Here is a 55,781-nt window from a genome sequence, read left to right on the forward strand (position 1 = left end):
ATGGTGACCTTTCCCGGTTAAGGAGAGTGATCCGTAGACATCAACAGAAACGCGGGTCACGCGGGAAATCAGACCTTTTTCAACCAACTCATCAGCAAACTGCTTCCCGGCTTTCATCGGCCCTACGGTGTGGGAGCTGGAAGGACCAATCCCCACTTTAAACATGTCAAAAACGCTAATCACGTCAGACTCCTTAAAAAACAATGTAATAGTGATTTATCGTAAAGCGCGTTACTTTACTGTTATTTGCTCACACGGATAAAGTAGTTTATCGCATTTTTCACTGCGGAACAGCGCTTTCGGATAAAATTCGGGCATACCTGATGAAAAAAAGCAGGGGGAAATAGGGCAGAAGTGTGAATTCGGTTACAAATCAATCATTTTTCACTTGCGTTGCGAGGCGATATAAAATACCCGCTGTTAACCCCCAAATCATCCGTCCCTCATATAAGTAAAAATAGAGGCGGCGCTCCACAGTATTGCGGGTCATATCAATGTAGCGGTAGCGGCTCAGATCGAGGGCGGCATCCAGCGGCAGCTCAAAAATATCCGACACTTCCTGCGGGTTACCGGCCAGCGGCAGATATGGCGGAATAATCCCGACCACCGGGGTGACCCGGAAGCCGGTAACACTGTCCACCGGTGCCATTTGTCCCAGTACCTGCACGGCCTGTGGCGGAATGCCGACTTCCTCACGCGCTTCGCGCAGTGCGGTGGCGATGGGGGAAATCTCGCCCGGATCTGCCGCGCCGCCGGGCAGGGCAATCTGCCCCGGATGAGAGCGCAGCGATACCGCCCGTTGTGTCAGCAGGATCCCTGGCCGGGCTTTATTGGTGATAGGCAGCAAAACGGCGGCCCGGCGATCCCGCTCACCGGCAATTTCTGCTTCGGAAGGGCGGGTTAACTGAAACCGGGGAATAAAGCGCTCAAGCGGACTCATAATATTTTCTCCGGCAGTACCGTCAGTATGCGGCCCAGTTTATCGAACGTTTCCTGGTATTCATCTGCGGCACGGCTGTCTGCGACAATCCCGCCGCCTGCCCGGCAATAAAGGTGATTATTTTCCGCAATCAGGGTTCTGATCGCGATATTGGTATCCATGGTGCCACAGGCGCTGATATAACCGACGGAGCCGCAATAGGTGTGGCGGCGGACAGGTTCGAGCTCTTCAATAATTTCCATCGCGCGGATTTTCGGCGCACCGGTAATCGAACCGCCCGGGAAGCAGGCGCGCAGTAACTGTGCTGCCCGGCATGCCGCCGGTAACTGTGCGGTGATGGTGCTGACCAGATGCCAGACTGCCGGGAACGGCTCGACCGCAAACAGTGACGGCACACTGACCGAGCCGGGAAGTGCCACCCGGCCGATATCATTGCGCATCAGATCCACAATCATCAGGTTTTCCGAGCGATCTTTCTCTGACGCGGCCAGCGCCTGTTTTTCTGCTTCGTCGGCCTGCGGATCAGCGGGATGACGCGGACGGGTGCCTTTAATCGGGCGGGTTTCTGCGGTGCCGTCTTTCAGCCACAGAAAGCGCTCCGGTGAAACCGACAGAATGGCGGCTTCCGGCAGACGGAGAAACGCGGAAAACGGTGCCCGGTTTTCGTCATTCAGCCGCAGAAACGCCTGCCATTCATCCCCCTCATACGGGGCGGAAAAACCCTGTGACAGATTGACCTGATAACAATCACCGGCCTGCAGATAGTCATGAATACGGGCAATTTTTTCGTGATATTCCGCTTCGGTCATATCGGACTGCCAGTGGCCGGTCAGGGCGAAAGGCAGACTCTCCGGTGCCTTCTGATTCTCCAGCCAGTGCAGACGCGCGGCGGGATCGGTATAGGTAATTAATGTGGCGCAGCGGCGCTGGTGGTCAACAATCACCGCCCAGTCGTAAATGCCTATGGCCATATCCGGCACCGACAGCTCATTACGTGCCAGTGACGGCAGAGACTCGGTACGCCGCCCGAGATCATAGCCCCATAATCCCATCGCGCCGCCCGCAAACGGATAGTCATCGTGCGGTTGCGGATCCAGTCCGCACTGTGTCAGCGCCGCATCCAGTAACTGAAACGGGTCATCATTTTGACGGAGGCGCTGCCCCCGGCTATCTTCAGTTAAGGTCTCATCGCCTCTGGTGGTGAGTGTCATCAGGGGATCGGCGGTCAGAATATCAAAACGGTTATGCTGATGCTGAGCACTGCCGGAGTGCAGCAGCATGGCCCACGGCTGATGCGACAGCGGGGCAAACAGGGTCAGGGCGAGACCGGGATGGTAATCAAGTGGTGTCAGTACAGGTACGGAATGTGATGTCATAATTCAGTCTGTCAGTAATCTGTGTCCGGAAACTGCCGGTTATCTTATCGGAAAACAGGCGGATGCGTCCCGCCATCTTTATGAGTATAATGTGTTTTTTACTGAAATGTTATAGAAGGTGATTATGTTTACCGGAATGCCCGCGTTAAGTCATGAAGAACAGCAGGCCGCAGTTGAGCGGATCCACACCCTGATGCAGGAAGGTATGAGCAGTGGTGAGGCTATCGCACAGGTCGCGGCGGAGTTACGCGAACGGCATCACGGCGGTGAGCAGATCCGCGCGCTGTTTGATGAGGAAGATGACGACAGCGAAGAATAGAAACAAATATTTAACAAGTGTCACAATTTCCTGATAATAAATATGTTACTTTGCAGCAATAAGCATTAAGTGAAATTTAATTAAGCGCTATTGTATAAAAATGACATTTAGTCTCTTTCGGGATTAAAACAGGAGGTTTTATGAAGGCAATGAATCTGTTCACCCGTACCGGATTGGCAGGGGCAGGTATTCTGCTGGCATTCACCGTCAGCGCACAGGCTCCGGCCACGGCGGAAGTCAAAAATGAGCGTATGGTGACTTTCCCGGCGTGTGAATCGCTGAATAAAGATCAGATAGCGGCACAGGTAAAATATGACTTTGTGCAGAGCCGCTACCCGCGCTGGCAGGATGATAAAGCGCTGCTGGGCAGCAAGCCGGTTGCCTGGGTGAATGTGGCGGAAGTGACTGAGAAAGACGGTAATTACAGTGTGCCGCTGGTTGTGCGCGGCTCGAAAAAACAGGTCAGTTACACCGTTGATATCAATTGTGCGGCGAAGACCATGACATACAGTCTGCCGCAGTAATGATACTGGCTGTTAAACCGTAAAAAGGCGTGCTCAGGCACGCCTTTATTATATTCAGCGTTTGGCATTCGGCTCATACGGCAGGCGGGAAAGCCCGGCACTGCGCTGGCGGTAAAATACCAGACGTTCGGCAAAATAGGCGCGCAGGGATTCAGGCAGTGTCTGCTGCACCTGCTCGGCGATCACCGGCATGTTATAGCGCTCTTTAAAGGCGACACCGGATGCGGCTAAGTCCGCATTGATTTTATCCATCTCTTCCTGACTGAGTTCGGCAAGATTATAACTCACGATATGCTCCTGTAACGGCTGACGGCCTTAACTTAACTGAGCTGCCGCCTGACTGCAAGCCCGGATTGACGTGTATTCGGTATCCTCATAAAGAGAATGCGATTAATTCTGATTATCTTTACAAAATCATTTTGTTTTCAATATGTTGTGAATTTATTAAATAGCACTTTTCTTCCCGGCAGGAGTGTGCATAATGACCGCAGATGATGAAATAAACGACTGACAGGAGCCTGTATATGTTAAAGCCGGATATGGTCAATCAACTGAATGCCCAGCTGAATCTTGAATTTTATTCCTCAAATTTATATCTGCAGATGAGTGCATGGTGTGCAGATAAAGGCTACGAAGGTGCTGCCGCATTCCTGAAAGCGCACGCAGCGGAAGAAATGGAGCATATGCAGCGCCTGTTTAATTACCTCAGCGATACCGGCGCGATGCCGCTGCTCGGGGCCATAGATGCACCACCGTCAGAATTCAGTTCAGTGAGTGATATTTTCACCCTGACGCTGGAACATGAAAAATTAATTACTGATGAAATTAATAAGCTGGTTCATGCTGCGCTGACCTCACAGGATTACTCTACCTTTAACTTCCTGCAGTGGTATGTGGCTGAGCAGCACGAAGAAGAAAAACTGTTCAAATCTGTGCTGGATAAATTCGCAATGGTGGGTGATAGTGGTAAGTCGCTGTTCCTGCTGGATAAAGATCTGGGCCGTATGGCAAGCGAACCATCCGCAAGCTGATTATTTCTGACAGCATTATTATTTATAATATAGCCACACAATTATCATAATATACTGATATTTGTGTGGTTTTTATTTGTGTTACCGATCACAAAAAACACTCTCCGGCCTGTGAAGGTTTCCGCAATGCCCCCGGTTGCGCTAGTATGTCCCGCATAATTACATCACCTGCAAAAATGAGGCATACCATCATGTTAACCAACCTGACCGCGCACTGGCGCAAATTATCTGCTGTTGTTGTTTTATTTGTCGGTTTATCCGGCCAGCAGGCGTTTGCTCACGCTCATGTCAAAACCCTGGTTCCGGCGGCAGATGCGGCGGTGACCGGTTCACCGGAAAATATCTCTCTGGATTTTTCAGAAGGGATTGAACTGAAATTCAGTAAAATCAGTGTGAAAGATGCACAGAATAAACCTGTCGCTGCCGGAAAACCGGAGCTGGCGGAAGGGAATGATACCCGCCTGATCCTGCCGCTGACAGAAACGCTGCCGGCCGGTATCTATCACGTTGAATGGAAAGTAGTTTCTGTTGACGGGCACAAAACAAACGGTGACTATCAGTTTACGGTGAAATAAACCGGTTATGGAACTGACACCGGAAGCGCTGTTGATTATCTGCCGCTTCATTCATTTTACGGCCGTGATGCTCCTTGCGGGATGCGGCCTGTTCTCTGTTCTGCTGCCCGGTGACCGGGTGGCGCTGCTGCTGCGGGCCAGACTGCGTTATACCGCCCGCAGTGCAACTGTGTTCACGGTCCTGACAACGTTCCTCTGGCTGCTGTTACAGGCGGCACTGATGGGGGACGGCTGGGCGGATATGCAGGATCCGGATATTATCCTCGCGGTGCTTTCCACCTCTTTCGGGGAGATCTGGCGCTGGCAGCTGGTGCTTGCCGTTATTCTCTGCGGCGGACTGCTGCTGCCGTCCGGACGGGCGCAAAGCAGTCTGTTTCTGATCTGTGCTGCGGCGATGCTGGCGCTGCACGCCTTTACCGGCCACGGCATGCTGCACAGCGGCTGGACAGGGCGGCTCTATCAGTTTAATCAGGTTGTTCACCTGCTCAGTGCCGCTTACTGGTTCGGCGGGTTGTGGCCGTTTCTGGTCTGTCTGCTGATCCTGTTGCGGCGTGACACACTCGCGCAGGGACTGCCGAAAGAAGTGGTGGCAACCCTGATCCGTTTTTCAAACCTGGGGCATCTTGCTGTCTTTCTGGTACTGGCAACCGGTCTTATCAGCACCATGCTGCTGTTGCCGGACTGGCCGCAGTGGAGCGGCAGTGATTATCAGGCACTGTTATGGCTGAAAACCGGGCTGGTGCTGACGATGGTGCTGCTGGCGGTGATAAACCGTTATGCGGTGGTACCGAAAATCGCACAATCAGGCCGCTTCCGCCTGTTGATGATTAACAGCTGGGTTGAGATAATTCTCGGCACACTGGCCATTTTAATGGTGGCGATTTTTGCAACTTATCAGCCTGCATAACTCCGGACAGGCTGACAACCGGGACACACTATGAAGAAAGCTCTGGCATTTATTCCTCTTTTACTGGCAGGTGCGGCACAGGCTGCGCCGCTGAAAACCATCAGCAAGTTTGAGTTTGGTGAAAAGTGGCCGTTTACCCGTGAGGAAGTGATGATCAACTGCCGGGACGGAAATGCACTGTGGGTGATTAATCCGTCGACACTGATGTCGTATCCGCTGAATGATGTGGCGGCACAACAGGCAAAAGAGCAGAAAATAAAGGTGACTGATCTCTCAGTTATCACATTAAAACAAACCGGAGACACGGAAAAAGGCATGGATCTTACTCCGATCATTGAGGCTGCCGGTGCGCTGTGTGGTGATAAATAACACATATTAATTATGAAATTTAACGATTAATATTCGGTTATTAATTAACCATCTGAAATATAAGCCATTTAAATCAGATATATGTTAACGATTTGATAAATAAATATTTTGCATATGTAACCAAACCGACTAATCTTAATCATGTAGGTTGTACGATATTTTCAATGGCAATTTTAGCGCACGGCTCGCTATGAGCCTTTTTCCCTGGACCGGATAGAGGACTTTATCCGGTCTCTTTTTTATTCCCGCCGTTCTTCTCCCTCATTTTCACGAAAAATGCGAAAGGATTTGTAATAATCCTATAGGGCTGCCCCGTTATTTGATATAAATTAAACATTACTTTAACCGGATAATTAACCCGTAACTGTAGTGTGACACATGAATAAACTCGCGTTTTATCAGGATTTAACCCGCCGTTTAACATCGCTTATCAGTGATGAGAAAGATGTCATCGCGACACTGTCCAATGTCAGTGCCGTCCTTTTTGACGAGCTGGAACAGATAAACTGGGCCGGATTCTATCTCCTTCAGGGGGATACCCTCGTGCTGGGGCCGTTCCAGGGGAAAGTGGCCTGTGTCCGCATTCCGGTTGGTCGTGGTGTCTGCGGAACTGCGGTTGCTCAGGGGCAGGTTATCCGTGTGGATGATGTGCATGATTTCGCCGGACATATTGCCTGTGATTCGGCCAGTAACTCAGAAATAGTGTTGCCGCTCGTGGTAAATGGTCAGATTGTCGGCGTACTGGATATCGACAGCCCGGTTTTTAATCGTTTTGATAATAATGATGAAATTGGTCTCAAAGCCTTGAATGACGCGCTCTGCGCACATCTGGCAACGTGCTTTATGCCGAAATATCGTGAAATGATCGCAAGTTAGGCCTCCGGGAGCATAGCATTTGTCTGTAACACTATTATAATGACGCCTGTTCATGCCTGCTGGTTGGCAAAGCACCGTTGTAATCAGGAAAATTCATGGAAAATCAACCCAAGTTGAATAGCAGTAAAGAAATTATTTCATTTTTGGCTCAGCGCTTCCCGCAATGCTTTGTGGCAGAAGGCGAAGCCCGTCCGCTGAAAATCGGCATCTTCCGCGATATCGTCAGTCGTATCACTGAAGAAGATGGTATCAGTAAAACACAGTTACGTACCGCACTGCGGATGTACACCTCCAGCTGGCGCTATCTGTACGGCGTCAAAGAAGGGGCCAAACGTGTTGACCTGGATGGTAACGATTGCGGCGATCTGGAAGCGGAACATGTTGAACATGCCCGTACCCAGTTAGCGGAAGCGAAAGCCAGAGTCCAGGCGCAGCGCGCGCAGAAACGTGAGCAGGACGGTGAGAAAAAACCGCGTCCGGCAGATAAAGCCGCCGCTGACTCCTGCCGCAGCCGTACGGATAAGCCTAAAGCGCCGCGTACCGGTAAAGCTCCGTCGCCGAAATCCGCTGATGCACCACGTAAACCACGCGCACCACGTCCCGAATCTCAGTCTGAACTGACACCAATCACTGATATTCAGGCACTGAAGGTGGGGCAGCAACTGAAGGTGACAGTCGGTTCCGGCGTTATGGATGCGCAGGTTCTCGAGATCACCAAAGACGGTGTACGTGTTCAGCTGCCTTCAGGGTTGGCAATGATCGTGCGTGCGGAACACTTAAAATTCTGATACGGAGTCAACCGAGGCATGAACAAATTTTTACCCCTGGCGTTGCTCATCGGATTTAGTTTAACCGGCAATACGATGGCAAAAACCGGCACCTCTGTGCTGCCGGATGTCAAAATCAGCCAGCTGCCGGATACTCAGCAGGCACCGGAGCACTCTACGGTCAGTGAGCGTGTGACGTCCCGGTTTCTGCATTCCCATTACCGTCAGTTTCAGCTGGACGGCGAATTTTCAGCGAAAATTCTGGAGCGTTATCTGAATCTGCTGGATTACAGCCATAACGTCTTTTTGGCGTCTGATGTGGCGAAATTCAGTAAGAACAAAGCAGATGTCGGCAATTATCTCCGCAAAGGGGAATTACAGCCGTTATACGATCTGTTTAATCTGTCACAAAAACGCCGTTTTGAGCGCTTTCAGTACGCGCTGAACCGCCTGAAGCAGCCGATGAATTTTGACGGCGACGATGTCATTGATGTGGACCGGAGCAAAGCACCGTGGCCGCAGACAGAAGCCGAGCTGGATAAACTGTGGGATGCCAAAGTCAAGTATGACTGGCTGACCCTGAAACTGTCCGGCAAAGATGACAATGAAATCAAAGAAACCCTCACCAAGCGCTATACCTATGCTCTGAAGCGTCTGACACAGACGAAAAGTGAGGATGTTTTCCAGCTGATCATGACCGCGTTTGCCCGCGAGATCGATCCTCACACCAGTTATCTCTCCCCGCGCAATACCGAGCAGTTTAACTCAGAAATGAGCCTGTCTCTGGAAGGCATTGGTGCCGTGCTGCGGATGGATGATGATTACACTGTGATTAATTCACTGGTCGCCGGTGGTCCTGCGCTGAAGAGCAAGGAACTGGCGGTCGGGGATAAAATTCTGGCTGTTGGTCAGACCGGCAAGCCGATGGTGGATGTGGTCGGCTGGCGCCTGGATGATGTGGTATCACAAATCAAAGGTGCCAAAGGCAGTAAAGTCCGCCTGGAAGTGCTGGGTGATACCAAAGGGGCCAAACCACGTATTGTGACCCTGACCCGTGAGCAGATCCGTCTGGAAGACAGAGCGGTGAAAATGACCATCAAACAGGTCGGCGACCAGAAAGTCGCAGTGCTCAATATTCCGGGTTTCTATGTGGGTCTGACCAATGACACCAAAACCCAGCTGCAGAAACTGGCCAAAGAGAAAGTGGATGCGGTGATTATCGATCTGCGCGGTAACGGCGGCGGTGCACTGACAGAAGCGGTTGATCTGTCCGGCCTGTTTATCACCAGTGGTCCGGTGGTGCAGGTGCGGGATAACAACGGCCGTGTCCGTGAAGATGCGGACAGCGATGATGTTATCTACTACAAAGGTCCGCTGGTGGTGATGGTTGACCGCCTGAGCGCATCCGCGTCTGAGATTTTCGCAGCAGCCATGCAGGATTACGGCCGTGCACTGATTGTCGGTGAACCGACCTTCGGTAAAGGTACTGTGCAGCAGCATCGCCCTGTCAGCCGTATTTATGACCAGATGCTGCGCCCTGAATGGCCGGATCTGGGCTCTGTGCAATATACTATCCAGAAATTCTACCGTATTAACGGCGGCAGTACCCAGCGTAAAGGGGTAACGCCGGATATCATTATGCCGACCGGCTTTGATAACGACGATATCGGTGAAAGCTTTGAGGATAATGCATTACCGTGGGACAGCATTGCCCCGGCGCAGTATTCACAGACAGATATTATCCGCAAAGCGGTACCTGAACTGGCTCAGAAATATCAGGAACGTTCAAAAACCGATCCGGAATTCGCTTATATTTATGAAGACCTGGCACGGTTTAAAGCCAATAAGCCGACTCAGTATATTATTTCCCTGAATTACGCGAAGCGTGATAAAGAAGATAAAGAACTGGAAGGGATTAAGCTGAAACGAATTAATGAACGTTATGCCCGTGAAGGCAAGAAACCGCTGGCAAATCTTGAGGCACTGCCGAAAGATTATGAAGGGCCGGACGCGTATCTTGATGAAACCGTTAAGATTGCCGCTGATCTGGCAAAAGTGCCGGATATCAGTAAGAGTGCGCAATAACCTGTTATTTTACGGAATAACATCAATAAAAAAATCGACAGCATTCAGGCTGTCGATTTTTTTTGTGCCGCATAAACACAGTGGCACCGGCAATTCGTCGCGTATTAATTAAAAGAAGCGCGGTACAGAAATTGTCATAACTGCAGTGGTAATACGATCAAAAGTTGTTTTTGTGGATTTAATTAATTTAGCCATAACAATTCCTCCATTATTTCTGAAAATAATGTTCAATACTCAGGTGAACGTGTTTATCTGTTAATCTAAACTGGTACAGTTAATGTGCTGTATCGTTGGGATGTACTTTACTCATTAGTGTGAGTTCAATCAAGTTTTCACTCAAAAGAAGTTGAGCGCAATAAAATCAATTTTAACTCATAAAATATACGATCTTGTAAAGAAAACGGTACACCTGACAGTGATACACGAAAAATAAAGGAATTCTGATGATATTTCGTACACAATTCAGCACGGTACTGGGTGAAATGTCGGCAGCGGCAACAGAGCAGGGTGTTTGTTTTCTGGAATTTACGGAAGACAACCGCCGTGAAGATACCTTACAGCTGGTTTCTTCCCGGCTGAAAATGGCGGTAACAGACGGAAATCATCCTCACCTGGCGTTGCTGGAGTCACAACTGCAGGACTATTTTGCTGGTAAACGGATGATATTTACCGTTCCGCTGGTGCTGCCGGGAACGCCTTTTCAGCAAAAAGTCTGGGATGCATTATTGTCTGTGCCGTTTGGCAGCACCGTTACTTACAGTATGCTGGCGGTGTCATTATCCTCACCGCGCGCTGTCCGGGCTGTCGGGCGGGCCAACGGGATGAATCCGGTTTCCGTGCTGGTACCGTGTCACCGCGTTACCGGCAAAAACGGCGAACTGACCGGCTATGCAGGAGGAACGGACCGCAAAGCCTGGTTACTGGCTCATGAAAAACAGGTTAAAGGAGCATCAGCATGATTTTCTGTAAACGGGTTTATGATGAGGTCGCGGAAAGTGACGGTTACCGGGTACTGGTTGACCGGTTGTGGCCGCGCGGAATTAAAAAAACCGATCTGAATTACGATGAATGGAATAAGGATGTTGCGCCGGATACGGAATTACGCAAGTGGTTCCACGCTAACAGTGATCAGTTTCCGGAGTTTGAACGGCGTTACCGTGAAGAGCTGGAGAGCAGGCCGCAAAGCTGGCAACCGCTGGTGGCCAGAGCGGTGCAGGGCAATCTGACACTGTTGTTTGCGGCAAAAGATAAAGAACATAACCAGGCTAAAGTGCTGAAGGCATTTCTGGAAGAAAAATTATCCTGATGACATATCGGCGGCCTGACTGACGCGCAGGTACAGGCAGACAGGCGAACGGAAAACGTAAGCGCCACGGATGGCGCGATCCGAGCGTACAGGGATGTATTTACAGCGTTTTTTCGTTCTGTCTGCCTGTACCGGAAGCGTCACAGCACAAAAAATCCCGGCGAACCGGGATTTTTCAGCAAAGAAGATAATTCAGCGTATCAGCTCAGGATCTTATTCTCTGCCAGGCTCAGGGCGAAATAACTGAAAATTAAATCTGCCCCGGCACGTTTGATGGAGCCGAGAGTCTCCAGTGCAACGCGGGTTTCATCAATAGCACCGGCCTGTGCAGCCAGTTTGATCATCGCGTATTCACCGCTCACCTGATAGGCCGCCAGCGGCAGATTTGAACGCTCGCGCACATCGCGCAGAATATCCAGATAAGCTCCGGCCGGTTTCACCATCAGCATATCCGCACCTTCCTGCTCATCAATCAGGGATTCACGGATAGCCTCGCGGCGGTTCATCGGATCCATCTGATAGGTTTTGCGGTCGCCTTTCAGGCAGGAACCGGCTGCATCACGGAACGGGCCGTAAAGGGCAGAGGCGAATTTGGTGGAGTAGGACACAATCCCGGTCTGATGGAACCCGGCGGCATCCAGTGCCAGACGGATAGCCCGTACCTGGCCGTCCTGGGCAGCGGAAGGCGCGATGAAATCAGCACCCGCCTGTGCGGCAACCACCGCCTGTAACCCGAGGTTATGCAGGGTTTCGTCGTTATCGACCACGCCGTCATGCACCACACCGCAGTGTCCGTGGCTGGTGTATTCACAGAAACAGGTATCGGACATCACCACCATCTCAGGCACGGTCTCTTTGCAGATACGGGACATCCGCGCAACCAGACCATCTTCCGCCCAGGCATCACTGCCGGTTGCATCCAGATGATGTGAAACACCGAATGTCATGACGGATTTGATACCGGCTTTGGCAATCCGCTCGATTTCGTAGGCCAGACGCTTTTCCGGAATGCGCATAACGCCGGGCATGCTGTCGATGGCTTTATAGTCATCAGCGCCTTCTTCGACAAAAATCGGTAACGCGAGATCATTGAGGCTTAATGAGGTTTCCCGGAACAGATCACGCATCTGCGGGGTCTGACGAATTCTTCTGAGACGCTGGATGTCATGTTGCATAACGACAGTTGCTCCTTATTTCATAAAAAATAATGCGGTCAGTATAAACCTTTCAGAGGAGGATGGGGTACAGGCAGAAAAAAATAAGGCTCCGCAGAGGGAGCCTGAAAACGATGTGCGTTTATCTTCAGAATATAATACGGGCGATTTTATTGAGCTCTGAGATAAAACGTCTGATATTTTTTATTGCAGGTAACATAATTGCGTTCTTGTTTATTGCGTTCTCACAATTCGATGACATAACTTTAGCACTTTGTTGATGAGTGTCAATCTTTCTCACAAATTAAATTTAACATTTAAACTAAATTTGATTTGAACCGATACAGCTCAAAAATGCTCAGTCTGTCCGTCAGAGACGGTTACGGTAAAATGCGACCACACAGAAGGACGCGGTGACGTTGTCTAACTCTTTTAAGAAGCGGGCTAAAAATCGCATAATGAGTGTCCTTATATTGTTGTGATCTGTATCTCAAAATTGCCTCTTTTTGTGATGACAGTCAATATTTAAAAACCGGAAAAATGATTTTCAGTCAAAACAGGTGTGAAACCAGTGTATCCGCAGATGTTTCCGGTGTTTTAACAACGGATTAACGGGACAAAACAGCATTTTATGGTATTTGTTAAATACCCGGATTTATTCACCTGATTTTTAGCAGCATAACAGGCAGTATGTGAGATAACGGAAATTAAAAATTGTCTACACTCTAAGTTAAAGACTGAAAAACAGGATAAACATGGATTCATTACTCTTCTGGGGTTTTGTGTTAGTGGCGCTCATTGTTGTGACGCCGTTTATTGCTGTTGCGGCGCTGCGGCGCACAACGCTGCTGAAGTTGCAGGTCAGTGTTCTGACTGAGGAAACGGAGTCACTGCGCCGCGAGCTGAATGCCCTGACCGGCGGTCAGCCGGTGGCGGAGATCACCGTTCAGGCCGCTGCGCTGTCTGAAACGATCCCGGTACAGCCGGCACCGGAAATGCAGTATGAACCGGAATCTGATCCTGTTTCTGAACCGGAACCTGTTATCGCGGCGGCAATACCGTTCCCGGCGGATACGGCAGCAGCGGAGCGCAAAAGCCCGGCGGCCAATATTCTCGAATGGCTGCTTAACGGCAACCTCCCGGCCAAAATCGGTATTCTGCTGCTGTTTATCGGCCTCTCCTATCTGCTGAAATTCAGTATCGAAAATAATATCCTGACACCGGAAGTCCGTCTGATCGGCGCGGCAATCCTGTCAGTGACACTTTTTGTTGTCGGCTGGTGTGTCCGCCATAAAAACCGGCTGTACAGCCTGATTGTTCAGGGCGGCAGCCTCGGTGCGTTTTATATCACGATATTTGCTGCCTATAAGCTTTATGAGTTCCTGCCGCTGGCCTTTGCACTGCCGCTGATGGTGGTTATCTGCCTGGCATCTGTTTTCTTTGCGGTGATACAGAACGCGGTCAGCCTGGCGGTCCTGGCTGTGATCGGCGGCTATGCGGCACCGGTGCTGCTCTCCACCGGCAGCGGTAACTATATCGCGCTGTTCTCCTATTATCTGATGCTTTCCGTCTCCATTCTGATCATGAACTACTGGCAGGGCTGGCGGGTGCTGAATATCGCCGGTTTCGCCTTTACCTTTGTGGTCGGTGTGATCTGGGGCGTGGATAACTATCAGCCGGAGTATTACCTGAACTGTCAGATCTTCATTATTCTGAATCTGGTGGTCTACGGGCTGCTGACGCAGCAATATGCACGGCATCATGTCCGGACAGATGACGGGCGAAAACAGCTGATGGTGGACTCGGTGCTGCTGTTTGCGCCGCCGGTGCTGGCGTTTTCCCTGCAATATGCCATTACGGAGCCGTTCTATCTCGGTACCGCAATGTCATCGCTGGCCTTCGGGCTGATTTATCTGCTGCTGACGGTGGTCAGTCTGCGTCGCTTCCGTGCTGACGGGCAGCGCCTGTCGCTCGGTTTCCTGCTGCTCAGTATCGGCTTTATCTCGCTGGCGGTACCGCTGGCACTGTCGCCGCAGTGGACATCCGTGGCCTGGACGATTGAAGGGCTGGCGATACTCTGGTTCGCCTGTCTGCAAAAACAGCGGATTGTCGGCTGGAGTGCTACCGGGCTGGTGCTGCTCGGGTTTGCATCTCTGCTCTACAGCATGGACTTTATTTACTGGTCAGAACAAAGCATCTGGATGTATATCTTCCAGTGGGGCGGATTGCTGGTTGCCGGGGCACTTCATCACCATTTCCGCCTGATGAACCGCAGCAAACTGATTTCCGGACTGCTGATTATCCCGGCCATGATCACCTGGCTTTCCTGGCTGTGGATGCTGCCGTGGTTATCACCGGCCGGTGAATTACTGTCCGGTGAGGAGTATGTGCTGACCGGGCTTGTGATCTCGGTCTGGAGCTGGTTCTTCCTGGCGCGCAAAGTGCAGTGGACTCAGCTGTATTACTGCATCAGTGCGCTGTGGATAGTGAGCCTGCTGATACTGTGTGACTATATTCTTACCGGAACACATGCGGCCGGTTCGCTGTACGGCGGCTTTATCTGGCTGCTGGTTATCGGCAGTATGATCACCTTTATCCGGCTGCTGCCGGAACAGGCACCGCGTATTGTCAGCAATCTGATGCATGGCGCGTCACTCTGGACCGTCATCGGCCTGGTCGCCGCCGAAGTGATGTGGGCAGAAATGCAGCTGCCGTGGGGTATGGAAGAGTGGGGTTACTTTATTGCCATGCTGTCGGCGTGCGGCGTGATTTTCGTGCTTTACGCCATGCAGCGCCTGCACCGGCCGCCGATGGACAATCATGCCGCGCTGTACTGGCAGAGTGCCTATCCACTGGCTGTGTTACTGGGGCTGGCGCTGTTTACCGGAAATATGCAGGATGGTCAGCTGTCGCTCTGGCAGTATGTGCCGCTGCTGAACCCGCTGGATGAAGCCGGGCTGTTCGGGCTTGCTGCACTGTGGTGTCTGCGTGATGCGCTGATACGGACCACACCGGCAGTGCATTTCCGGGCAGATGTGGTGCGCGGCCTGGGTATTGCCATCGCTGTGCTTGGTATCTGGTGGGCGAACGGTATTCTGATCCGCGCCCTGGCCTTTGTGGACGTCACCACATGGACAACCACCGGGCTGCTGCAGTCCCGTCTTATTCAGACCACGCTGGCGATTGTCTGGGCACTGACTGCCGTGATCCTGATGACCTCCGCAACCCGCCGGCATAAACGCCATCTGTGGCTGGCCGGGGCGGCCGTCTTTGCCGTGGTGATTATTAAACTCTTTGTGGTTGATATGAACCAGAGCAGCGGGCTTGCCAGAGCCGGTGCATTTATCGGGGTGGCACTGCTGATACTGGTTGTGGGATATTTCTCGCCGTTACCGCCGAAAACAGGCACTGACATACAGAATAATAAGGAAGATAACTGATGATCACAGGTAAAAAGGCGGCACTGCGCCGCAAATGGCATACCGGGGCTGTGCTCCTGGCGGCGGTGCTGACATCGGTGACGACCCTTTCGCGGGCGGATACCCCGGCGAAGACACTGAATGATTTTAATCAGGGGGCGGAATTACAGCTCCGGGCGGAGAATGCCCCATTTTACCGGCTGACAGTCCCGGATAATGTCTGGCTCAACAGTGCCTGGCCGGATCTGCGGGATATCCGTATCTTTGACAGCTCCGGTACGCCGGTGCCGATGTCACTGACGGCGGCGAAGCAGGTACAAGATGAAAGCGCGCGTGTTCGCTTCGTTATCTATCCGCTGTCACAAAGCCGGACGGAAGAGCAGGATGGCAACCGCAAAATCCGCCTGAAAGCGGATAACGGTACAGAACTGACGATTTACAATGATAGTGCGGACAGCCTGGCGCGTCCGTCCACCGCGACTTACCTGCTGGTGCCGGATAACAAACAGCAGCTCCCGCTGCCGCTGCGGGAAGTCACTCTGAACTGGCCGCAGCAGACCGGTAATATGCAGGCCAAAGCCTCACTGTTCAGCAGTGATGACAAACAGAACTGGTCGCCGGTGATCCTTGATGTGCCGCTGATGGATCTGAAATCCGGTGAGGATACGCTGCTGGCACAGCAGATAAAAATTCCGGGCTATATCAGCGGTGATGAAAGCAGGGCGAAATACTGGCTGCTTTCCGTTACCGGAGATAACAATCAGGCACCACCGCAAATCACCACCGCAGAAGGGATGAGTTCCCGGACTGTGGAGCGCCGTGAGGTGAACCGTTTTGATTTTGTGCCTGCGGAGGACACTGACGGCAGTATGATTTACAGCCTGCCGAATACCCAGAGTCTCAGCCGTCTGGATTTTCATATTGACCGGGAAAATACGGTGCTGCCGGTACGGATAGAATACCGGAGTGGTACAGAAGGGAACTGGCTGCCGCTGGATAATAAAGTGCTTTATTCACTGGTGTCGGATGATGCGGAAAACCGCAACAGTAACATCCGGCTGAATGATCTGCCGGTCCGCCAGGTCAGACTGACGGCAATTAACAGCAGCTGGCGTGAGACACCACCGAAGGTTACCGGGGTTAAATATGCACAATATCTGACCTTCAACGCCCAGGGCTCTGCGCCGTATCTGCTGGTGTGGGGAGCGCATGATGCCAGTGCGGCATTTTTACCGCTGTCCCAGCTTCTGCCGGGCAATAATCTGAATAATCAGGATGCGATTCCGCGGGCGGATGTGTCAGAAAAAGTGGTCACACTGGGCGGGGAAGCGAAGTTACTGCCTGAACCGGAAGCCCCGCCGCCGTTTGCCTGGAAAACCTGGCTGTTATGGGGTGTGCTGGTGGCTGGTGTGGTAATACTCGGATTATTTGCTGTCCGCCTGCTGAAAGAAATGAAAACGGAACAGAAATAACCGTACAGCATAAAAAAAGTCCGCACGTTGTATAACAGCGTGCGGACAGAAACGAAAATAAAAAAGAAAGGGTATTTAGTACAGGAACATCATCCTGACACAAACAGCGGCCTCTCTCTTTAGCGATTCGTTGCATTATCCCCGGACAGCATTAATTGCCAGGCCGGAAATTATTTCCGGTACTCAGTTTTAATCTGGGCAATGGTATTTTTAAAGGTACCTGACAGATGCTCATCATCAATTTCGCTGATCTGGCGTTCCATATTGACGATAATACGGCCGGCATCCGCCTGACCCACCGCCTTCAGTAAATATGTCACCAGTGCTTTTAAGCAGGTCACTTCCGCAGCCAGTGTTTCAGTATCGTTTTCAGTTTTAAATGCGTTATTCATGGTTAACCTCAACCGTTATATTTATCAGTCCCGGATATATCAGCCGCAAAGAATACCAGATCTGCCCGTCACTGCTCTACCTTCTTTTTTATTTTCCCGTTATGCTGATAAACAGGGTGCGTTCATTATCCGCTGAAAAAGGCAAAATAATCAGATGAATATTATTGATATCAATGCCATAACCCGCGATTACCCGGTATTAAAAAGGCCGGATCCGCAGGACAGCCATAAAGGTACATTCGGTACCCTCGGGATCACCGGCGGGGCTGCCGGAATGACCGGTGCGATTATTCTGGCCGGATGCGCCGCACTGAAAACCGGGTGCGGCAAAGTGATCCTGGGATTTAATCAGCCGCAGTTGCCGGTGCCGTTTGTTGAGAATGCACCGGAGCTGATGCTGCGTACTGCCCGCGCCCTTGCGGATGATCCGGCGCTGACCGCACAGGTTACCGGTCCGGGACTGGGGCAGAGTACAGAGAGCCGGGCGCTGGCGGAAGCGGCGTTTATGCAGATCGGTAAACCACAGGTGCTGGATGCGGATGCACTGAATATTCTGGCCGCCACGCCGGGCATCGCGCTGGATGATAACTGTGTGATAACCCCGCATCCGCAGGAAGCCGCCCGTCTGCTGCATACCACCGTGGCTGATATTCAGGCGGATCGCCCGGCGGCAGTGCTGGCGCTGGCAGCTCAGTATCACTGCTGGGCGGTGCTGAAAGGGCACCGCAGCCTGATTGCCTCACCGGACGGTGAGCTATGGTGTAATCACAGTGGTAACCGCGGGCTGGCGACTGCCGGCAGCGGGGATGTGCTATCCGGTATTATCGGTAGTCTGCTGGCACAACGGCTGCCGGTGCAGGAAGCGGTTTGTGGCGGGGTCTGGCTGCACGGCGCGGCGGCAGATGAATGTGTGGCCGCCGGTATCGGCCCTGCCGGATTAACTGCTCATGAAATTATTGATTATGTGCGGTTAATCCGTAACCGCCTGATAACAGAAATGCCGGGTAATAAGAGTTAACGGTATCAATCTCACAGATATTTTTCGCTCTGTTTAATATAGTGACAATATATCGCATGATTTATTCAAGGAGGCAGTATGTATAATACAATTTTGGTTCCTATCGATATTTCAGAAGAAGAACTAACCAGTAAGGCTGTCCGCCATGCACTCTATCTGGCGAAAGAAACAGGGGCTAAGCTGCATATTGTCCATGTCCTGCCGATCTCATCCGCGATTATTAATGCGTATGCGCTGGGTTATATGGAGATAAAAGATAAAGCGACCATTAAAGCGGAAGAAGATCTTCATATGCTGATGGATTCTATTGATCTGCCGCCGGAGCGTCTTGCTTACACTATTACGTTCGGTTCGCCGCGTGATGAAATTATCCAGGCAGCGGAAGAGGTAAAAGCCGATATTATTGTTATCGGCTCCCGCCGTCCGAATATCTCCACTCATCTGCTGGGCTCGACTGCCGGCGGTGTTGTCCGTTACGCACCGGTTTCAGTAATGGTTGTCCGCTGATGTAATCTGTATCCGGTGGTATCGATGATGCCACCGGTATTTTTTGTTCTTCCTGCCGTCATCCCCGCTACTCATAAAAGAATCATTCTCTTCTTGCTGGTTATCTGCCTGTCTCATACGAAAATACAGAGGAATAATACGTGGTATAGCCGGATTTTTTTCCGGATAGAAAACACAAAATCATAAAAAGGCAGTGAAATTTTATGATGCCCGGCACGGCAGTTTCCTGTTTATTGCCTATACTTAATTCAAATACACATTGAACTGACAATGAGGGATGGTATGTATAAAACGATATTAGTTCCTATTGATGTGACAGAAGATGTACTGACGAGTAATGCCCTGAAACACGCGATTTATCTGGCAAAGATGTCACAGGCGAAACTGATGTTGTTTCACTCTGTACCGGATATTTCGAAATTCTCAATAAGCTATAATTACCACTATGAATTGCTGAACTCATTTGCGGAAAAAGCCGTTGCCCGTTCAAAAGATGAGTTAAAAGCGATTGCCGAAAAAGTGGATTTACCGGCAGAGCAGGTCAGTTATTTTGTGGATTACGGCACGCCGAGAGATAAAGTGCTGGCAAAAGCAAAAGAGATCCATGCTGATTTGATTGTTGTCGGTTCGCGTCACCCGAGTATTTCAACCCATCTGCTGGGGTCAACCGCCTCCGGGATTGTGGCACATGCGCAGGTTTCCGTACTGGTTGTCCGCTGAATATTAAGTATAACGATAAAAACCAAAAGGTCCGCAAACGCGGACCTTTTTCGTGAAAACAGAATTACTGTTTTGCCATCGATGCTTTGAATTCCTTCAGTGCATCAAGGCCCTGCTGACACGCCATGTCCTGAGTCTCTTCCGGTACAGATTTAATCTGTGTTTTTGCGGTTTCCAGCTGCTGTTTCATGGCAGTGATCTGTGCAGTCGCATCAGCATCACCTTTGGCTTCCTGCTCTGCCAGTTTGACCATTTCGTCGATTTCAGTGAAATATTCATCACAGACTTTGCTGGCATTGGCAGCAAAAGCAGTAACAGAGAACAGGCATCCCAGGGTAATTAGTGTCAGCTTTTTCATTATAGACCTTATGTTGTAGGCAGGAACGGATATGAATAATTAATCAATATGCCCCGAAATATCATGGAATATATATAAGAATAAGATGAATCTCAGAATAATTACTTACTTTATGCATAAGAATAACACAGCCCGGCACCTGCGGGCAGATAATGCGCAATTTGTGCTGATGCAATTGAAACGCATTCTTATTTGTTGACAGGTTTCTGCCGGAATAATAATGTACTGATAAATACAAAAAGGATTACGGAGTTATTATGTCAGCAGTTAATTTTGTTCATATGGATACAGGCGCCTTCCCGGTGGTGATAATGCAGTCATTCCCGGAAAATATGGCACAAACAGAACAGTGGGTGAAAGAGCTGGATGCGCTGCTGGACAAGCAGACACCGTTCGCATTAATTTACCCGCCGAAAGACGGGCCGGAAAAGCCGGATACACAGGAAGATATGGATGCGCGTAAGTATGTCCGCCGCTGGCTGAAAACCGGAAAAGAGAAAATGGCGGCATATTGCAATGTGATGATCCTGACGGTCAATCAGGAAACCGGGGATAAAGCGGAGCTGGAGAAATTCGCGCCGATGGCCGGTGCAGTCTACGGTGTGCCGGTGTTTGTTGCTGATGACATGGCAGCGGCGCGGGCAAAGGCGGCAGAAGTGACCGCCTGAAGGGAGATGCTAATGATAACCGCTGCTCATTGGGGGGTTAATGTGTGGCGGAGGTAACAGGCCGTTATCTCCACAGATAACGGCAGCTGTTTTTCAATAAATTCCGCCGTTGGCTTGTTATGACGATGACTGAAAACCGGCAGATACAGGTCGGCTTTCAGCATTTCCAGAAAACGGGCGGCAACGGCCAGCAATGTTTCCTCAGTCGCGGTGATGCCGGGCAGTGCTTTCAGCCCGGCCGCCAGTTGTTGTGCGGCACGCAGCGGACCGGCGCGGTAAAATTGTTCACTGATTTGCGGGAAGCGTTGTGATTCCGCCAGAATCAGCTGATATAAGCCGAGTGACTGCGGGTGAACAATACTGTACAGGTAGCGTCTGCCGCTGGTGTATAACAGTGTCTCTGCATCGGGTGCTGTTTCCGGTTTTTCCTCTTCATTATCCTCAAAAATTCCGCTGATAAGATGGTCTATAACGGCCAGAAACAATGCTTCTTTCCCGCCAAAAGAGGTATACAGAGTGGAACGTGACCCGCCGGATTGTTCAATTATCATATCCAGAGTCGTGCCTTCGTAACCATGGAGGATAAAAACATCCGCAGCGGCGGTGAGAATGGCATGACGGCGGCGCTGCCCTTTCGGGGTTAATGGTGACGGGGTGGATGACATAACAGATACAGGCTCCTGTGACAGTGATATGTCCTGATTTAACCACGCCGCGCAGGATTGCTCAATAGCCTGTTTCCCTGCCATACTGCAATTACGGCATAGTAAGACTATTTATTATCAAACTATTGATCAAACCCAGTGAGTTGTTAATACAAAGAATTAGAATAGCGGGAAAGTCGGACCATCAACGGTTAACGGTAAAGTTATGGGACAGGGGAAAGAGATTACACAGGATATGCAGCGGACTATCACCCGCCTGTGTATCGAGTGCGGGCTGCTGCTGTTACAGCACGGTGCGGAAAGTATGCTGGTGGAGGAGCTGGCGGGACGGACAGGGAAGGCTCTGGGAGCTGACCAGGTGGATTGCGCCATCTCGGCGAATGCCATTGTGCTGACCACGATCATTGACGGGCATTGCCTGACATCCACCCGCAAGGTGGTCGATCGCGGTATTAATATGCATATCGTCACAGAAGTGCAGCATGTGGTGATCCTCGCGGAGCACGGTCATCTTGACTGCAAAGGGGTGCAGAAAAAATTCGCTCATATGAAACCACTGCGCTATCCGCGCTGGGTGATGGTGCTGATGGTGGCGCTGTCCTGTGCCTGTTTCTGTAAGCTGAATAACGGCGGCTGGGACGGGGCGGTGATTACCTTTGCCGCCAGCGGTTGTGCGATGTATGTCCGTCAGGTTTTGACCGCACGGCATATGAACCCGCTGATTAACTTCTGTTTTACGGCGTTTGTTGCCACGATGGTGGCCGGAATGATGCTGAAAATTCCGCTGTTTTCGGCAACGTCCGGCATTGCTATGGCGGCGAGTGTGCTGCTGCTGGTGCCGGGTTTTCCGCTGATCAACGCGGTTGCGGACATGTTCAAAGGGCATGTTAACACCGGCCTTGCCCGCTGGGCGATGGCAAGCCTGCTCACCCTGGCAACCTGTATCGGTATTTTTACCGCGATCACACTCGGCAGCCTGAGGGACTGGATATGATGACGGTACTCTCTTTTCTGGCTGCACTGGCGCAGGATATGCTGCTGGCAGCTATTCCGGCGGCAGGGTTTGCCATGGTATTCAACGTGCCGAAACGGGCACTGAAATACTGCGCACTGCTGGGGGCGATAGGTCACGGCAGCCGGTTTATGCTGATTGCCGCCGGTTTTGACATCGTTGCCGCCACATTCTGGGCATCGGTGCTGGTGGGGATCATCGGTATTCAGTGGTCCCGCTGGTGGCTGGCACACCCGAAAGTCTTTACCGTAGCGGCCATAATCCCGATGTTTCCGGGTATTAATGCCTATATGGCAATGCTGGCGGTGATCAAACTGTCACAGTCCGGTTTTACCCCGGAACTGCTGGAGATGCTGGTGAGCAATTTCCTGCGGGCGGGCTTTGTGGTCGGCGCGTTGTCTATCGGGCTGTCTGTTCCCGGTTTGTGGTTGTACCGCAAGCGTCCGCGCGTTTAACTGATACGGGTCAGATTCAGGATAATGTCCATAACCGGTTTATCGGTCACACTAATCTGAATCTGCACCCGGTTGCGGCTTTCCTGCACACGGACATCAACCTCATTATCATCGTAGGCACAGGCGGTGCCGACTATTTCTTCTATCATCTCATCGACCAGCGGATGCATCGTTATTCTCCGGAATTCGTATTGATGGCTGCGTAGTATAACGTTTTGAATTAAAACCATTCTGTAAAAAAACACCCTGAAATTGTCTTATCCGGCGGATTGACAGATTAATAAAAAATCTGTGGCGATAATTCCCGCACGGCGTGGCATAATTGCCACCCCTGGTATTCTGTTGGTTTATGATTTATATGCGTATTTTTCAATCATTTCGTGTTTCATTATTCTTGTTGTGTGTTATTACGTCTGCGGTATTTGCAGCTGCGCCGGAACGGTTTGACGAGGCCAAAATAGTGGCCCGTGAAAAAATTTATTACGACCAGAACCGTAACCCGCAGGGGGAAGGAACACTGTATTGCGGCTGTCAGTGGGAGTGGACCGGAAAATCCGGCGGCCGGGTGGATCTGAACAGCTGCGGTTACCGTGTACGGTCACAGCTGACCCGCGCAGAGCGGATTGAGTGGGAGCATATTGTTCCTGCCTGGGTGTTCGGGCATCAGCGTCAGTGCTGGCAGAACGGCGGGCGCAAAAACTGTGTCAGTGAGGACCCGGTCTTCCGTGCAATGGAAGCAGATCTCCACAACCTGGCGCCGTCTGTCGGCGAAGTCAACGGGGATCGCAGTAATTTTCGTTACGGGATCGCACGCGGCGCCGGTTCACAGAGCTACGGGCAGTGCACCAGCCGGGTGGATTTTAAGCAGCGGGTTTTCGAGCCGCGCGATGAAGTCAAAGGCGAGGTGGCGCGGGTCTGGTTCTATATGCATGACCGCTACGATCTGGCAATGTCAGAACAGCAGCAGAAATTACTGATGGTGTGGGACAGCGAATTTCCGCCGTCTGCCGCCGAGCGGGAACGGGATCGCCGTATCCGTGCGGTTACCGGGCAGTCAAACCCGTTTGTGACCGGCGAACGCCGCTGGGAGCCGGGGCATATCAACAGTGCTGACGGTATTTTTACCCGCCTGCCGTCCGTGCCGGTGACACCGGTAAACGTACCGCCGCAGGCAGAAAAAAAGTCTGAAAATCAGCGTATCCGCGGTAACCGTAACAGTAAGATTTACCACTTTCCGGATTGCCCGGGCTATAACCGGATCAGCAGTAAAAATGTTGAAATGTTCCCTGATGCCGCTTCTGCACAGGCCGCAGGCTATAGTATGGCGAAGAACTGCAAAGCACGCTGATGTGCGGCGGATAACAGAAATGTGGCAAAAATGTTAAATATCCGCCGATTTTAATTGCTGAAAAGAAAGTATTGTCATTATACTGTCACAAAGTCAGTTTAGTGTTCGCTTTAGTTTGTCATCTGAGGATAACGAATGCGACATACAGACGAACGACAGTACCGGCCGGTGATAAATACCCTGAACAACAGGGCGGATTTATCACCGGCTTTTTTTTATCTGAATGTTCACTCATGGCTTGAAGGGAGCCGCCGGTTGCCAACTCACTGTTTCAGTTATTCCGTCATCAGAAATCAACAGGATTAAGATTATGGGCAGACAAAAAGCGGTAGTCAGAGCACGCAAAGAGGCAAAACGAATGAGCCGGAAAGAGTCGCGCAGGGCACGTTTTAATGATGATAATGTGGCGGTTTTTATCCCGGCGGGCGGGGTGGAAGCTATCGGCATGGCGCGGGAAAAACGCGACAACAGTGCTGTTGTACCGCGAAATGATGCACAGGATAAATACATCAGAGCGATAGCGCATAAACAACTGATTATTGCCAACGGCGAGGCCGGATGCGGCAAAACCTTTATCAGTACCGCACTGGCGGCAGATGCACTGATCAATAAGGAAATCGAGCGGATTATTGTCACCCGTCCGGTGTTACAGGCGGAAGAGGATCTGGGCTTTCTGCCCGGAGATATCAGTGAAAAATTCGCGCCGTATTTCCGGCCGGTGTATGACGTTCTGGTGAAACGGATGGGGGCTTCATTTTTACAGTATTGTCTGCGTCCGGAGATAGGTAAGGTGGAAATTGCACCGTTTGCCTACATGCGCGGACGAACCTTTGAGAATGCGGTGGTGATCCTCGATGAAGCACAGAACGTAACTGTCACACAAATGAAAATGTTCCTGACCAGGATGGGGGAGAATGTGACAGTGATTGTCAACGGTGATGTCAGTCAGTGTGATTTACCGGGCAATGTCCCGTCCGGGCTGGCCGATGTGCTGCGCCGTTTCCGGGATGACGATATGGTATCAGTGGTGTCTTTCACGCAGGATGACTGTGTGCGTTCGTCACTCTGTCTGCGGGCATTGCAGGCGTATAACTGATCACAGCGGCTGCGGCGGCAGACACTGCCGCAGCCTGTTTATTCTCAGTCGTCAGCATCCATCACATCATGGCGCAGGCGGTGATAACCTTCTTCGTCATAACCGAAACGCCAGTACGGGATCGCATACATCTGACTGTGTTCCCCGTTCAGTTCACGGCGCACATAGCGGCGCAGATCCCTGACCATCGCATCTTCTCCGGCAATCCAGAACGTACACTCTGTCACATCGGCGACCGGCCAGCTTTTAAACAGTGCGGTGACTTCAGCGGTTTTCTCTGTGCCGCCGGTCACCCAGTGCAGGGTGATACCCGCCGGTTTGTTCAGCACCTGCTGGTCATCCGCGTGATCGATGCGGATCACCACATTGCCCTGAGCCTCTGCAGGCATTTTTTCCAGCAGCGCGGCAACAGCGGGAAGTGCTGTTAAATCAGCTGCCATATAGTAGTGTTTCGCCACCGGCAGCAGCGGATCCGGTCCGCCGGGATTGGTAATACCGATATAATCACCCGGTTTGGCATTTCTGGCGAAATCCACCGCCGGACCGGCATCATCATGCATAGCGAATTCAATATCGATTTCTTTCAGTTCAGGGCGGATCGCACGCACGGTATAGGTACGGGCGGTCGGCCGTGGTTTATCTTCCGGCCAGACCGGTCCTTTATCGGACAATACCGGCAGAGCAGGCGGATTCGGCGCATCTTTGGCAATAAACAGCTTCAGGTGACCACCTTCGCAATCTGCCGGATAGGTATCCAGTGACTCAGCCGTAAAGGTGATGCGGCGCAGATTGGGGGTGACGTCGGTAAAGGATTTCACCTGAATCAGACGCGGCGGTGCAGGGCGGTAGATATTTTTTTCCCGGCTCATGCGCAATTCTCCGTTCTATTGTTATTAGTTTCGTTATATCTATTTCGCGGAGTGTATCAGGAATTCAGAAGAATGGTAATCATTATCAATAAAATTATTTAAAAAAGCACACCGTATGGGGGTACGGTGTGCCGGGCAATGCAGCTGCTTACACAGTGCATGACGTACTGATGAGGTACTTACTGATGAGACATGACGACTATCTTACTTTCATTCCCGCCGCCGTCATTAATAAGCGGAAAAGCGATGAGACTGCAAACAATGCCAGAACACTGCCTGCCCAGATAGCGACCATCCAGGCGGCTTTTTTCCACCAGGGGGCCGCTGCGGCAGACTCAGTGGTAGCCCTGGTCATGGGTGATTTTTCCTCTGAAGACATAATAACTCCACCAGGTATATACCAGGATCACAGGTATGATGAATAAAGCGCCAACCAGCATAAAGCTCAGACTTTCGCCGGGGGCGGCGGCCATTTCATAATCGATCACCGGCGGAATAATCATCGGCCAGATACTGATACCGAGTCCGGTGAAACCCAGAAAAACCAGGCCGAGTGCCGCAAAAAACGGCGTATAGTGCAGATGACGGCTGACACTGCGGAACAGCGCAACGGCACAGACAAGCACCAGCAGCGGTACCGGCAGGAAGAACAGAATATTCGGGAAGCTGAACCAGCGCGCCGCAATGGTGTCATGCGCCAGCGGTGTCCACAGACTGATCACGGCCAGTACCGCCAGCATCACCAGGGTCAGAGGTTTCAGCACCTTATACATCTGCTGCTGTAAATGACCTTCCGTTTTCATCACCAGCCAGCCGCAGCCGAGCAGGGCATACGCGATCACCAGACCGAAACCGCAGAACAGCGGGAACGGCGCCAGCCAGTCAAAGGCACCGCCGGTAAAGGCGCGGTTTGCAACCGGAAAACCTTCAATCACGCTGCCGACGACTACACCCTGCACAAAAGTGGCGATAACTGAGCTGATCAGAAACGCGCGATCCCAGAAATAACGGTGATGTTCATCTGCTTTAAAGCGGAATTCAAAAGCCACACCACGGAAGATTAACGCGACCAGCATCAGTGTCAGCGGAATGGCGAGTGCATCCAGAATCACGGCATAGGCCAGCGGGAAAGCACCGAACAACGCGGCCCCGCCCAGCACCAGCCAGGTTTCGTTACCGTCCCAGACCGGGGCGACACTGTTCATCATCAGGTCGCGGTCAGCATTGCTTTTCACAAAGGGATAGAGGATGCCGATACCGAGGTCAAAGCCGTCCATTACGATATACATCAGCGTACTGAATATAATAATGACGAACCAAATCAGGGGTAAATCAATGCCCATGAGACACCTCCGGCGCGATACCTTTGCGGATCAGTTTCATCATATAGATGTAGCCGATACCAAACACAGAACCATAAACAATAAAGAAGATCAGCAGGCTGATGCTCATATGCATCTCACCGTGTGCTGAAACGGCATCCGTTGTGCGCTGTAACCCGTAAACCACCCACGGCTGACGGCCGATTTCAGTCACAAACCAGCCCGCGAGAATCGCGATAAGCCCGGACGGTGCCATCCATAACATAAAGCGCTGGAAAGGCCGGGAATCATATAAACGCCCCCGGTAACGCAGCCACAGGCTCAGGGCGGCAGCCAGCAGCATCAGCATGCCGAGGCCGGCCATCACGCGGAATGACCAGAACACGGCGAACACATTGTCCGGTCTGTCTTCCGGCGGGAACTCGGTCAGTGCGGGCACCTGTTTATCAAGGCTGTGTGTCAGAATCAGACTGGCCAGCCCGGGAATTTCCACGGCATAGCGGGTTTTTTCCTGTGCATTATCCGGAATACCAAACAGAATCAGCGGTGTGGCCTCACCGGGTTTGTTCTCCCAGTGACCTTCCATTGCCGCAACCTTAACCGGCTGATGTTTCAGTGTGTTCAGCCCGTGTGCATCACCAATCAGTGCCTGGAGCGGTGCGAGAACCACAATCAGCCACAATGACATGGAGAACATCTTTTTCATGGCACCGGATTTGTTGCCGCGCAGCAGATGCCAGGCGGCAGAAGCAGCGATAAAGAAGGCGGATGCCAGAAATGCGGCGGTTGTCATATGCAGCAGGCGGTACGGAAAGGACGGATTGAAAATCACCGCGAACCAGTCCACCGGCACCACAACACCGTTTATTACTTCATGCCCCTGCGGGGTCTGCATCCAGCTGTTGGAAGCCAGGATCCAGAAAGTGGACATCAGTGTGCCGAGCGCAACCATGCAGGTGGCGAAATAGTGCAGCTTTTCACCGACACGGTTCCAGCCGAACAGCATCACGCCGAGGAAACCGGCTTCCAGGAAGAACGCAGTCAGTACTTCATAAGTGAGCAGCGGACCGGTGATTGATCCCGCAAACTCAGAAAAGAAACTCCAGTTGGTACCGAACTGATAGGCCATCACCAGACCGGAAACCACCCCCATGCCGAAATTCACGGCAAAGATGGCTGACCAGAAATGAAAGAGCTTTTTGTAATCCTCATTGCGGGTTTTCAGCCACATCCCCTCAAGCACCGCCAGGAATGACGCCAGGCCGATGGTGATTGCAGGGAAAATGATATGAAACGACACAGTGAAGGCGAACTGAATTCGCGCAAGCTCAAGGGCACTTAACCCAAACATTGTGACCTCTCGTTGTTATAGCTATGTAAATGATAATTACGCAGATGAAATGTGTGGCACAGTACACCATGAGTTGCTAAAGTATAATAGTGACAATTAGTCATGAAATGTCCATAACAGTTTTACGGAGAGCGCTCCATGACACGCTACGAACAGTTAGCAGAGCAGATAAAACAGCAGATCGAAGATGATATCTGGCAGGTTGGTGACCGGCTGCCGTCATTACGGGAAAGTGCCAGACAGTCGGGACTGAGCCTGATGACTGTCGTACAGTCGTATCAGTTACTGGAGAGCCAGGGATGGGTGGTGGCCCGTCCGCAGTCCGGGTATTTTGTCGCCAAACGCGCCCCGGCGTTTGCCCAGGCCAAAGGTGGTCTGGGTATGCACCTGAGTGAAAATGTGGAGATCAACGCCTCGCTGTTTGATGTCCTTCAGGCCTGCAAAGACCCGGCCATTATTCCGTTCGGGTCGGCATTCCCCGATCCTTCGCTGCTGGTGCAGCCGAAGCTCTCCAAAGCGCTGGGCGCAGTGGCCCGCCGCATCGCACCGCAGAGCGCGGTGGTCAATATGCCGCCCGGTAATGAAAAACTGCGGCGTAATATTTCCCGCCGCTATGCCGCACAGGGGATCCATGTCTCGCCGGATGATATTGTTATCACCGCCGGGGCTATGGAATCCCTGTCACTGAGCTTACAGGCGGTCACGGAACCGGGGAATTGGGTGGTGATTGAATCCCCGGCATTTTACGGCGCATTGCAGGCAATTGAACGTCTGCGCCTGAAAGCGGTGGCGATCAAAACCGATCCGCAGACCGGGATTGACCTTGATGCGCTGGAAGAGGTGGCAGGGCGCTATGATATCAAAGCCTGCTGGCTGATGACGCACTTCCAGAACCCGCTCGGCGGCACCATGCCGCCGGAAAACAAGCGGCGGCTGGTGGAGATCCTGACGCGGCATGAAATCGCGCTGATAGAGGATGATGTCTACAGTGAGCTCTGGTTTGGCAGCAATGCGCCGCAACCGGCGAAAAGCCTGGATAAAGATAACAATTTCTTCCACTGCTCCTCGTTTTCCAAATGTCTGGCGCCGGGCTTCCGCGTCGGCTGGGTGGCGGCCGGTAAACATGCCCGGAAAATCCAGCAGTTACAGATGATGAGTACGGTATCCGCCAGTATGCCGACACAGCAGGCGATTGCGGAATATCTCGGTCAGGGCGGTTATGATGCGCATCTGAAAAAACTGCGTCAGCAGCTGGAGCAGCGCCAGCACCGGATGCTGTATGCCATCAGCGAATATTTCCCGTCAGATGTGAAGGTCAACTGCCCGCAGGGCGGCTATTTCCTCTGGCTGGAATTTGAACCACCGTTTGATGCCGTCAAACTGTACCGTATGGCACTCAATGAACAGATCAGCATCGCGCCCGGCTCGATGTTTTCCACCAGTGACCAGTTTAATCACGCCTTCCGCCTGAACTGCTCATTTGAATGGAATGAGCGGCTGGATAACGCCATGAAAGTGCTGGGGCAGCTGTGTCATGTACTGAAGAAAACACAGGGGTGATTTGAACATCCAGTATGCATTGTCATAACTCAGGATCCGGGCTATTATCCGGACAAATATGTACATGTACAGGTTGTTATTATGAAAAATGTATCCTACACCATGATGAGAACGGAGCTTTCCGCTATCCTGGACAGTCTCAGGAATGGCGAGAACGTGACAATCACCCAGCGCGGAAAGCCGGATGTAGTGATTTCCGGCACTGTCCTGTCATCATGCAGAGCAGAAGAACCGGCGGCGGAGTATTTTGCCGGTAAACCGGAAACACTGTTTCCGGCGGATACCATAAATCAGCTCCGGCAAATGGAGGAGGCGGTAAAATCTGTTCTGCCTTCCCCGGATTTTATCGAAACGGTGCGTAAAGCGTCGGCTCAGCTTGAGGCTGCGGTGAATTCAGATGCAATGAAAGAGATGCTGCGTATTACCGGGCAGCTTTCGGATATTGCCGGTAAAAATCTGACCGATTTCCAGAAGGCACTGGCAAGAACGAAAACAAAACACGCTGACATCATCAGAGCGCTGGAAGACAAATAATGACTATCCGATTTCTGACAGTTGATGAAGTGGTTGAAATACAGCGCTCAACACTGCCGAACAGCGGTAAACCGGATCTCAGCAAACTGGAAGGGGCGTTATCCCGTATTGAGGCATTGCGGGATTATGAGGAGTGTGAGGATATTTTTAAGTTCTCTGCCATGTACCTGATTTCAATTGCCAAAGCGCATGCTTTTAATGATGCAAATAAAAGAACGGCTTTCCAGGCAGCCAGTGTGTTTCTGATACTGAACGGCGTTGAACTTAATGTCTCTATGGAACTGGTCAAGCTGACCATACTGGCAGCCACCGGAGAAGCGGAACGCGATACAGCAGCGTTTGTTCTCAAAGTATTGTCCGATTATCACAACGACCTGCTTGAAGAGACAACCGGCGGATATTAAAAAGGGCACTTTTCAGTGCCCGTTTTGCTGATTGCGCTGACTTTTCTCAGATTAACTGAATGCCAGGCTCATTGCAGCGGTGGCCAGTAATCCCCCGGCAACGCCTTCACCGATACGGCGGCGTTTGTCGTTATATTCCCCTTTGCTCATCTGGCCGAAAATCAGTGCCACACCGCTGTAAACAATGGCACAGCTGGCGATATACACACCGGATAACAACAGGGACTGCATCGCAACACTCTCACTGCCGGAAATAAAGTTCGGCAGGATAGCAAAGTAGACCAGCAGGCCTTTCGGGTTCAGGAAGCTGGTAAAAAAGCCTTTGGTGATAACCGATTTTGCTGCCGGCTGCATCGGCGGCATTTCGCTCTTGTGCATGGCAGACATCACCATACGGAAAGCCAGATACGCAATATAGGCCACGCCGAACCAGCGCATGCCGTTAAACAGAACCGGGGATGCCACCACAACGGCTGCCAGCCCGAATGCCGCCAGAATGGAATGCATACCGTAACCCAGCAGCACGCCCATGTTGGCTTTCAGTGCCGCGCGGGAACCGCTGGCGAGACCTTGTGATGAAACGAATAAAATATCGGGTCCGGGAGCAAATACAATGGGTAACACGGTTGCGCCAAACACCATCAATGTATTTATGACCATACGACACCCCAAGTTCAAAAAATATATGAATAATTCACAATTTGTTGAATATTAAGAATTTAATTCAATATTGTGACGTCCTGATTTGTTATGCAAATTATACGGGGCTTCGCGGGAAATTAGGTTGTTAAATTGACCCGAAAAAACTATTCTTAGCAATATTATTGCGCGAAAACTGTCAGGTGGTGATTTAAATGTCAATTGAACTGGATAAGATGGATCGGCGGATCCTGGACCAGCTGCAACGTAACGGCAGAATGCAGAATGTGGAGCTGGCACGCGAAGTGGGGCTCTCTCCGTCACCCTGTCTGAGACGGGTACGTCGTCTGGAGGAAACCGGCGTTATCAGGCGCTATGCGGCGATTCTGGACGGCAGCAAGATAGGCGCTGGGCTGATGCTCTATGCCCGTATCTGGTTTAAGGGGCAGGACGCACAGACTATCAATGATTTTGTCGCGGCCATTAATGAAATGCCGGAGATTGTGGAGTGTCATCTGATGGCCGGTGAATGCGATGCGATGATCCGCATTGTGACCAAAGACCTGACCTCATACCGCCGCTTTCATGCCGATCATCTGACACAAATCCCAAGTATTCAAAGCGTTAAAACGGAAGTGCCGATGGAAACCCTGAAGGTGACACACGCGTTACCCCTGTAAACTGTGAGGATTATCACGAAAAGCAACAGAATTGTGCACTCATGCAGGTTATAAGCAACAGGATTGCGCAGTGATTTTGTGATGAGGGTCAAATCAGAGGCAAAGAAAAAGGCGCGTTAAAAAACGCGCCTCTGCAGATAAAACCAGAATATTATACTTCGGACATCAGTTGCCGGTAACGCTGATCATCATGATACAACTGATGGAATACGCGGTATTTGGCATCATAAAACTGTTTGATGCTCTCTGTCTGCGGTGTCACGGTTTTGCTGATCCGGCTCATGGCCTGCATCGCTTCCGGGATAGAGGCATAAAAGCCCGCAGCCACAGAGCCGAGCATGGCCGAACCCAGCAGAACCGCTTCACTCTCTTCCGGCAGCAGCATGGCGCATCCGGTGGCATTAGCGTGTTCCTGAATAAAGATCGGGTTCTTGGTGCCGCCGCCGCAACCCATGATGGTATCAATGGCATATCCGGCTTTATTCATCTCTTCAATGATATGACGGGTGCCCAGCGCAATCGCCTGGATGGTCGCCAGATAAATCAGCGCGAGATCATCAAGGGTCTGGGTCATACGCAGACCGGTCACCACACCGCGCAGATTCGGGTTTGCACGCGGCGAGCGGTTGCCGTGGAAATAAGGCAGCACATGGATATGCCGTGTCAGCAGGGCAATATCCTCTTTTGAACCCGCCAGTGCCAGCAGGCGGTCGTTGAGGAGCTGATACACCGTCTGCTGGTTCTGTTCAGCCAGTTTTTTCGCGTCACTGTACTGCGGGTGTGACGTGATCATATGGTCGATCAGCGCGCCGGTTGCGGATTGTCCGCCTTCATTCAGCCAGTAACCCGGAATCATAGCACTGTAATAGGCACCCCAGATCCCGTCGATAAAGCGGGCATTTTTGGATACCGCCATATGACAGGATGAAGTACCGCCGATCAGCGCCAGCCGGGTGTTGAAATCCGGTTGTGCGCCGGTGGCATCTGCGGCACCCAGCACGCCGATACCGCCGGCGTGTGCATCAATAATCGAGGTGGCAACCGGCGTGCCCGGGATCAGCCCCAAATCTGCCGCTGCGTTTGGTGTCAGGCCGTTACCGACCGGCTCACCCATCGGGCGGATTTCGCGGCCGATAATCTGCGCATCGTTTTCCAGAAGATCTTCCAGGCCAATCTGGCGGAAGAAATGGGTATCCCAGCGATCTTCATGGCCGAGGTAGGTCCATTTACACACGGTGGAGCAGAGTGACCGGCTGTTGGTATAGGTTGCTTTCCAGGTCAGAAAATCCGGCAGATCAAAGAAATAGCCCGCTTTCGCCCAGGTGGTCGGCATGTTCTGCTTCAGCCATAACAGTTTCGGTGTTTCCATCTCCGGCGAGATGCGGTTGCCGACATACGCCAGCACCGGATGTTTGGTGTCATTGATCCGCTGCGCCTGACTGATAGCCCGGTGATCCATCCACATAATAATGTTCTGCTCGCTGCGACCGGTCGGGCTGACCGTCAGCGGCTGACCCTGTTTATCCAGCACCACCAGGGAGCAGGTGGCATCAAAACCGAGGCCTTTGACCTGAATCGGGTCGATACGTGCCTGTGCCACCGCATCTTTTACCGCGAGGCACACACTGCGCCAGATATCATCGGAGGATTGTTCCACATAATCCGCCTGTGGTTTGAACTGACGGATATCCCGCTTTGCTTCGCCTTTTTTGCGTCCGGCAGCATCAAAAACCCCGGCCCGGGCGCTGCCGCTCCCGACATCCACACCAATAAAATAGACACTCATAATCCGCTCCCTTATGACCGGGCTTTCTGCAATGCAATAAATAAGATAAGAATACCGCCCCACAGCGCCATGATGAGGTAGCTGCTGACACCCAGCAGGTTCAGGCCGCTTTCCAGCATCTGTAAGACAAACAGAGCCAGTACAATGCCGATAATGCGTCCGAAACCGCCGTCCGGGTTCACACCGCCGAGTACAGAGGCGAGAATAGCGATCAGCAGGTAAGATTCTCCGTATCCTGCTTTGGCGGAGTTAAACTTAGCCATCATAATAATCGCGGCCACCCAGCACAGAACAGATGAAATCACATACACTGCCATAATGGTTTTCTGTGTATTCAGGCCGGAAAAGCGCGTTGCTTTTTCATTAGAACCCATCAGATAAACGGTACGGCCGAGCGGCGTATATTCCAGCAATCCCCACAGCAGGAACGCAAACAGCAGGAACAGGATCAGCGGCATCGGGATCCCGAGAAGGGTACCGTTACCGAGCCACAGCAGTGACGGCGGGAAGCCGGAGATCACGGTACCGCCGGAAATCAGCACATTCAGGCCGTTGATTAAGGTCATCATCCCGAGGGTGGCGAGGATCGGAGATACTCCGACAAACGCAATCAGAAAACCATTAATCAGACCGATAATCACTGCAGTGACCAGCCCGGCCAGCAGGGCAGGCAGTAACATGGCGCCGTCACCCGGGCTCATCGCCATCACACTCGCCATCACCAGCCCGCAGGCATTGGTGGTCGCGATAATGGACAGGTTGATCCCGCCGGTCAGCATACAGACAGACATCGCCAGCGCCAGCATACCGAGCAGCGGCATCTGGGACGTCATTGATTGGAAGTTGGAAACAGAGAAAAACGCGCCTGCATTAAACATTCCCTGCAACAGCAGGATAGCGGCCATGATCACCAGCAGGTAAATAATGTTGCGGTCACTCCGCAGATTCAGCATTGACATCATGACAGATGACCTCCGGCAGCGGCACGGCGTTTTTCGTTATACGCGGTGAAGCTGATACTGATAACAATGATAAGCCCGGTCAGCACGGTGTGCCAGTAAGACGGTACACCGGCCAGGGTCAGGCCGTTTTTGACAATTGCCAGCAGGGCAACCCCGAGGATAACCCCGGTAAGAGAGCCTTTGCCGCCGGTCATACTGACACCGCCTAATACCACGGCTGCCAGCACTGTCAGTTCAAAGCCCATCAGGGCATTCGGTGCAACGGACTGAGTGATTTGTGTCTGCACCACAGAAGCAATTCCTGCCAGCGCGCCCATATAGCCGTAAACAAACAGCATCACGCCGAGAATGCTGATACCGACACGCTTCGCGGCATCCGCATTACCGCCGACCGCATAAATCTGACGGCCGATACGGGTTTTGCTCATCAGAAAACCGGTGAAAATAATCACGGCAATCAGGGTCAGGATCGGCAGGGACAGGCCGTAGTCATAACCGTCGCTGCCGGTAAATGACATCACCTCAACCCCATCCATAAACCACTCCGGGAAACCGTACAGCCATTCGCCGTTGGTGAAATAGATCAGCAGGCCGAAAAAGACGTTCAGGGTGGAAATGGTGATAATAATAGACGGTACTTTCAGGCGGTAAATCAGCAGGGCATTGATCAGCCCCAGCAGTAAACCAACAACCGCCGCGATAGCAAAGGCGATAAAGAAATTGCCGCCCTGTGACAGCACATACGTCGCCATCACATACTGTGCGGTGGCCGCCGTGGCCGGAAAGGAGATATCAATCCCGCCGGAGACCAGCACCACAAACAGACCACAGGCCATAATCGCCAGGATAGCGGTGCTGGTGGTCATATCAAACACATTGCCCAATGTCATAAAATCTTCATTGGTGATGCTGAGAAACACACTGAGCAGCACAATTAATACCGCCAGCCAGAACTCATGATGTGCAAACAGATGACGACATGACTTAAGCATTAACCGCCTCCGTGATTGCCTGTTCCGTTGTGGTTAACGGATTGAACTCATGGGTAAAACGACCTTCTTTCATCACAATGACCCGGTGACTGTTATAGAATACTTCAGGAATTTCATCACTGATCATTAAAATCGCCATGCCTTCGGCGGCCAGCATTCTGATGATCTGATAAATACTCTCTTTATTGGCGACATCCACGCCGACTGTCGGGGAATCGAGGATCAGAATATCCGGTTTTGCCGCAATCCATTTGGCGATCGCAATACGCTGGGCATTCCCGCCGGACAGGCTGGTGACCGGCAGCGCCGGATCGGACACTTTTATCTGCAGTGCCTCAATCAGCCCGCTGACCAGTTCATGCGCCCGTGTGTGATCGAGTAGTCCGCCTTTGCGGGTCAGACGCGGCAGCATCACGGAGGTGGTGTTGTCGTGAATGGACTGCGCCATCACCAGCCCCGTGCTCATGCGGTCTTCCGACACATAGCCGATGCCGTGGTTAATCGCATCCCGGTTGGAGTTCAGCTTAACCGGTGAACCGTTGATCAGTAGGATGCCGCTGTCCGGTTTCGTCATGCCGAACAGTGACAGACACAACTCTGTGCGTCCGGAACCGAGCAGCCCGGTAATGCTGACCACTTCGCCGGCATGCAGCTTCAGGTCAATATCATAAAATTGATGTTGTTTTGTCAGTTTCTCTGCGCTGAGACGTAAGAGTCCCCCGGTGTTGTACGCAGAAAGCGGTGTGAACTCGAAACGCTGACCCGTCATAAGATATGCCAGCTCATCACTGTTCATCTTATCCGCATCATACGTTCCGATCAGTTTCCCGTCACGGATCACGGAGATCCGGTCGGAAATTTCCATCACTTCATCCAGTTTATGGCTGACAAACACCACGGTGACGCCGTTGGCTTTCAGATCAGCGACCACGCGGATCAGCTGATTGACTTCACTGCGCGTCAGTGAGGCTGTCGGTTCATCCATAATCACCAGCCGGGCGTCATTTGCCATCGCGCGGCAGATAGCGACCAGCTGACATTCAGCAATGGAAAGTTGTTCAACACGTTTATGCAGGGGCAGGGACAAGCCAATACGGCTGATAATTTCCTGCGCCTGTTTCATCTGGCGGCGGCGGTTAGCCAGCCCTTTGTACCACTTAACATGTTCCTGAATCACAATGTTTTCAGCAACAGTCAGGTTAGGAAAGAGCGAGAGATCCTGGTAAATCACCTGGATACCCTGCTCAATAGATTGCTGCGGGGTTAACCTGTTGTAGCTCTGCCCGTTAATAATAATTTCTGCGCCCTTTTCCGGCGGATGAACCCCGGAGATCACCTTGAATAAGGTACTTTTGCCGCAGCCATTCTTGCCGGCGAGACAATGAACCTCACCCCGGTTAAACGTCAGATTTATATTATCGAGTGCAATGACGGAGCCGAAGTGTTTGGAAACCTGTTTTAAGGTAATCAGTGCGTCTTTTGACATATACCAGCCCATGACAGGGCAGCATGGATGCTGCCCTTTTTAACAAAAAATAAAGAAGGATCAGAAACCGAGCGAGGTGGCGTTATTGCCGTCAACTTCCAGGATTTTATTGAATTTTATCACCTGTTTCTGAGTATCGATTTCAGCTTTACCCAGATCTTTGACTTCCACACCGTCAGTTACTTTTTTGCCGTCCAGCATATCTTTGGAGACAGACACCAGTGCGTAACCCGCATCAGCCGGGTTCCACAGGAAACCTTTCTTGATTTCGCCGCCTTTCAGATACGGTGCAGCCTGTGCAGGCATCAGGATACCCGCGGTGCTGATTTTGTTTTTCGCACGTTTTTTCTTGATGGCCTCACCGGCACCAATCAGGCCCAGTGAACCGTAAGAAACAATCCCTTTCATTTCAGGATGGGCTTTCATCAGGTCATTGGTTGCCGCGAAAGAGGCATCAATGCTTTCCGCAACCGGCATGCGGCTGGTCACTTCAAACATTTCCGGATAGGTTTTCTTCTGATACTCAACCGCCAGGTTTGCCCAGTTGTTGTGCAGAGGAACGGTCAGGGAGCCGACATAAATCACATAGCCGCCTTTGCCGCCCATGTTTTTCGCCAGTTCATCCATTGTTGCTTTGGCATAAGCATCGTTATCGATGGTTTCGATATCCCAGTCGGCGTTATGGCCGTCCGGCGCTTCGTGAGTCAGCACAATGATTCCCTGTTCACGGGCTTTCTTAAAGACCGGCTCAAGAACAGTCACATCATTCGGTACCACGGTGATGGCATCGACTTTCTTGGCAATCAGGTCTTCAATGATTTTTACCTGCTGAGCCGGATCCGGCGTGGAAGGCCCGACCTGATACGCATTCACGCCCAGATCTTTTGCCGCCTGCTGAACCCCTTTATCCATCTGGTTAAACCACGGAATCCCGGAGACTTTGACGACGTTGACGATTTCGTATTCTTTTGCCATGACGCTGGCGGAAAAGAGTGCAACAGATAATGCCGCAACTTTAAAAAATGATTTCTTCATCGGTAATAACCCTTTTTATATGGATACAGAGAGTGTTGCAGGGAGACCAAATAGAAGCCTGACTATAGGAGCAGGGATGATAAAAAGGGGAGGAAGAACTTAAAAATGTGATCTGCGCCCATTATTGATATGAGCGTGTTATTGATTTGATGCCAAAATGTTTCAATTGATGTTATTTGTAATTAAATTACATGAAACCATATCAATGAAACATAAAATTAATAAAATAACCCACAAATAAAAACAATAGATGCGTTTTATTATTGCCATACGGAAAGTATTTTTATTGACATTTGTAAAAATACTTATGACTTACGATAAAATCGCGCTGAACCGATTGTTTGTAATGCAACAAATAATGTTGTTGCATTTTTACGTGATTTATATCACAAAATAAAATCAGCAGGTGATATTAATTATGAAATAAAACAACACAAACAACAGATGTGATTTACTTATTATTTGATTTTACTGTAATTTTCGCTGGTGGTTGTTGAAACGTATTACAGAATAAAACTGAACTCCTGTGGTTTCACAATCGTCCGGTAATCCTCTGCATTCAGCACAATGGTTTCTGTCAGTGTTCCGGCATTGAAGGCGATATCGGTGTAGCGTTCAAACAGAACCGGGTCAATCACCAGCTCCAGTTCCGGATTAAATGTAAAGGGTGCCAGTGCCCCGGGGACACAATCAGTCAGTGTTTTCACCTGTTCAGCGGTGGCAAAGGAAATCTTTTTAGCACCGAAAAAACCGGCCAGTTTTTCGCCGTCAATTTTTTCATCTCCGGGCAATACCGCCAGCACATTTTTCTTCACGCCGTTGCCTTTCACTTTTAACACCACGGCTTTGGAGCATTGCCCCAGTTCAACACCGCGCACCTGAGCCACTTCATCAGAGGTAAAACCGAGTGCATCATGGCTCATGATTTCATAGCGGGCATGGTGATTATCCAGAAGGGTGGTGATTTTGCGGAGGATATTATCTGATGAAGACATACGGCTTTCCCTGTTTCTTATTTTGACTACCGGTCACGGTAATCAAAAATACAGGGAAAACCAATGTGTTTGCGTCCGGAATGTGATGTGAACTACGGCCAGTTACGCCAGAAACTGACCGATAACAGCACCAGCAGGGTATATATCTCCAGGCGGCCTAATAACATAGCAAAACAGAGCAGATATTTTGCCGCCGGAGAGATCTCCCCGAACCCGGGTGCTGTTAACCCGAACCCCAGCCCCATATTATTAATACAGGCGGCGACACTGGCAAATGAGGTCATTAAATCGTACCCCATCAGATTAAGGCACCAGATAAAAAAGCAGGTGCAAATAACATAAAGGAAGAAAAAGCTCAGGACGGAATTAATCAGCCGGTGCTGCACAACGGTATCACCGACTTTAATCAGGGTTTGTGCTTTCGGGTGGATCAGGGAATAGACTTCCCGCCAGCTCTGTTTGGAGAGAATTAAAAACCGGATCGCTTTTATTCCGCCGCAGGTGGAGCCGACACAACCACCGAAAAAACTGGCAAATAATAAGAGAACAATAATATGAGACGGCCACTGTGCATAATCACCGGTGGCAAGCCCGTTATCCGTCAGCATGGAGCTGGTGAGGAAAAAAGCATGGACAAAGGATTCTTCGGCAGACGAATACATATTTGCCCGCCACACTTCAAAAAAGACCAGCCCGATAATCAATGCTGCCACGGCAAAATAGAAACGCAATTCCGTATTACTGAATAAGGGCTTCAGGCTGCGTTTTGCCAGCGCCACAAAATAAAGGGTAAAGTTGACGGCGGATAATAATGAAAAAGCCCCCGCCACTAACTCAATCGCGGAGCTGTTAAAATAGCCGATACTTTCACTGTAAGTGGAAAACCCGCCGAGAGAGACGGTCGACAGCCCGTGGCATAAGGCATCAAACCATGTCATTCCGGCCAGTTTAAAAGCAACGGTGCAGCAAAATCCCAGTAACAAATAGGTAAACCACAAATTGCGGGCGGAGCTGGCTAAGCGGGGTGTTAATTTCTCATCTTTAAACGGCCCCGGCATTTCGGACTGATATAAACGCATTCCCCCGATACCCAGCAGCGGAAATATCGCCACTGCCAGGACAATAACCCCCAGACCGCCGATAAAGTTAAGCTGGGCGCGGTAATATAAAACGGAGCGGGGCAAACCGGTGACATTGTGAAATACTGAGGCGCCGGTGGTGGTAATACCGGAAACACCTTCAAATAAGGCATCCTCAAAAGCCATATTCAGATGGTCATCCAGCCAGAACGGCATGGCGCTGATAACAGAAAATAACAGCCAGAATACCGCAATAACCAGGAAGCCGTCCCGCGTCTGTAATTGCAGCCCGGTGGTTTTACTGCGGTACCAGCACACTAACCCGGCCGGAAAGAAAATCAGGAAACTGCCGGCAAACGCGAAAAAACTCTGCTCCTGCGCAATAAGCGCAACCAGCATCGGTAATAGCAGTGTCAGGCTGTAAATCACTATCAGAAAACTGCTCAGATGGATAATGACTCGGGAACGGGTTGATATCACAGGATGACCACCGGATTCTCTAAAATAAACAGCAGATAATACGAAATAGCTGATAGTGAACTGATTGCCGCTGATTGTAAATTGTTTTCAGCTGAACAGCGCAGCAGGATCAAAAAAGGCTGCAACCGGCAGCAGCCTTCTGTCAGTATAACGGCACAAAAAAGCCATATTACATCGTTTCGTCAGCCCACACCCGCTGATAATCCGAACCGTCCGTCCGCCAGATTTCACGGATATTTTCACCGGTATACTTCAGATAATCATTTTCAGCGGAAAATTGTGCAGCCAGCGCTGTTTCACATTCCGTGGTGATCCTGCGCGGCGCATCAATAACGGATGATGCCACGGAATCTTCCTGCAAACGGATTTTCAGTTTTTTTAATCCGTGCTGCACATGGAACAGAAACAGATAGTTATGAAACAGACCGTTATGCGGCATTCTCAGCTCCGGATTTTTTATTGGCAAGCCGGGTATAAATAATGCCGACGGCGATGGTCAGTACCAGGCCAATAATAACAACCAGTTTACCGTTTTCAGTCACACCGGCAGGGCTTGAGGCATAGGAAAAATTATGCGCAAAAGCCGCGCCGGTCAGCATCCCCAGCACACTGACAGCCGCATCGGTATTACCCTGTCCGGCATTGGCTAATTGCCGCAGCGGGCAGCCGGTAATAAAGACACCACATAATCCGACCAGTGACATGGAGAGGAAATTCCACAGCCCGTCATTATGGGCAATCGGCTGATTATCAAACCCGATATTGATTTTTCCGGTGAGCATATTACCGGCAATAACAACCAGCAGCAGGGCGAGAACGCCGATTGCCATCGTGTAATTGCGGGACAGAAAGATATTTTTAGCCATACCGATAAAACAGAAACGGGTACGCTGAATAATCACCCCGATAATAAGCCCGGCGGTTATTGCCATCCAGACCGGAGCATGAGCGGCTCCCGGCCCTTTGACACTGGATTTGAAAATGGAACTGTCGATAATAAACAGCACAAATAAGACCAGGCACACCGCCGGTAATATTAAGCCTTCAGCGGCAGACTGCTGATAATTACGCGGTAATGAAAATCCTTTCTTAATAAACAGACTGCCGATACCAATACCGGCGACCAGGCCTAATAACCCGACAACCGCATTTAAATCACCGGCACCAATCCGCAGGATCATCCGCAGCGGACATCCTAAAAAAACCAGACAACCGGCCATCATCAGAAAACCGAGTGTAAAGCGGATCACCGGTGCAGAACCGGCTTTGGACTGAAATTCTTTAAAAATAACCGCAGCCCCGAATGAGCCGAGAATAAAACCAAAAATTTCAGGACGAAGATACTGGACGGTTTCGGTATTATGCAATCCCATACTGCCTGCACTATCCCGGATAAAACAAGCGACACAAACACCCATATTTGGCGGGTTTCCGTATATACCAAGGACTACAGCACTGATCCCTATAATAATACCGGAAATGATGATAATTATTTTTGTTGCGGACATTATATGACTCCGTTATGGAGATGTTATCTCCTGACTAATAGAACCTATTAAGTACAGGGTCAATGTACCGCAGTGAAAAATAATATCTTTTACCCGGGTCAAATATTTGTGAAGCAATAATCCGGGAGTGCATGGCGGGTATAGAATATGATTAAAATTCTGCACACTCTTCGTCGTTCATATCAATTTCCACACCCAGTATGTTCATAATATCCAGAAATTCATCCAGCAGAGAAGCGGGCAATAAAATTTCACGGTAATTATCAGCACCGGTTTCAAAACCGAGTAAATGCCAGCCGATGGTATTCAGCTGCAGATTACTGCGGACAAAAATCTGATGCACGGTAAGATTATTTTCCGGGTCGTCCGTGCCATAATCAAAGGTCAGTGAAATATCGTCATAATCCATTGCATCCGCCAGCAGTGCAATGGCGGATTCCCTGTCTTTCCAGTCCACCATAAAACTATTGCCGATAGCGCTGTTATCGACCATTTCCGCCAGGGCATAGCCGGTCATACCGTCATCGTGATACTGACAGAATTCATCCTCGCCCATTTCCTCAATGTGCTCATTCAACTGACCGGCAAAGGTATCGCAGGCATCGTCCGCATAATCACAGTCGCTGTTGAGCAAATCCGCTAATTCGCGGATGGCCGGCAGAATTGAATTGATAATGGATTGAGTTTCTTCAGAAAAAGCCATATGACGCTCCTGAGTATCCGAAAGGAAGTACTGAGAATACAGGAGAATATACCGGGAAGGATATAGGGGGAGATGAGTAGGAATACATCTTGCAGTCAGCCGCCATCAATCTATAATCCGTACATATTAATCATTTATTCCGTTGCTGGGAGTCTGTACGTTGAGAAAATTATTGCTGTTAAGTCTGATGTGTAACTTTTCTTATAATGTGTATGCCGGTGAAAATAATTGTTCAGCAGAAACGGCTGCCATTAACGCATTTAATAATTTTATTTTCACTCAGGAACAGCCTTTTAACGATTCCGTGAAAGAAATGAAAATGCATATAAAAAGCAGCGATAACTATATCGAGAGTAATGCGTATGTAAAATTTGATGATTGTGGCAGGTTGCTGATGCTGGAAAACAGCAAGGTCGTTAAATCCCGCATAAAAGAGAAGATTATCGTCAATGCCTTTAACATCAGGATAAATAAAAAGGATGAAGGCTGGCGTTATAATATGACATTTAAACTGTCTGATATTGATCGGCATGGTGTTGATAACATACTGATGACACAGAGAATGCACGGAAAATTTCTGACCGGCAAAAACGGGAAAATAACAAAATCAGAAGATACGTCTTATGCCACGCTCAGTGGTGAGCGTATGAAATTCAAAGCGGAGACCCGCTTTTTAAGTGATGATAAAGGACGGCTGTCAAAATCGGACAGAGTCAGTACACAACCAAATGACAGCTCAAATACACGCTATTTTTATGATGACAAAGACCGCTTAATACGGAATCAGTCAGATTCCACAACGGAAGAATATACCTATACGGAGGATGGTAAAGAATCAGGCAGTACAATGATTCAGACATTTTTCACAACCGAAACAACCGTGACGACATGTAAAGAGTGGAATAAATTCGGCAGATGCACGCGTGCAGAGCAGGATATAACAGTGTTAATTGAAAATGAGAAAGATAAAAAGGACAGTGTCTATAAGCATCATGCGGATATTGATTATGAGTATGTTTATTAATTTAGTTTATTAAACTGTTTATTTTAACGGGAATCTGAGTGATGGCCGGTATATGAATGATGATAAAAAAAGGTAATGTTGCTGCAGGGATACTCCTGTTTATTATTTTTTCTTCAGGGAGTGCATCAACAGGCAACCGGGAACTGTCAGGTGACTGGGGGATATATGACAGTAAGCCTGAATCCGTATTTAAGCCGCTTGATGATAAACGCTATAAGGCGCATTTTGAGGATGCCGCCAAATATTTTATTGCTATCTATAATATGAATAATGAGGTTAACGATTTTTGTTTGATTGGCTATAAATGGCGTAATAAAGATCGTGAAAATAATGTCAATGTTATCTGGAAAAATCATTACTTAATCAACTGGGAAATGCCGTACCGGCCGGTTGATAATGCTGACTATGTCCGCTCGCTGATATTATCAAAACCCGCAATAAATCTGAAAGATGATGTGGTTCCGTACAGTGAAATTGGTTTCCGCACGGCAGTTTGGCCGGAAGAAGGAATAAAGCAGATAACGGATGATTGTCTGAAAAACGGTAATCTGGTGCAGATCCGGCCATTTAAACCGGATCCAATGTGGAATATTGAAAATAAATAATATTGATGTTTTTATACATAATTACATCAGCAACGCTATTCTTCATTAGTTACTTCATTAGCTATTCCGAATGGTATGTGTACGGAAGGCAATATAGAGGATGCTTGTAAATGAAGTCTTTGGTCATCGAAGAAAATATGAGGTTTTAATATATTTAATACCTTGGATTTTTCAACACCTCCCATAAAAAATGCTTCATTAATAGATATTCCCCAAGATCTCATTGTGTTTATTACTCTTTTATGAGATGGGGCATTACGAGCAGTTACAATGGAAATGTTTATTATAGGTTTATATGAATTATCATCTTTAACTTTGTCATTTTCTAGTTTTTGTATATCAGATACTCGTTGTAGAAATTTTTTAAGAGGCCCTGGGTTGTGTGGTTTATTAACATATTCAGCTTCATGACTATGAAAGTCAGCTAGTTCTCCTGAATTTTTATAAATACTTTCTGCCTCATCATCTGCAATTACACCATCAAAGTCAAAAGCGATTCTTAATTCAAGATCAGAATCATCATCTGTTATATTTCCCTTTAATATTTGCCCAGCAGGATAACCAGCTAAAATAGCTTGTTTTACATCATGTTGATTTGCTGAAAGAAATAACTCTATATCAAACGCAGGTATATATATATATGGGGATTTCCCTTGCAAAAAAACAGCTCTTGTGATTGGTAATTTATAATATTCAATGGAATTCATGACCCTTAGTCCTGTATCAGGATCATTTCGTGATAACAATATTACTTCAACAAGAGGATCTTGGGGACGTAGTTCATTCAATTTTAGTAGACGTCTGATAAATGGGTATGCTACACCTTTTTCCAATGGTATATCTTGTTGGTCTCTCTGATATTCACGGTAAATATCTTCGCCTTTGGTTCTGAAGATATCGTCAGAATCAGTAAGATCAAAAAGAGCACTTGATGATAGACCCACAACTAATCTTTTAGTCAAATCATAGGGCATTAATTAACCTCCAATTACGAATGATTTATACATATTTCTTTATTGTTCTCGCTTTATCTTTAAAGCGATTGTCAATATTAGCAGCAGCATATACTCTCCCAAGTAAGCGATTCTTTACTGCTGTGTTTTCATTATTATCAAGAGACTTCCATTCCTCTATATCCAAATAAATTTTATTATGCAGAGAGTTTGGTACCTTTAATTTATCGTTAGAGATTATAACGCCTGTGATTTTTTTTATTTCTGTACCACTATATAGGATAGTCTTAGTTGGATGCATTATATGAGATTCTGATGTAATTATTTTTTTCACACGACTTAAAAATTGTTTATTCACTTTTTCACCTGAAAAAGTTATATCATCAACATATACAGTCATTATAATATTATTTGCACAAGAGATTGCATAGAGATTATTAAACATATTAGCGTTTGCCCAGTAGGCTAGGGGCATGCTAATACGACTACCAGTAGGGATGTGATTATTTATAGTGCATAAAAGAGATAATAAATCTGCTATATCACTGGAGCAACATAATTTTTTATAGAAGAAATTAAAAACTTTCTGACGTGTAGTTGATGGGAAAAAAGACTTTATATCTGTTGTAAGTGTAGGCTTCTTTCCTAAATGTTGTTTTGCATTAGAAATATAGGATTTATCTATTAAACCAGAATGCATATACTGCGGTTGAGTTATTCTTGAAATAAGGCTTGCTATTCTGGTATGAATAATATCAAGTTTTTCATTAGGTTTTTCGATCAAACGTTTTTTATTTATATCAGATTTTTCATAAAAAAGCACATAATTAATATCATTAGATAGAAACTGCAATTCTTTAATTGAGGTGAAAAGTATTTTTTCTAACCTTTTTTTTGATGATAGTTTATAGAATATACATCCTTGTAAAGGATAGGATTTCCCTTTAGTTTTTATTTTTTGTTTTTTTACTTTCATTCCTTTCGATACTCCATTCCATGATTTTAAATATTCTTTCAGTAAAAATAGAGCGAAATTTACTAGCAAATGTTTTATTAGAGGAAGTATTCATTTCTTCTGAGAGAAAAACTAAGGATGAAACTGGAATATTAAATTCTTGTGAGTACTTTACCAGCATATCAAAACTAACCGTTTTTTTTCCAGATTCAATCTCCGATAAGTAAGATTTTGATATACATAAATTATCAGCTAATTCAGATTGTTTTAAATTGTGGTAAAGTCTAATTGTCTTTAATGCTCTGTTGATCATGTGGTTACCTCTATTTTTAACTTAGGCACACTTAAGACTCACGGTGTTTATCAAGCCATTCAAGGAGTTTAAAAATCATTAATCCTAATTTAATGAGCCATACTATTAGTTTCCAAACAGTACGAACTTTCCTTGAAACAACGTTAGCCTTAAGTGCCTGCCAAAAACCATTATTATTTTTCATAAACTATCTCCTTGATTCCCGAAGACACTATTGTCATTCGGTTCGCCCTAATCAAGGTTGAGAGTTTTTAGCAGTAAACCCTTGTCAATATTGATTGTGATGGTCGCCCATCACAATCAATAACCCAGTACATACTTCGCCGAGATATTGCTGCGCTAGCTTCGCTGGTTGCATCCATGGGCGAACATCTGGGGTTAAATAGTGGAAGATATGTACTACCTTCCGCGAATAACTAGATGGCTAGTTATTCATGTACTTCTGGCGGATTCTCTCTTCAATAATGGCAAAAATAATATATCCTAGAAGTTCGCTAACTGTCAATAAAATTCGCTATTAGCGAACTTCTTGCGTATCAAGATATTATCATCTGTCCGATTTTGTATAGTGGACATTATCCATCGAAGATGTTGTTATAACATAACGCTACTGTACTTAAACTGAAATAAGATGAATTTGTTTTATGCTTATTCCTGCACTCATTTTTGATAGTGCAGTAGAGAAGGATACGAAGACACCACAAAAACAAAAAATCCACGCAACTGCGTGGATTTTTGGTGTTTCCTGATTTCTGTGAGATTCAGAGAACCCTAATGAGACAATAGAAACTCATCACACATTAAACAGGAAATTCAGTACGTCGCCGTCTTTCACAATGTAATCTTTACCTTCTGCGCGCATTTTACCGGCTTCTTTTGCCCCTTGTTCGCCTTTGTACTGGATGAAATCCTCAAATGCGATGGTCTGGGCGCGGATAAAGCCTTTTTCAAAGTCGGTGTGGATTTTACCGGCTGCCTGCGGGGCGGTTGCGCCGACAGGGATAGTCCATGCACGGACTTCTTTCACACCGGCGGTGAAATAGGTCTGCAGGTTAAGCAGGGCGTAACCGGCGCGGATCACGCGGTTCAGGCCCGGTTCTTCGATACCGAGGTCAGCCATAAACTCTTCGCGGTCACCATCCTCCAGCTCAGCGATATCGGATTCGATTGCCGCGCATACCGGCACCACAACTGAACCTTCTTTCTCTGCGATTTCACGCACCTGATCCAGATACGGGTTGTTTTCAAAGCCATCTTCATTGACGTTGGCAATGTACATGGTTGGTTTCAGGGTCAGGAAGCTCAGGTAGCGGATCGCCCCCATTTCTTCTTTATTCAGGTTCAGTGTGCGCAGCATCTGTGCATTTTCCAGCAGCGGCAGGCATTTTTCCAGTACTTCCAGCTCCAGTTTCGCGTCTTTGTCGCCGCCTTTGGCGCGTTTCTGCACACGGTGGATAGCACGTTCACAGGTGTCGAGGTCAGCCAGCGCCAGTTCGGTATTGATGGTATCAATATCTTCTGCCGGGTTAACACGGCCGGAAACGTGAACAATGTTATCATCGTCAAAGCAGCGGACAACGTGGCCGATAGCTTCTGTTTCACGGATGTTGGTCAGGAACTGGTTACCCAGACCTTCACCTTTGGAGGCGCCTTTCACCAGACCGGCGATATCGACGAATTCCATGGTGGTCGGCAGAATACGCTGTGGTTTTACGATTTCCGCCAGTGCATCCAGACGGGCATCCGGCATCGGCACCACGCCGGTGTTCGGCTCAATTGTACAGAACGGAAAGTTCGCCGCTTCAATACCTGCTTTTGTCAGTGCGTTAAACAGCGTTGATTTCCCGACGTTCGGCAGACCGACGATACCACATTTGAAACCCATAAATTCTTCACCTTAAAAATGACAGCAGACCAAAACGGCCTGCAAGCACGTTAAATATTGCCGCCGATTATACACGGTTACGGATAAACAGACGATACCTGCGGCTCACTGACCGGCTTTAAATGTATGCAGACGTGAAATGGCTTTTGCCATGCCGTCTTTCATCAGCACATCGGTGCAGCGCACAGCTTCATCGATGGTCTCATCAATCAGTTGTTGTTCGGAGGCGGGGGGCTTGCCCAGTACAAAACCGACAACTTTGCTTTTATCACCCGGATGGCCGATGCCGATACGCAGACGATGAAAGTTCGGGTTGTTACCCAATTTGCTCTGGATATCTTTCAGACCGTTATGACCGCCGTTGCCGCCGCCGAGCTTCATTTTTGCCACGCCGGGCGGGAGATCCAGCTCGTCATGTGCCACCAGAATTTCATCCGGGGCAATCTGGTAAAAACCGGCGAGGGCACCGACTGCTTTGCCGCTCAGGTTCATAAAGGTGGTCGGTACCAGCAGGCGGACATCATTCCCCTGAATATTCAGACGCGCGGTATAACCGTAAAACTTACTTTCTGATTTTAATGACTGATTATAACGGCGGGCCAGTTCATCCACATACCAGGCACCGGCATTGTGGCGGGTTTGGGCGTATTCCGCACCGGGGTTGGCCAGCCCCACAATTAATTTTATCTGGCTCACACTTGTATCACTTGTTGTTCAGGCAGGTTTTGACTGCAAAGAGGGCTATTCTACCCGTCACCCGCGCGGAGTACAAAAGAAACGTCCTTCGCGGACGGATGTGACTATTTGTGCAATAATTTAGCGATGAATTATTAAGTTTCGCTTTTTGGCACAATAAGCCAAATAAAAAGTTTTATTTTTGGTCTATGTGATCTCATACGCAACATATACGTATCAATTCGGGCTATAATCTATGTCAAGAAGGAATTCCTACTTTCGTACTTTGAGTTGTTAGCAGACAAAAGAGTGGCGGAGGTCCCTATGAAACGTAAATTATCCTTATTGCTCGGTAACCTGCTGATGGTTGTCGGTATGCTGTTGATGGTCGGCAGTATGGCCTTTACTGTCGGTGTCCTTATTTTTGCACTTCCTTTACCGGATATCTATTCCGAAGCCTCCCTGATGGGGATCTTTATCGGTGCCTTGGTGTGGCTGGGCGGAGCCGGTCTGAGCGGGCGCCGTGAATCCATTGCGGATAAATATTACTGGCTGCGTCATTTCCACAGCCGCTACCGCCGCCGGATGCCGTAAACGAAATATTATCGCTAACGGTTAAAATGCCTGCCAACAAAAAACCCGTTGTCTTCACAACGGGTTTAAGCACGCAATGTGTATACTGATTATGAAATCAGTGTTCGAACATCGCGGAGATAGACTCTTCATTACTGATACGGCGGATGGCTTCTGCCAGCATTCCGGATAAAGTCAGAGAACGGACTTTATTCAGTGCTTTGATTTCCGCTGATAACGGAATGGTGTCACAGACAATCACTTCATCAATCACAGAATCACGGATATTGTTGACCGCGTTGCCGGAGAAGATAGGGTGAGTTGCGTATGCAAACACACGTTTCGCACCACGTTCTTTCAGTGCTTCCGCAGCTTTGCACAGCGTGCCCCCGGTATCGATCATATCGTCAACCAGTACACAGTCACGACCGGCAACATCACCGATGATATGCATCACCTGAGAAACGTTCGCACGCGGGCGGCGTTTGTCGATGATAGCCATATCAGTGTCGTTCAGCAGTTTGGCGATCGCACGGGCACGGACCACACCACCGATATCCGGAGAAACCACAATCGGGTTGTCCAGATCTTTCTGCAGCATATCTTCCAGCAGAATTGGGCTGCCGAAGACGTTATCAACCGGGACATCGAAGAAGCCCTGAATCTGCTCAGCGTGAAGATCCACTGTCAGCACACGGTCAACACCCACACTTGAGAGGAAGTCAGCGACCACTTTCGCGGTGATTGGCACACGCGTTGAGCGGACGCGGCGATCCTGACGGGCATAGCCGAAATACGGGATAACAGCAGTGATACGACCCGCAGAAGCACGGCGCAGTGCATCAACCATGACAACCAGTTCCATCAGGTTATCGTTAGTTGGCGCACAGGTGGACTGGATGATGAAAACATCACCACCACGCACGTTTTCATTGATTTGAACACTGACTTCACCGTCGCTGAAACGACCGATCGCAGCGTCTCCGAGGTTAGTGTACAGGCGGTTGGCAACACGTTGTGCTAGTTCCGGGATGGCGTTACCAGCAAAAAGCTTCATATCAGGCACGAGAAAAACCTCAGGCATGCGTCCAGAGAGATTGAATTGTGAACCTGAAAGCGTCCGGAGACGGAATCAGGGGCAATTACAGTAGACCAGCGCGGAACTGATGAAGCGGCGAAATGTTGACACCACGTGCCACAAAGCCCTTCACCCACGCCGGCGCGTTAATTAACACCTGTCGGGCGGCTGCCTGGTTTTCGAACTCTCCGAACACACATGCACCCGTACCGGTCAGGCGTGACGGAGTATATTGTAGCAGCCAGGAAAGAAGGCAATCAACCTCACGAAAACGTTTTCTTGCAATCGGTTCACAGTCATTTGCGTACGGAGCCTGTAATAATGCGGCCAGAGAGCGGATCGGCGTGTCGCGAATTAATTGCGGATCTGTGAAGATAAGCGGTGTCGGAACCGAAATTCCGGGGTGTGCAACCAGATACCAGCGTTCCGGCGGAGACGCAGGGTGCAGAATTTCGCCTATTCCTTCAGCAATTGCCGCGTGGCCCCGGACAAATACCGGGACATCCGCACCGAGCATCACACCCAGCTCTGCAAGCGTTTCGTCGGGTAACTGTAACCGCCAGTGATAGTTAAGGGCGATAAGCACTGTGGCCGCATTGGAGGAACCGCCACCGATACCGCCACCCATCGGCAGAATTTTTTCAACGGCAATATCCGCACCGGGTAAATCCGCTGTCAGCTGATGCTCACGGGCATAATTCTGTAACAGGCGGGCGGCGCGGATCACCAGATTTTGCTTATCCGGTACGCCGGCAAGCGGGGTCAGCAGACGAATTTCACCGTCAGTGCGCGGCGTAATTGTGACACTGTCACCATAATCCAGAAACTGAAACAGGGTTTGCAGCGTGTGATAGCCGTCCGCGCGGCGGCCTGTGATATATAAAAACAGGTTCAGCTTGGCGGGGGACGGCCAGGTCAGTGATGTCAGTTGAGTGTCCATGAATCCATTTTCAGCTTGATGCGGTTATCACCCTGTTCGATATCCAGGCGGTTCGGCAGTTGCGGGGAGACTTTCTCATCATAGGACTGATAAGTGACTTTCCACTTTTCCATGCCCTGAGCCCAGCTCAGCGCTTTCAGGTGATACTGATTGCTGATGGCATAGGACTGCGCATCACCCGGCAGGCCGACAATCCACTGACGCAGATTTTCCATCGGGATGGTCATACCGGTCAGCTGGTAAATCATGCTGTCCGGATCATCACTGTAATATTTCTGGCCTTTGTTGTCGGTCAGTTGGGTCTGGCCGTCTTTGACAATCAGTTCCAGCTCGGTGCTGCCGACCGGGTTGGTGAGCAGCAGTTTGTAGTTGTCCGGGGAATACTGCTGCCAGAAGAAACGGGCATAGGTTTTCTGGGTGGTACCGATGTAGGCAAACGAGCCGCGCGTCTGATAACGCTGTAACTGATTTATCTGTTCTGTCTGTGCTTTCCAGCCGGCAGAGGTGGCGGAAACATCGCCTTTCTCTGTATTGTCGGGCAGGGTACAGGCGGCAAGTATCAGGCTGCACAGAGGCAGAAGCCGGATAAAGCGCGGTAATTGAATAGAGGCCACGTTGTAATTTCCTTTAACAACTTATAAAAGCAATAACAGTATTGTGCCTGTTTCAGTGGCTGTTTCCTACCTCTCTTACGCTGATTTACGCAATTATCCGCCCGGCTGACACGGCCTGTTGCGCACCGCATTACGTGCTTATTATCACTGTTTCCCGTTTAACGCTTTAATTGCGCGGGATCGGCTGCTAAAATGCATGCAGTTATCCTTAGTAAGGGTGTTGATTTCCGGTATACTTAACCGGTATTTTACACACTTACCCCGGTCTGTATTGCAGGATATGACTCTATTAGCTCTCGGCATTAACCATAAAACCGCACCTGTTGCCTTACGTGAGAAAGTGACTTTCTCACCGGACAGCATGGAAGCGGCATTAACCAATCTGCTCGAACAACCGTCCGTGAGCGGCGGCGTTGTGCTGTCTACCTGCAACCGGACAGAAATCTATCTCAGTGTGGATGAACAGAATAATCAGCGCGATCAGCTGATTGACTGGCTGTGCCGCTATCACAACATCAACCCGCAGGAACTGATGTCCAGCCTTTACTGGCATCAGGATAATGAAGCTGTCAGTCATCTGATGCGGGTGGCCAGCGGGCTGGATTCCCTGGTGCTCGGCGAGCCGCAGATCCTGGGGCAGGTCAAAAAAGCCTTTGCTCAGTCACAGACATACCGTTCACTTTCCCGTGAACTGGAACGCCTGTTCCAGAAATCTTTCTCTGTCGCCAAACGGGTGCGTACTGAAACCGACATCGGTGCCAATGCGGTATCGGTGGCGTTTGCCGCCTGTACCCTGGCGCGTCAGATTTTCGAATCCTTATCCAGACTGAATATCCTGCTGGTCGGGGCGGGGGAAACCATCGAGCTGGTGGCCCGTCACCTGAACGAGCACGGCGTAAAACACATGATGATCGCCAACCGTACCCGCGAGCGGGCCCGCGTGCTGGCGCAGGAAGTCAATGCAGAGGTGATCACACTGCCGGAAATCGACAGCCGGCTGGCGGAAGCGGATATTGTTATCAGCTCCACGGCCAGCCCGTTGCCGATTATCGGTAAAGGTATGGTGGAACGCGCCCTGAAAGCGCGCCGTAACCGCCCGATGCTGCTGGTGGATATTGCGGTTCCCCGTGATATCGAAGCCGATGTGGAAAAACTCAGTAACGTTTATCTCTACACTGTGGATGATCTTGAGGCGATTATTGAGCACAATCTGGCGCAGCGCCAGGTGGCGGCACAACAGGCGGAATCCATTGTGGTGCAGGAAAGCGGGCACTTTATGGAATGGCTGCGTGCCCAGAGCGCAGTCAATACGATCCGCGAATACCGCGAACAGGCCGAAGAGATCCGCGCTGCCATGGCCGCAAAAGCCGTGGCACTGATTCAGCAGGGGCATGACCCGGAAGAGGTTATCAACCAGATGTCTCAGCAGCTGACCAACCGCCTGATCCACGCACCAACCAAATCACTTCAGCAGGCCGCCGGTGACGGTGATACCGGTCGTCTGACTCTGTTACGCGACAGCCTCGGGCTGGAGCATCATTAACTTCCTCTATATATTTTTTAAGGTAGCAGACTACGAATGAAGCCTTCTATTGTCGCAAAACTGGAAGCATTGAAAGAACGTTATGAAGAAATTCAGGCGCACCTAGCGGACGCCGATGTTATCGCTGATCAGAATAAATTCCGTGCCTTGTCGAAAGAATATGCGCAGCTGACTGACGTTGCGAAATGTTTTGAAGCCTGGCAGACCATTCAGGATGATATCGACACCGCCCAAATGCTTCTTGATGATCCTGAAATGAAGGAAATGGCACAGGAAGAGCTGAAAGACGCAAAACTGCGGAATGAAACCTTAGAACAGGAATTACAGGTCTTATTACTGCCGAAAGATCCGGATGATGAACGCAACTGCTTCCTGGAAGTCCGTGCGGGCACCGGCGGCGATGAAGCGGCGCTGTTTGCCGGTGATCTGTTCCGTATGTACAGCCGTTATGCGGAATCACGCCGCTGGCGGATTGAGATCATGAACAGTAACGACGGCGAGCACGGCGGATATAAAGAGATTATTTTCAGAGTCACTGGTGAAAATGCCTACGGTAACCTGAAATTTGAATCCGGCGGCCACCGCGTGCAGCGTGTGCCGGAAACCGAATCCCAGGGCCGTATTCACACTTCAGCCTGTACTGTCGCGGTGCTGGCGGAAGTCCCGGAAGCGGAACTGCCGGATATCAACCCGGCGGATCTGCGCATTGATACCTTCCGTTCATCCGGGGCCGGTGGTCAGCACGTTAACACCACGGATTCCGCTATCCGTATCACTCATATTCCGACCGGGATTGTGGTGGAGTGCCAGGACGAGCGTTCGCAGCACAAAAACAAAGCCAAAGCACTCTCGGTGCTGGCCGCACGAATCAAAGCGGCG

General features: G+C 49.8%; 63 protein-coding genes (2 of these 63 running past the window's edge). 30 read left to right on the forward strand and 33 right to left on the reverse strand.

The genetic code is table 11. The annotated features are described in order from the left end of the window. From HMPREF3119_RS04265 to pabB, 3 genes are all read right to left on the reverse strand, one after another. On the reverse strand, positions 1-183 hold the 5' end (the start) of the coding sequence (locus tag HMPREF3119_RS04265; RefSeq protein WP_015422671.1) for an L-serine ammonia-lyase. The gene continues 1,182 nt to the left of window position 1, outside the view; 183 of the gene's 1,365 nt are visible here — the first part of the coding sequence; the start codon lies at positions 181-183; its stop codon lies off the left edge, out of view. Between the two features lie 190 nt (positions 184-373). Beyond that, positions 374-940 carry a CoA pyrophosphatase gene (locus tag HMPREF3119_RS04270; RefSeq protein WP_004237382.1) on the reverse strand — a complete coding sequence of 189 codons (567 nt, stop codon included), beginning with the start codon at positions 938-940 and terminating at the stop codon, positions 374-376. Beyond that, a complete protein-coding gene (pabB, locus tag HMPREF3119_RS04275) occupies positions 937-2,316 on the reverse strand; it encodes an aminodeoxychorismate synthase component 1 (protein ID WP_070578628.1) in 1,380 nt (459 codons plus the stop codon). Before pabB ends, HMPREF3119_RS04270 begins: the two co-directional genes overlap by 4 nt. A gap of 124 nt (positions 2,317-2,440) precedes the next feature. Between pabB and HMPREF3119_RS04280 the strand changes: the two genes are divergently transcribed. Continuing rightward, on the forward strand, positions 2,441-2,635 hold the full coding sequence (locus HMPREF3119_RS04280) for a YoaH family protein (RefSeq protein ID WP_024472916.1): 195 nt from the start codon (positions 2,441-2,443) through the stop codon (positions 2,633-2,635). Between the two features lie 140 nt (positions 2,636-2,775). After that, positions 2,776-3,159, forward strand: coding sequence for a protein YebF (gene yebF / locus HMPREF3119_RS04285; protein ID WP_004237378.1), 384 nt, complete (start codon positions 2,776-2,778; stop codon positions 3,157-3,159). A gap of 54 nt (positions 3,160-3,213) precedes the next feature. Here the strand turns inward: yebF and HMPREF3119_RS04290 are convergent, their stop codons facing one another. Next, positions 3,214-3,447, reverse strand: coding sequence for a DNA polymerase III subunit theta (locus HMPREF3119_RS04290; protein WP_004239531.1), 234 nt, complete (start codon positions 3,445-3,447; stop codon positions 3,214-3,216). 236 nt (positions 3,448-3,683) lie between these two features. Between HMPREF3119_RS04290 and ftnA the strand changes: the two genes are divergently transcribed. The 9 genes from ftnA (at position 3,684) to HMPREF3119_RS04335 (ending at position 11,075) form a co-directional block, all read left to right on the forward strand. Then, complete coding sequence (gene ftnA / locus HMPREF3119_RS04295; RefSeq protein WP_004237376.1) at positions 3,684-4,190, forward strand: non-heme ferritin; 507 nt, start codon at positions 3,684-3,686, stop codon at positions 4,188-4,190. A gap of 191 nt (positions 4,191-4,381) precedes the next feature. Continuing rightward, positions 4,382-4,765 (forward strand): copper homeostasis periplasmic binding protein CopC, encoded by a 384-nt coding sequence (gene copC / locus HMPREF3119_RS04300; protein ID WP_004237375.1) that lies wholly within the window; start codon positions 4,382-4,384, stop codon positions 4,763-4,765. 7 nt (positions 4,766-4,772) lie between these two features. After that, entirely contained in the window at positions 4,773-5,672 is a 900-nt protein-coding gene (copD, locus tag HMPREF3119_RS04305) for a copper homeostasis membrane protein CopD (RefSeq protein ID WP_049246150.1), read from the forward strand. A 30-nt stretch (positions 5,673-5,702) separates the two neighbouring features. Next, a complete protein-coding gene (locus HMPREF3119_RS04310) occupies positions 5,703-6,041 on the forward strand; it encodes a YebY family protein (protein WP_036417614.1) in 339 nt (112 codons plus the stop codon). A 378-nt stretch (positions 6,042-6,419) separates the two neighbouring features. Beyond that, entirely contained in the window at positions 6,420-6,917 is a 498-nt protein-coding gene (locus HMPREF3119_RS04315) for a GAF domain-containing protein (RefSeq protein WP_070578631.1), read from the forward strand. 95 nt (positions 6,918-7,012) lie between these two features. Further along, complete coding sequence (gene proQ, locus HMPREF3119_RS04320; RefSeq protein ID WP_070578634.1) at positions 7,013-7,705, forward strand: RNA chaperone ProQ; 693 nt, start codon at positions 7,013-7,015, stop codon at positions 7,703-7,705. An 18-nt stretch (positions 7,706-7,723) separates the two neighbouring features. Further along, positions 7,724-9,769: a carboxy terminal-processing peptidase gene (gene prc, locus HMPREF3119_RS04325; RefSeq protein ID WP_062771729.1), complete on the forward strand. Its 2,046-nt coding sequence runs from the start codon at positions 7,724-7,726 to the stop codon at positions 9,767-9,769. A 443-nt stretch (positions 9,770-10,212) separates the two neighbouring features. Then, positions 10,213-10,728, forward strand: a complete 516-nt coding sequence (locus HMPREF3119_RS04330) for a methylated-DNA--[protein]-cysteine S-methyltransferase (RefSeq protein ID WP_032098230.1) — start codon at positions 10,213-10,215, stop codon at positions 10,726-10,728. Next, entirely contained in the window at positions 10,725-11,075 is a 351-nt protein-coding gene (locus HMPREF3119_RS04335) for a DUF488 domain-containing protein (RefSeq protein ID WP_004237368.1), read from the forward strand. The genes HMPREF3119_RS04330 and HMPREF3119_RS04335 overlap by 4 nt, the downstream gene beginning before the upstream one ends. Positions 11,076-11,275: 200 nt before the next feature. On the opposite strand, the gene hemB is transcribed toward HMPREF3119_RS04335, so the two are convergent. Next, entirely contained in the window at positions 11,276-12,250 is a 975-nt protein-coding gene (gene hemB, locus HMPREF3119_RS04340) for a porphobilinogen synthase (protein WP_032098231.1), read from the reverse strand. Between the two features lie 734 nt (positions 12,251-12,984). Between hemB and HMPREF3119_RS04350 the strand changes: the two genes are divergently transcribed. Both HMPREF3119_RS04350 and HMPREF3119_RS04355 read left to right on the forward strand, forming a co-directional pair. Continuing rightward, positions 12,985-15,669, forward strand: a complete 2,685-nt coding sequence (locus tag HMPREF3119_RS04350) for a DUF2339 domain-containing protein (RefSeq protein ID WP_070578637.1) — start codon at positions 12,985-12,987, stop codon at positions 15,667-15,669. Next, on the forward strand, positions 15,669-17,120 hold the full coding sequence (locus tag HMPREF3119_RS04355; RefSeq protein ID WP_070578640.1) for a DUF3999 domain-containing protein: 1,452 nt from the start codon (positions 15,669-15,671) through the stop codon (positions 17,118-17,120). Before HMPREF3119_RS04350 ends, HMPREF3119_RS04355 begins: the two co-directional genes overlap by 1 nt. 170 nt (positions 17,121-17,290) lie before the next feature. On the opposite strand, the gene HMPREF3119_RS04360 is transcribed toward HMPREF3119_RS04355, so the two are convergent. After that, on the reverse strand, positions 17,291-17,512 hold the full coding sequence (locus tag HMPREF3119_RS04360; protein ID WP_004237362.1) for a DUF2594 family protein: 222 nt from the start codon (positions 17,510-17,512) through the stop codon (positions 17,291-17,293). Positions 17,513-17,666: 154 nt separating this feature from the next. On the opposite strand from HMPREF3119_RS04360, the gene HMPREF3119_RS04365 reads away from it, so the two are divergent. From HMPREF3119_RS04365 to HMPREF3119_RS04375, 3 genes are all read left to right on the forward strand, one after another. Continuing rightward, positions 17,667-18,530 carry an NAD(P)H-hydrate dehydratase gene (locus tag HMPREF3119_RS04365; RefSeq protein ID WP_070578643.1) on the forward strand — a complete coding sequence of 288 codons (864 nt, stop codon included), beginning with the start codon at positions 17,667-17,669 and terminating at the stop codon, positions 18,528-18,530. Positions 18,531-18,608: 78 nt separating this feature from the next. Then, positions 18,609-19,037, forward strand: a complete 429-nt coding sequence (locus tag HMPREF3119_RS04370) for a universal stress protein (protein WP_004239509.1) — start codon at positions 18,609-18,611, stop codon at positions 19,035-19,037. A gap of 282 nt (positions 19,038-19,319) precedes the next feature. Then, entirely contained in the window at positions 19,320-19,757 is a 438-nt protein-coding gene (locus HMPREF3119_RS04375) for a universal stress protein (RefSeq protein ID WP_004237359.1), read from the forward strand. Between the two features lie 64 nt (positions 19,758-19,821). On the opposite strand, the gene HMPREF3119_RS04380 is transcribed toward HMPREF3119_RS04375, so the two are convergent. Then, entirely contained in the window at positions 19,822-20,115 is a 294-nt protein-coding gene (locus HMPREF3119_RS04380; RefSeq protein WP_004237358.1) for a DUF5339 domain-containing protein, read from the reverse strand. 257 nt (positions 20,116-20,372) lie between these two features. On the opposite strand from HMPREF3119_RS04380, the gene HMPREF3119_RS04385 reads away from it, so the two are divergent. Next, positions 20,373-20,783, forward strand: a complete 411-nt coding sequence (locus tag HMPREF3119_RS04385) for a hypothetical protein (RefSeq protein ID WP_032098235.1) — start codon at positions 20,373-20,375, stop codon at positions 20,781-20,783. A 26-nt stretch (positions 20,784-20,809) separates the two neighbouring features. On the opposite strand, the gene HMPREF3119_RS04390 is transcribed toward HMPREF3119_RS04385, so the two are convergent. Continuing rightward, the gene (locus HMPREF3119_RS04390) at positions 20,810-21,448 is read right to left on the reverse strand and encodes a TetR/AcrR family transcriptional regulator (RefSeq protein WP_032098295.1); all 639 of its coding nucleotides are present in this window, start codon (positions 21,446-21,448) and stop codon (positions 20,810-20,812) included. 205 nt (positions 21,449-21,653) lie between these two features. Here HMPREF3119_RS04390 and HMPREF3119_RS04395 point away from each other — a divergent pair, with 205 nt between their 5' ends. Together HMPREF3119_RS04395 and HMPREF3119_RS04400 are read left to right on the forward strand one after the other, a co-directional pair. Further along, the gene (locus tag HMPREF3119_RS04395; protein ID WP_004239502.1) at positions 21,654-22,442 is read left to right on the forward strand and encodes a threonine/serine exporter family protein; all 789 of its coding nucleotides are present in this window, start codon (positions 21,654-21,656) and stop codon (positions 22,440-22,442) included. After that, a complete protein-coding gene (locus HMPREF3119_RS04400) occupies positions 22,442-22,915 on the forward strand; it encodes a threonine/serine exporter (RefSeq protein ID WP_024472934.1) in 474 nt (157 codons plus the stop codon). The genes HMPREF3119_RS04395 and HMPREF3119_RS04400 overlap by 1 nt, the downstream gene beginning before the upstream one ends. Here HMPREF3119_RS04400 and HMPREF3119_RS19350 read toward each other — a convergent pair. Then, positions 22,912-23,085, reverse strand: coding sequence for a hypothetical protein (locus HMPREF3119_RS19350; RefSeq protein WP_004237352.1), 174 nt, complete (start codon positions 23,083-23,085; stop codon positions 22,912-22,914). The two genes, HMPREF3119_RS04400 and HMPREF3119_RS19350, sit on opposite strands and share 4 nt — an antisense overlap. Positions 23,086-23,264: 179 nt before the next feature. Between HMPREF3119_RS19350 and HMPREF3119_RS04405 the strand changes: the two genes are divergently transcribed. After that, positions 23,265-24,263, forward strand: coding sequence for an endonuclease (locus HMPREF3119_RS04405; RefSeq protein WP_036417608.1), 999 nt, complete (start codon positions 23,265-23,267; stop codon positions 24,261-24,263). 310 nt (positions 24,264-24,573) lie between these two features. Further along, positions 24,574-25,359 (forward strand): phosphate starvation-inducible protein PhoH, encoded by a 786-nt coding sequence (phoH, locus tag HMPREF3119_RS04410; protein WP_036417606.1) that lies wholly within the window; start codon positions 24,574-24,576, stop codon positions 25,357-25,359. 44 nt (positions 25,360-25,403) lie between these two features. Here the strand turns inward: phoH and HMPREF3119_RS04415 are convergent, their stop codons facing one another. From HMPREF3119_RS04415 to HMPREF3119_RS04425, 4 genes are all read right to left on the reverse strand, one after another. Then, positions 25,404-26,228, reverse strand: a complete 825-nt coding sequence (locus HMPREF3119_RS04415; protein ID WP_004237349.1) for a siderophore-interacting protein — start codon at positions 26,226-26,228, stop codon at positions 25,404-25,406. A 199-nt stretch (positions 26,229-26,427) separates the two neighbouring features. Continuing rightward, the gene (locus tag HMPREF3119_RS18650) at positions 26,428-26,583 is read right to left on the reverse strand and encodes a DUF2474 domain-containing protein (RefSeq protein ID WP_004239496.1); all 156 of its coding nucleotides are present in this window, start codon (positions 26,581-26,583) and stop codon (positions 26,428-26,430) included. Next, complete coding sequence (gene cydB, locus HMPREF3119_RS04420) at positions 26,564-27,571, reverse strand: cytochrome d ubiquinol oxidase subunit II (protein WP_004237347.1); 1,008 nt, start codon at positions 27,569-27,571, stop codon at positions 26,564-26,566. Before cydB ends, HMPREF3119_RS18650 begins: the two co-directional genes overlap by 20 nt. Continuing rightward, a complete protein-coding gene (locus tag HMPREF3119_RS04425; protein WP_004237346.1) occupies positions 27,561-28,901 on the reverse strand; it encodes a cytochrome ubiquinol oxidase subunit I in 1,341 nt (446 codons plus the stop codon). Before HMPREF3119_RS04425 ends, cydB begins: the two co-directional genes overlap by 11 nt. 138 nt (positions 28,902-29,039) lie before the next feature. Here HMPREF3119_RS04425 and HMPREF3119_RS04430 point away from each other — a divergent pair, with 138 nt between their 5' ends. The 3 genes from HMPREF3119_RS04430 to HMPREF3119_RS04440 all read left to right on the forward strand — a co-directional run bounded on the left by HMPREF3119_RS04430 (position 29,040) and on the right by HMPREF3119_RS04440 (position 31,399). After that, positions 29,040-30,461 (forward strand): aminotransferase-like domain-containing protein, encoded by a 1,422-nt coding sequence (locus HMPREF3119_RS04430; RefSeq protein WP_070578647.1) that lies wholly within the window; start codon positions 29,040-29,042, stop codon positions 30,459-30,461. Between the two features lie 81 nt (positions 30,462-30,542). Continuing rightward, positions 30,543-30,995 (forward strand): type II toxin-antitoxin system Phd/YefM family antitoxin, encoded by a 453-nt coding sequence (locus tag HMPREF3119_RS04435; RefSeq protein WP_036420608.1) that lies wholly within the window; start codon positions 30,543-30,545, stop codon positions 30,993-30,995. Beyond that, positions 30,995-31,399, forward strand: a complete 405-nt coding sequence (locus tag HMPREF3119_RS04440; protein ID WP_004239490.1) for a type II toxin-antitoxin system death-on-curing family toxin — start codon at positions 30,995-30,997, stop codon at positions 31,397-31,399. The genes HMPREF3119_RS04435 and HMPREF3119_RS04440 overlap by 1 nt, the downstream gene beginning before the upstream one ends. A gap of 51 nt (positions 31,400-31,450) precedes the next feature. Here HMPREF3119_RS04440 and HMPREF3119_RS04445 read toward each other — a convergent pair whose 3' ends face one another. Then, the gene (locus tag HMPREF3119_RS04445; RefSeq protein ID WP_004237344.1) at positions 31,451-32,059 is read right to left on the reverse strand and encodes a LysE family translocator; all 609 of its coding nucleotides are present in this window, start codon (positions 32,057-32,059) and stop codon (positions 31,451-31,453) included. Positions 32,060-32,253: 194 nt separating this feature from the next. Between HMPREF3119_RS04445 and HMPREF3119_RS04450 the strand changes: the two genes are divergently transcribed. Further along, complete coding sequence (locus HMPREF3119_RS04450) at positions 32,254-32,718, forward strand: Lrp/AsnC family transcriptional regulator (RefSeq protein ID WP_004237343.1); 465 nt, start codon at positions 32,254-32,256, stop codon at positions 32,716-32,718. Between the two features lie 151 nt (positions 32,719-32,869). Here HMPREF3119_RS04450 and HMPREF3119_RS04455 read toward each other — a convergent pair whose 3' ends face one another. The 10 genes from HMPREF3119_RS04455 to HMPREF3119_RS04500 form a co-directional block, all read right to left on the reverse strand. Then, the gene (locus HMPREF3119_RS04455) at positions 32,870-34,504 is read right to left on the reverse strand and encodes an FGGY-family carbohydrate kinase (RefSeq protein ID WP_004237342.1); all 1,635 of its coding nucleotides are present in this window, start codon (positions 34,502-34,504) and stop codon (positions 32,870-32,872) included. Positions 34,505-34,515: 11 nt separating this feature from the next. Then, positions 34,516-35,463, reverse strand: coding sequence for an ABC transporter permease (locus HMPREF3119_RS04460; RefSeq protein WP_197708807.1), 948 nt, complete (start codon positions 35,461-35,463; stop codon positions 34,516-34,518). Continuing rightward, on the reverse strand, positions 35,463-36,458 hold the full coding sequence (locus HMPREF3119_RS04465) for an ABC transporter permease (RefSeq protein ID WP_032098243.1): 996 nt from the start codon (positions 36,456-36,458) through the stop codon (positions 35,463-35,465). Before HMPREF3119_RS04465 ends, HMPREF3119_RS04460 begins: the two co-directional genes overlap by 1 nt. Next, the gene (locus tag HMPREF3119_RS04470) at positions 36,451-37,944 is read right to left on the reverse strand and encodes a sugar ABC transporter ATP-binding protein (protein WP_070578833.1); all 1,494 of its coding nucleotides are present in this window, start codon (positions 37,942-37,944) and stop codon (positions 36,451-36,453) included. Before HMPREF3119_RS04470 ends, HMPREF3119_RS04465 begins: the two co-directional genes overlap by 8 nt. Before the next feature lie 60 nt (positions 37,945-38,004). Continuing rightward, entirely contained in the window at positions 38,005-38,979 is a 975-nt protein-coding gene (locus tag HMPREF3119_RS04475; RefSeq protein WP_004239483.1) for a substrate-binding domain-containing protein, read from the reverse strand. Between the two features lie 503 nt (positions 38,980-39,482). Continuing rightward, the gene (locus HMPREF3119_RS04480; RefSeq protein ID WP_004239482.1) at positions 39,483-39,974 is read right to left on the reverse strand and encodes a YbaK/EbsC family protein; all 492 of its coding nucleotides are present in this window, start codon (positions 39,972-39,974) and stop codon (positions 39,483-39,485) included. A 92-nt stretch (positions 39,975-40,066) separates the two neighbouring features. Beyond that, the gene (locus HMPREF3119_RS04485) at positions 40,067-41,533 is read right to left on the reverse strand and encodes a TrkH family potassium uptake protein (RefSeq protein WP_070578649.1); all 1,467 of its coding nucleotides are present in this window, start codon (positions 41,531-41,533) and stop codon (positions 40,067-40,069) included. A gap of 169 nt (positions 41,534-41,702) precedes the next feature. Next, the gene (locus tag HMPREF3119_RS04490; protein WP_004237335.1) at positions 41,703-41,972 is read right to left on the reverse strand and encodes a hypothetical protein; all 270 of its coding nucleotides are present in this window, start codon (positions 41,970-41,972) and stop codon (positions 41,703-41,705) included. Beyond that, entirely contained in the window at positions 41,962-43,041 is a 1,080-nt protein-coding gene (yedE, locus tag HMPREF3119_RS04495) for a YedE family putative selenium transporter (protein ID WP_004237334.1), read from the reverse strand. The genes HMPREF3119_RS04490 and yedE overlap by 11 nt, the downstream gene beginning before the upstream one ends. A 151-nt stretch (positions 43,042-43,192) precedes the next feature. Next, the gene (locus tag HMPREF3119_RS04500) at positions 43,193-43,744 is read right to left on the reverse strand and encodes a DUF6630 family protein (RefSeq protein WP_049241763.1); all 552 of its coding nucleotides are present in this window, start codon (positions 43,742-43,744) and stop codon (positions 43,193-43,195) included. 160 nt (positions 43,745-43,904) lie between these two features. Here HMPREF3119_RS04500 and HMPREF3119_RS04505 point away from each other — a divergent pair, with 160 nt between their 5' ends. Both HMPREF3119_RS04505 and HMPREF3119_RS04510 read left to right on the forward strand, forming a co-directional pair. Next, positions 43,905-44,768 (forward strand): hypothetical protein, encoded by an 864-nt coding sequence (locus HMPREF3119_RS04505; RefSeq protein WP_246829236.1) that lies wholly within the window; start codon positions 43,905-43,907, stop codon positions 44,766-44,768. A 56-nt stretch (positions 44,769-44,824) separates the two neighbouring features. After that, positions 44,825-45,373: a hypothetical protein gene (locus HMPREF3119_RS04510; RefSeq protein ID WP_049241759.1), complete on the forward strand. Its 549-nt coding sequence runs from the start codon at positions 44,825-44,827 to the stop codon at positions 45,371-45,373. Between the two features lie 35 nt (positions 45,374-45,408). Here HMPREF3119_RS04510 and HMPREF3119_RS04515 read toward each other — a convergent pair whose 3' ends face one another. The 6 genes from HMPREF3119_RS04515 to pth form a co-directional block, all read right to left on the reverse strand. Further along, positions 45,409-46,347, reverse strand: a complete 939-nt coding sequence (locus tag HMPREF3119_RS04515; protein WP_049241757.1) for a 5'-nucleotidase — start codon at positions 46,345-46,347, stop codon at positions 45,409-45,411. 25 nt (positions 46,348-46,372) lie between these two features. Beyond that, positions 46,373-47,302, reverse strand: coding sequence for a reverse transcriptase family protein (locus HMPREF3119_RS04520; protein ID WP_049241755.1), 930 nt, complete (start codon positions 47,300-47,302; stop codon positions 46,373-46,375). Then, entirely contained in the window at positions 47,271-47,594 is a 324-nt protein-coding gene (locus HMPREF3119_RS18655; protein WP_075206540.1) for a helix-turn-helix domain-containing protein, read from the reverse strand. Before HMPREF3119_RS18655 ends, HMPREF3119_RS04520 begins: the two co-directional genes overlap by 32 nt. 31 nt (positions 47,595-47,625) lie before the next feature. Next, positions 47,626-47,778, reverse strand: a complete 153-nt coding sequence (locus tag HMPREF3119_RS19355; RefSeq protein ID WP_159298426.1) for a hypothetical protein — start codon at positions 47,776-47,778, stop codon at positions 47,626-47,628. A gap of 609 nt (positions 47,779-48,387) precedes the next feature. Beyond that, complete coding sequence (gene ychF / locus HMPREF3119_RS04525; RefSeq protein ID WP_004237332.1) at positions 48,388-49,479, reverse strand: redox-regulated ATPase YchF; 1,092 nt, start codon at positions 49,477-49,479, stop codon at positions 48,388-48,390. A 105-nt stretch (positions 49,480-49,584) separates the two neighbouring features. After that, positions 49,585-50,175 (reverse strand): aminoacyl-tRNA hydrolase, encoded by a 591-nt coding sequence (gene pth / locus HMPREF3119_RS04530; RefSeq protein ID WP_004239475.1) that lies wholly within the window; start codon positions 50,173-50,175, stop codon positions 49,585-49,587. A gap of 303 nt (positions 50,176-50,478) precedes the next feature. Here pth and HMPREF3119_RS04535 point away from each other — a divergent pair, with 303 nt between their 5' ends. Further along, positions 50,479-50,748: a stress-induced YchH family protein gene (locus HMPREF3119_RS04535; RefSeq protein WP_004237330.1), complete on the forward strand. Its 270-nt coding sequence runs from the start codon at positions 50,479-50,481 to the stop codon at positions 50,746-50,748. A 97-nt stretch (positions 50,749-50,845) separates the two neighbouring features. Here HMPREF3119_RS04535 and prs read toward each other — a convergent pair whose 3' ends face one another. From prs to lolB, 3 genes are all read right to left on the reverse strand, one after another. Continuing rightward, the gene (gene prs / locus HMPREF3119_RS04540; protein ID WP_004239474.1) at positions 50,846-51,793 is read right to left on the reverse strand and encodes a ribose-phosphate diphosphokinase; all 948 of its coding nucleotides are present in this window, start codon (positions 51,791-51,793) and stop codon (positions 50,846-50,848) included. Between the two features lie 76 nt (positions 51,794-51,869). Next, a complete protein-coding gene (ispE, locus tag HMPREF3119_RS04545) occupies positions 51,870-52,745 on the reverse strand; it encodes a 4-(cytidine 5'-diphospho)-2-C-methyl-D-erythritol kinase (RefSeq protein WP_070578655.1) in 876 nt (291 codons plus the stop codon). Further along, positions 52,730-53,359 carry a lipoprotein insertase outer membrane protein LolB gene (lolB, locus tag HMPREF3119_RS04550; protein ID WP_004239473.1) on the reverse strand — a complete coding sequence of 210 codons (630 nt, stop codon included), beginning with the start codon at positions 53,357-53,359 and terminating at the stop codon, positions 52,730-52,732. The genes ispE and lolB overlap by 16 nt, the downstream gene beginning before the upstream one ends. A gap of 280 nt (positions 53,360-53,639) precedes the next feature. Between lolB and hemA the strand changes: the two genes are divergently transcribed. Together hemA and prfA are read left to right on the forward strand one after the other, a co-directional pair. Next, a complete protein-coding gene (gene hemA / locus HMPREF3119_RS04555) occupies positions 53,640-54,902 on the forward strand; it encodes a glutamyl-tRNA reductase (protein ID WP_036414691.1) in 1,263 nt (420 codons plus the stop codon). A 36-nt stretch (positions 54,903-54,938) separates the two neighbouring features. Continuing rightward, positions 54,939-55,781 carry the 5' portion of a peptide chain release factor 1 gene (prfA, locus tag HMPREF3119_RS04560; RefSeq protein WP_004237324.1) on the forward strand. The gene runs 240 nt beyond the window's last position, so 843 of the gene's 1,083 nt are visible here — the first part of the coding sequence; the start codon lies at positions 54,939-54,941; the stop codon falls past the right edge of the window.

The sequence above is a fragment of the Morganella sp. HMSC11D09 genome, from assembly GCF_001807955.1.
GTDB classification, from domain to species: Bacteria; Pseudomonadota; Gammaproteobacteria; order Enterobacterales; family Enterobacteriaceae; genus Morganella; species Morganella morganii.

Coding starts and splice junctions, on each gene's coding strand:
- prc (WP_062771729.1), top strand. CDS start 7,724: ATGAACAAATTTTTACCCCTGGCGTTGCTCATCGGATTTAGTTTAACC.
- HMPREF3119_RS04350 (WP_070578637.1), top strand. CDS start 12,985: ATGGATTCATTACTCTTCTGGGGTTTTGTGTTAGTGGCGCTCATTGTT.
- HMPREF3119_RS19350 (WP_004237352.1), bottom strand. CDS start 23,085: ATGCATCCGCTGGTCGATGAGATGATAGAAGAAATAGTCGGCACCGCC.
- yedE (WP_004237334.1), bottom strand. CDS start 43,041: ATGTCCGCAACAAAAATAATTATCATCATTTCCGGTATTATTATAGGG.
- HMPREF3119_RS19355 (WP_159298426.1), bottom strand. CDS start 47,778: ATGAAAAATAATAATGGTTTTTGGCAGGCACTTAAGGCTAACGTTGTT.
- HMPREF3119_RS04380 (WP_004237358.1), bottom strand. CDS start 20,115: ATGAAAAAGCTGACACTAATTACCCTGGGATGCCTGTTCTCTGTTACT.
- HMPREF3119_RS04455 (WP_004237342.1), bottom strand. CDS start 34,504: ATGAGTGTCTATTTTATTGGTGTGGATGTCGGGAGCGGCAGCGCCCGG.
- HMPREF3119_RS04520 (WP_049241755.1), bottom strand. CDS start 47,302: ATGAAAGTAAAAAAACAAAAAATAAAAACTAAAGGGAAATCCTATCCT.
- ychF (WP_004237332.1), bottom strand. CDS start 49,479: ATGGGTTTCAAATGTGGTATCGTCGGTCTGCCGAACGTCGGGAAATCA.
- HMPREF3119_RS04270 (WP_004237382.1), bottom strand. CDS start 940: ATGAGTCCGCTTGAGCGCTTTATTCCCCGGTTTCAGTTAACCCGCCCT.
- yebF (WP_004237378.1), top strand. CDS start 2,776: ATGAAGGCAATGAATCTGTTCACCCGTACCGGATTGGCAGGGGCAGGT.
- HMPREF3119_RS04335 (WP_004237368.1), top strand. CDS start 10,725: ATGATTTTCTGTAAACGGGTTTATGATGAGGTCGCGGAAAGTGACGGT.
- HMPREF3119_RS04330 (WP_032098230.1), top strand. CDS start 10,213: ATGATATTTCGTACACAATTCAGCACGGTACTGGGTGAAATGTCGGCA.
- HMPREF3119_RS04370 (WP_004239509.1), top strand. CDS start 18,609: ATGTATAATACAATTTTGGTTCCTATCGATATTTCAGAAGAAGAACTA.
- HMPREF3119_RS04390 (WP_032098295.1), bottom strand. CDS start 21,448: ATGTCATCCACCCCGTCACCATTAACCCCGAAAGGGCAGCGCCGCCGT.
- HMPREF3119_RS04280 (WP_024472916.1), top strand. CDS start 2,441: ATGTTTACCGGAATGCCCGCGTTAAGTCATGAAGAACAGCAGGCCGCA.
- HMPREF3119_RS04515 (WP_049241757.1), bottom strand. CDS start 46,347: ATGCCCTATGATTTGACTAAAAGATTAGTTGTGGGTCTATCATCAAGT.
- HMPREF3119_RS04450 (WP_004237343.1), top strand. CDS start 32,254: ATGTCAATTGAACTGGATAAGATGGATCGGCGGATCCTGGACCAGCTG.
- HMPREF3119_RS04425 (WP_004237346.1), bottom strand. CDS start 28,901: ATGTTTGGGTTAAGTGCCCTTGAGCTTGCGCGAATTCAGTTCGCCTTC.
- HMPREF3119_RS04465 (WP_032098243.1), bottom strand. CDS start 36,458: ATGCTTAAGTCATGTCGTCATCTGTTTGCACATCATGAGTTCTGGCTG.
- copD (WP_049246150.1), top strand. CDS start 4,773: ATGGAACTGACACCGGAAGCGCTGTTGATTATCTGCCGCTTCATTCAT.
- HMPREF3119_RS18650 (WP_004239496.1), bottom strand. CDS start 26,583: ATGACCAGGGCTACCACTGAGTCTGCCGCAGCGGCCCCCTGGTGGAAA.
- pabB (WP_070578628.1), bottom strand. CDS start 2,316: ATGACATCACATTCCGTACCTGTACTGACACCACTTGATTACCATCCC.
- HMPREF3119_RS04360 (WP_004237362.1), bottom strand. CDS start 17,512: ATGAATAACGCATTTAAAACTGAAAACGATACTGAAACACTGGCTGCG.
- HMPREF3119_RS04440 (WP_004239490.1), top strand. CDS start 30,995: ATGACTATCCGATTTCTGACAGTTGATGAAGTGGTTGAAATACAGCGC.
- HMPREF3119_RS04415 (WP_004237349.1), bottom strand. CDS start 26,228: ATGAGCCGGGAAAAAAATATCTACCGCCCTGCACCGCCGCGTCTGATT.
- HMPREF3119_RS04500 (WP_049241763.1), bottom strand. CDS start 43,744: ATGGCTTTTTCTGAAGAAACTCAATCCATTATCAATTCAATTCTGCCG.
- ftnA (WP_004237376.1), top strand. CDS start 3,684: ATGTTAAAGCCGGATATGGTCAATCAACTGAATGCCCAGCTGAATCTT.
- HMPREF3119_RS04365 (WP_070578643.1), top strand. CDS start 17,667: ATGAATATTATTGATATCAATGCCATAACCCGCGATTACCCGGTATTA.
- HMPREF3119_RS04315 (WP_070578631.1), top strand. CDS start 6,420: ATGAATAAACTCGCGTTTTATCAGGATTTAACCCGCCGTTTAACATCG.
- HMPREF3119_RS04445 (WP_004237344.1), bottom strand. CDS start 32,059: ATGGTCATAAATACATTGATGGTGTTTGGCGCAACCGTGTTACCCATT.
- HMPREF3119_RS04355 (WP_070578640.1), top strand. CDS start 15,669: ATGATCACAGGTAAAAAGGCGGCACTGCGCCGCAAATGGCATACCGGG.
- copC (WP_004237375.1), top strand. CDS start 4,382: ATGTTAACCAACCTGACCGCGCACTGGCGCAAATTATCTGCTGTTGTT.
- HMPREF3119_RS04470 (WP_070578833.1), bottom strand. CDS start 37,944: ATGTCAAAAGACGCACTGATTACCTTAAAACAGGTTTCCAAACACTTC.
- HMPREF3119_RS04460 (WP_197708807.1), bottom strand. CDS start 35,463: ATGTCAATGCTGAATCTGCGGAGTGACCGCAACATTATTTACCTGCTG.
- HMPREF3119_RS04405 (WP_036417608.1), top strand. CDS start 23,265: ATGATTTATATGCGTATTTTTCAATCATTTCGTGTTTCATTATTCTTG.
- HMPREF3119_RS18655 (WP_075206540.1), bottom strand. CDS start 47,594: ATGATCAACAGAGCATTAAAGACAATTAGACTTTACCACAATTTAAAA.
- HMPREF3119_RS04430 (WP_070578647.1), top strand. CDS start 29,040: ATGACACGCTACGAACAGTTAGCAGAGCAGATAAAACAGCAGATCGAA.
- HMPREF3119_RS04490 (WP_004237335.1), bottom strand. CDS start 41,972: ATGCCGCATAACGGTCTGTTTCATAACTATCTGTTTCTGTTCCATGTG.
- hemB (WP_032098231.1), bottom strand. CDS start 12,250: ATGCAACATGACATCCAGCGTCTCAGAAGAATTCGTCAGACCCCGCAG.
- HMPREF3119_RS04480 (WP_004239482.1), bottom strand. CDS start 39,974: ATGTCTTCATCAGATAATATCCTCCGCAAAATCACCACCCTTCTGGAT.
- HMPREF3119_RS04475 (WP_004239483.1), bottom strand. CDS start 38,979: ATGAAGAAATCATTTTTTAAAGTTGCGGCATTATCTGTTGCACTCTTT.
- HMPREF3119_RS04535 (WP_004237330.1), top strand. CDS start 50,479: ATGAAACGTAAATTATCCTTATTGCTCGGTAACCTGCTGATGGTTGTC.
- cydB (WP_004237347.1), bottom strand. CDS start 27,571: ATGGGCATTGATTTACCCCTGATTTGGTTCGTCATTATTATATTCAGT.
- hemA (WP_036414691.1), top strand. CDS start 53,640: ATGACTCTATTAGCTCTCGGCATTAACCATAAAACCGCACCTGTTGCC.
- HMPREF3119_RS04375 (WP_004237359.1), top strand. CDS start 19,320: ATGTATAAAACGATATTAGTTCCTATTGATGTGACAGAAGATGTACTG.
- HMPREF3119_RS04510 (WP_049241759.1), top strand. CDS start 44,825: ATGATGATAAAAAAAGGTAATGTTGCTGCAGGGATACTCCTGTTTATT.
- HMPREF3119_RS04435 (WP_036420608.1), top strand. CDS start 30,543: ATGAAAAATGTATCCTACACCATGATGAGAACGGAGCTTTCCGCTATC.
- proQ (WP_070578634.1), top strand. CDS start 7,013: ATGGAAAATCAACCCAAGTTGAATAGCAGTAAAGAAATTATTTCATTT.
- phoH (WP_036417606.1), top strand. CDS start 24,574: ATGGGCAGACAAAAAGCGGTAGTCAGAGCACGCAAAGAGGCAAAACGA.
- HMPREF3119_RS04310 (WP_036417614.1), top strand. CDS start 5,703: ATGAAGAAAGCTCTGGCATTTATTCCTCTTTTACTGGCAGGTGCGGCA.
- HMPREF3119_RS04400 (WP_024472934.1), top strand. CDS start 22,442: ATGACGGTACTCTCTTTTCTGGCTGCACTGGCGCAGGATATGCTGCTG.
- HMPREF3119_RS04395 (WP_004239502.1), top strand. CDS start 21,654: ATGGGACAGGGGAAAGAGATTACACAGGATATGCAGCGGACTATCACC.
- HMPREF3119_RS04385 (WP_032098235.1), top strand. CDS start 20,373: ATGTCAGCAGTTAATTTTGTTCATATGGATACAGGCGCCTTCCCGGTG.
- ispE (WP_070578655.1), bottom strand. CDS start 52,745: ATGGACACTCAACTGACATCACTGACCTGGCCGTCCCCCGCCAAGCTG.